At 70.6% G+C, this 53,439-nt stretch carries 53 protein-coding genes and 2 tRNA genes; 40 read left to right on the forward strand and 15 right to left on the reverse strand.

Annotated features, from left to right (window positions below; all coding sequences use genetic code 11):
• Window positions 1-122: 122 nt before the first annotated feature.
• Genes ACK4HH_RS06740 through ACK4HH_RS06750 form a run of 3 tightly spaced genes read right to left on the reverse strand, consistent with a single transcriptional unit; the run spans window position 123 to window position 1,762 of the window.
• The gene (locus ACK4HH_RS06740; protein WP_409649881.1) at window positions 123-683 is read right to left on the reverse strand and encodes a hypothetical protein; all 561 of its coding nucleotides are present in this window, start codon (window positions 681-683) and stop codon (window positions 123-125) included.
• Window positions 684-722: 39 nt separating this feature from the next.
• Window positions 723-1,193, reverse strand: coding sequence for a hypothetical protein (locus ACK4HH_RS06745; RefSeq protein WP_409649884.1), 471 nt, complete (start codon window positions 1,191-1,193; stop codon window positions 723-725).
• Between the two features lie 23 nt (window positions 1,194-1,216).
• Complete coding sequence (locus ACK4HH_RS06750; protein WP_409649887.1) at window positions 1,217-1,762, reverse strand: hypothetical protein; 546 nt, start codon at window positions 1,760-1,762, stop codon at window positions 1,217-1,219.
• A gap of 54 nt (window positions 1,763-1,816) precedes the next feature.
• Here ACK4HH_RS06750 and metG point away from each other — a divergent pair, with 54 nt between their 5' ends.
• The 6 genes from metG (at window position 1,817) to ACK4HH_RS06780 (ending at window position 7,449) form a co-directional block, all read left to right on the forward strand.
• Window positions 1,817-3,391, forward strand: coding sequence for a methionine--tRNA ligase (metG, locus tag ACK4HH_RS06755; protein WP_409649890.1), 1,575 nt, complete (start codon window positions 1,817-1,819; stop codon window positions 3,389-3,391).
• A gap of 11 nt (window positions 3,392-3,402) precedes the next feature.
• Complete coding sequence (locus tag ACK4HH_RS06760) at window positions 3,403-3,855, forward strand: hypothetical protein (protein WP_409649893.1); 453 nt, start codon at window positions 3,403-3,405, stop codon at window positions 3,853-3,855.
• A gap of 92 nt (window positions 3,856-3,947) precedes the next feature.
• Complete coding sequence (locus tag ACK4HH_RS06765) at window positions 3,948-4,493, forward strand: hypothetical protein (protein ID WP_409649896.1); 546 nt, start codon at window positions 3,948-3,950, stop codon at window positions 4,491-4,493.
• Between the two features lie 115 nt (window positions 4,494-4,608).
• Window positions 4,609-5,586, forward strand: coding sequence for a TatD family hydrolase (locus ACK4HH_RS06770; protein WP_409650137.1), 978 nt, complete (start codon window positions 4,609-4,611; stop codon window positions 5,584-5,586).
• 19 nt (window positions 5,587-5,605) lie between these two features.
• On the forward strand, window positions 5,606-6,457 hold the full coding sequence (gene rsmA / locus ACK4HH_RS06775) for a 16S rRNA (adenine(1518)-N(6)/adenine(1519)-N(6))-dimethyltransferase RsmA (RefSeq protein WP_409649899.1): 852 nt from the start codon (window positions 5,606-5,608) through the stop codon (window positions 6,455-6,457).
• Window positions 6,454-7,449, forward strand: a complete 996-nt coding sequence (locus tag ACK4HH_RS06780) for a hypothetical protein (protein ID WP_409649902.1) — start codon at window positions 6,454-6,456, stop codon at window positions 7,447-7,449. The genes rsmA and ACK4HH_RS06780 overlap by 4 nt, the downstream gene beginning before the upstream one ends.
• Before the next feature lie 191 nt (window positions 7,450-7,640).
• Here ACK4HH_RS06780 and ACK4HH_RS06785 read toward each other — a convergent pair whose 3' ends face one another.
• The gene (locus tag ACK4HH_RS06785) at window positions 7,641-8,825 is read right to left on the reverse strand and encodes a 23S rRNA (uracil(747)-C(5))-methyltransferase (RefSeq protein ID WP_409649904.1); all 1,185 of its coding nucleotides are present in this window, start codon (window positions 8,823-8,825) and stop codon (window positions 7,641-7,643) included.
• 42 nt (window positions 8,826-8,867) lie between these two features.
• Here ACK4HH_RS06785 and ACK4HH_RS06790 point away from each other — a divergent pair, with 42 nt between their 5' ends.
• Window positions 8,868-9,803, forward strand: coding sequence for a 4-(cytidine 5'-diphospho)-2-C-methyl-D-erythritol kinase (locus tag ACK4HH_RS06790; protein WP_409649907.1), 936 nt, complete (start codon window positions 8,868-8,870; stop codon window positions 9,801-9,803).
• On the opposite strand, the gene ACK4HH_RS06795 is transcribed toward ACK4HH_RS06790, so the two are convergent.
• Window positions 9,733-10,302, reverse strand: coding sequence for a signal peptidase II (locus ACK4HH_RS06795; protein ID WP_409649910.1), 570 nt, complete (start codon window positions 10,300-10,302; stop codon window positions 9,733-9,735). The genes ACK4HH_RS06790 and ACK4HH_RS06795 overlap by 71 nt on opposite strands.
• A 54-nt stretch (window positions 10,303-10,356) precedes the next feature.
• Between ACK4HH_RS06795 and ACK4HH_RS06800 the strand changes: the two genes are divergently transcribed.
• The gene (locus tag ACK4HH_RS06800; protein ID WP_409649912.1) at window positions 10,357-12,177 is read left to right on the forward strand and encodes an ABC-F family ATP-binding cassette domain-containing protein; all 1,821 of its coding nucleotides are present in this window, start codon (window positions 10,357-10,359) and stop codon (window positions 12,175-12,177) included.
• Between the two features lie 302 nt (window positions 12,178-12,479).
• Window positions 12,480-13,988, forward strand: a complete 1,509-nt coding sequence (locus ACK4HH_RS06805) for a SulP family inorganic anion transporter (protein ID WP_409649915.1) — start codon at window positions 12,480-12,482, stop codon at window positions 13,986-13,988.
• A 3-nt stretch (window positions 13,989-13,991) separates the two neighbouring features.
• On the opposite strand, the gene ACK4HH_RS06810 is transcribed toward ACK4HH_RS06805, so the two are convergent.
• Window positions 13,992-14,426: a hypothetical protein gene (locus tag ACK4HH_RS06810; protein WP_409649918.1), complete on the reverse strand. Its 435-nt coding sequence runs from the start codon at window positions 14,424-14,426 to the stop codon at window positions 13,992-13,994.
• 53 nt (window positions 14,427-14,479) lie between these two features.
• Here ACK4HH_RS06810 and ACK4HH_RS06815 point away from each other — a divergent pair, with 53 nt between their 5' ends.
• Entirely contained in the window at window positions 14,480-14,878 is a 399-nt protein-coding gene (locus tag ACK4HH_RS06815; RefSeq protein WP_409649921.1) for a hypothetical protein, read from the forward strand.
• Window positions 14,879-14,908: 30 nt separating this feature from the next.
• On the opposite strand, the gene ACK4HH_RS06820 is transcribed toward ACK4HH_RS06815, so the two are convergent.
• Window positions 14,909-15,418 (reverse strand): MarR family winged helix-turn-helix transcriptional regulator, encoded by a 510-nt coding sequence (locus tag ACK4HH_RS06820; RefSeq protein WP_409649924.1) that lies wholly within the window; start codon window positions 15,416-15,418, stop codon window positions 14,909-14,911.
• A gap of 125 nt (window positions 15,419-15,543) precedes the next feature.
• Here ACK4HH_RS06820 and ACK4HH_RS06825 point away from each other — a divergent pair.
• Together ACK4HH_RS06825 and ACK4HH_RS06830 are read left to right on the forward strand one after the other, a co-directional pair.
• Window positions 15,544-15,615 (forward strand) — tRNA-Gln (locus ACK4HH_RS06825).
• A gap of 174 nt (window positions 15,616-15,789) precedes the next feature.
• Window positions 15,790-16,377, forward strand: coding sequence for a TetR/AcrR family transcriptional regulator (locus ACK4HH_RS06830; RefSeq protein WP_409649927.1), 588 nt, complete (start codon window positions 15,790-15,792; stop codon window positions 16,375-16,377).
• On the opposite strand, the gene ACK4HH_RS06835 is transcribed toward ACK4HH_RS06830, so the two are convergent.
• A complete protein-coding gene (locus tag ACK4HH_RS06835; RefSeq protein ID WP_409649930.1) occupies window positions 16,307-16,927 on the reverse strand; it encodes a TetR/AcrR family transcriptional regulator in 621 nt (206 codons plus the stop codon). The two genes, ACK4HH_RS06830 and ACK4HH_RS06835, sit on opposite strands and share 71 nt — an antisense overlap.
• 89 nt (window positions 16,928-17,016) lie before the next feature.
• On the opposite strand from ACK4HH_RS06835, the gene ACK4HH_RS06840 reads away from it, so the two are divergent.
• The 8 genes from ACK4HH_RS06840 (at window position 17,017) to ACK4HH_RS06875 (ending at window position 26,016) form a co-directional block, all read left to right on the forward strand.
• Window positions 17,017-18,282 (forward strand): serine hydrolase domain-containing protein, encoded by a 1,266-nt coding sequence (locus ACK4HH_RS06840; protein ID WP_409649933.1) that lies wholly within the window; start codon window positions 17,017-17,019, stop codon window positions 18,280-18,282.
• 296 nt (window positions 18,283-18,578) lie between these two features.
• Complete coding sequence (locus tag ACK4HH_RS06845; RefSeq protein WP_409649936.1) at window positions 18,579-19,334, forward strand: alpha/beta fold hydrolase; 756 nt, start codon at window positions 18,579-18,581, stop codon at window positions 19,332-19,334.
• 40 nt (window positions 19,335-19,374) lie between these two features.
• Entirely contained in the window at window positions 19,375-19,974 is a 600-nt protein-coding gene (locus ACK4HH_RS06850) for a DUF4386 domain-containing protein (protein ID WP_409649939.1), read from the forward strand.
• Window positions 19,971-21,425: an MFS transporter gene (locus ACK4HH_RS06855; RefSeq protein ID WP_409649942.1), complete on the forward strand. Its 1,455-nt coding sequence runs from the start codon at window positions 19,971-19,973 to the stop codon at window positions 21,423-21,425. Before ACK4HH_RS06850 ends, ACK4HH_RS06855 begins: the two co-directional genes overlap by 4 nt.
• 193 nt (window positions 21,426-21,618) lie before the next feature.
• Window positions 21,619-23,082, forward strand: coding sequence for an L-serine ammonia-lyase (locus ACK4HH_RS06860; RefSeq protein WP_409649945.1), 1,464 nt, complete (start codon window positions 21,619-21,621; stop codon window positions 23,080-23,082).
• Between the two features lie 20 nt (window positions 23,083-23,102).
• On the forward strand, window positions 23,103-23,519 hold the full coding sequence (locus ACK4HH_RS06865) for an SRPBCC family protein (RefSeq protein ID WP_409649947.1): 417 nt from the start codon (window positions 23,103-23,105) through the stop codon (window positions 23,517-23,519).
• On the forward strand, window positions 23,516-24,991 hold the full coding sequence (gene glmU, locus ACK4HH_RS06870; protein WP_409649950.1) for a bifunctional UDP-N-acetylglucosamine diphosphorylase/glucosamine-1-phosphate N-acetyltransferase GlmU: 1,476 nt from the start codon (window positions 23,516-23,518) through the stop codon (window positions 24,989-24,991). Before ACK4HH_RS06865 ends, glmU begins: the two co-directional genes overlap by 4 nt.
• Window positions 24,992-25,038: 47 nt before the next feature.
• Window positions 25,039-26,016 (forward strand): ribose-phosphate diphosphokinase, encoded by a 978-nt coding sequence (locus tag ACK4HH_RS06875; protein WP_255160087.1) that lies wholly within the window; start codon window positions 25,039-25,041, stop codon window positions 26,014-26,016.
• 156 nt (window positions 26,017-26,172) lie between these two features.
• Here ACK4HH_RS06875 and ACK4HH_RS06880 read toward each other — a convergent pair whose 3' ends face one another.
• Together ACK4HH_RS06880 and ACK4HH_RS06885 are read right to left on the reverse strand one after the other, a co-directional pair.
• Window positions 26,173-27,534, reverse strand: coding sequence for a transaminase (locus ACK4HH_RS06880; RefSeq protein ID WP_409649953.1), 1,362 nt, complete (start codon window positions 27,532-27,534; stop codon window positions 26,173-26,175).
• Between the two features lie 234 nt (window positions 27,535-27,768).
• Complete coding sequence (locus ACK4HH_RS06885; RefSeq protein WP_409649956.1) at window positions 27,769-28,128, reverse strand: hypothetical protein; 360 nt, start codon at window positions 28,126-28,128, stop codon at window positions 27,769-27,771.
• 72 nt (window positions 28,129-28,200) lie between these two features.
• Here ACK4HH_RS06885 and ACK4HH_RS06890 point away from each other — a divergent pair, with 72 nt between their 5' ends.
• Complete coding sequence (locus ACK4HH_RS06890) at window positions 28,201-29,586, forward strand: CoA transferase (protein WP_409649959.1); 1,386 nt, start codon at window positions 28,201-28,203, stop codon at window positions 29,584-29,586.
• A 45-nt stretch (window positions 29,587-29,631) separates the two neighbouring features.
• Here ACK4HH_RS06890 and gndA read toward each other — a convergent pair whose 3' ends face one another.
• Window positions 29,632-31,098: an NADP-dependent phosphogluconate dehydrogenase gene (gndA, locus tag ACK4HH_RS06895; RefSeq protein ID WP_409649961.1), complete on the reverse strand. Its 1,467-nt coding sequence runs from the start codon at window positions 31,096-31,098 to the stop codon at window positions 29,632-29,634.
• Window positions 31,099-31,256: 158 nt separating this feature from the next.
• On the opposite strand from gndA, the gene ACK4HH_RS06900 reads away from it, so the two are divergent.
• The 6 genes from ACK4HH_RS06900 to mfd all read left to right on the forward strand — a co-directional run bounded on the left by ACK4HH_RS06900 (window position 31,257) and on the right by mfd (window position 37,673).
• Window positions 31,257-31,679 (forward strand): hypothetical protein, encoded by a 423-nt coding sequence (locus ACK4HH_RS06900; protein ID WP_409649963.1) that lies wholly within the window; start codon window positions 31,257-31,259, stop codon window positions 31,677-31,679.
• A 2-nt stretch (window positions 31,680-31,681) separates the two neighbouring features.
• Complete coding sequence (locus ACK4HH_RS06905; RefSeq protein WP_409649966.1) at window positions 31,682-32,068, forward strand: hypothetical protein; 387 nt, start codon at window positions 31,682-31,684, stop codon at window positions 32,066-32,068.
• A gap of 68 nt (window positions 32,069-32,136) precedes the next feature.
• The gene (locus tag ACK4HH_RS06910) at window positions 32,137-32,646 is read left to right on the forward strand and encodes a gluconokinase (RefSeq protein WP_409649969.1); all 510 of its coding nucleotides are present in this window, start codon (window positions 32,137-32,139) and stop codon (window positions 32,644-32,646) included.
• Between the two features lie 142 nt (window positions 32,647-32,788).
• Window positions 32,789-33,421 carry a 50S ribosomal protein L25/general stress protein Ctc gene (locus ACK4HH_RS06915; protein ID WP_409649972.1) on the forward strand — a complete coding sequence of 211 codons (633 nt, stop codon included), beginning with the start codon at window positions 32,789-32,791 and terminating at the stop codon, window positions 33,419-33,421.
• A 61-nt stretch (window positions 33,422-33,482) separates the two neighbouring features.
• Entirely contained in the window at window positions 33,483-34,106 is a 624-nt protein-coding gene (gene pth / locus ACK4HH_RS06920; RefSeq protein WP_409650140.1) for an aminoacyl-tRNA hydrolase, read from the forward strand.
• A gap of 33 nt (window positions 34,107-34,139) precedes the next feature.
• A complete protein-coding gene (mfd, locus tag ACK4HH_RS06925; protein WP_409649974.1) occupies window positions 34,140-37,673 on the forward strand; it encodes a transcription-repair coupling factor in 3,534 nt (1,177 codons plus the stop codon).
• Here the strand turns inward: mfd and ACK4HH_RS06930 are convergent.
• The 3 genes from ACK4HH_RS06930 to ACK4HH_RS06940 are packed head-to-tail and all read right to left on the reverse strand — an operon-like array spanning window position 37,666 to window position 39,114.
• Window positions 37,666-38,040: a type II toxin-antitoxin system VapC family toxin gene (locus ACK4HH_RS06930; protein WP_409649977.1), complete on the reverse strand. Its 375-nt coding sequence runs from the start codon at window positions 38,038-38,040 to the stop codon at window positions 37,666-37,668. The two genes, mfd and ACK4HH_RS06930, sit on opposite strands and share 8 nt — an antisense overlap.
• Window positions 38,037-38,270 (reverse strand): type II toxin-antitoxin system Phd/YefM family antitoxin, encoded by a 234-nt coding sequence (locus ACK4HH_RS06935; protein ID WP_409649980.1) that lies wholly within the window; start codon window positions 38,268-38,270, stop codon window positions 38,037-38,039. Before ACK4HH_RS06935 ends, ACK4HH_RS06930 begins: the two co-directional genes overlap by 4 nt.
• 31 nt (window positions 38,271-38,301) lie before the next feature.
• Entirely contained in the window at window positions 38,302-39,114 is an 813-nt protein-coding gene (locus tag ACK4HH_RS06940; RefSeq protein WP_409649983.1) for a CPBP family intramembrane glutamic endopeptidase, read from the reverse strand.
• A 78-nt stretch (window positions 39,115-39,192) separates the two neighbouring features.
• On the opposite strand from ACK4HH_RS06940, the gene ACK4HH_RS06945 reads away from it, so the two are divergent.
• The 12 genes from ACK4HH_RS06945 (at window position 39,193) to ACK4HH_RS07000 (ending at window position 50,706) form a co-directional block, all read left to right on the forward strand.
• Window positions 39,193-40,584 carry an MFS transporter gene (locus ACK4HH_RS06945; RefSeq protein WP_409650142.1) on the forward strand — a complete coding sequence of 464 codons (1,392 nt, stop codon included), beginning with the start codon at window positions 39,193-39,195 and terminating at the stop codon, window positions 40,582-40,584.
• Complete coding sequence (locus ACK4HH_RS06950) at window positions 40,581-41,294, forward strand: MazG family protein (protein ID WP_409649985.1); 714 nt, start codon at window positions 40,581-40,583, stop codon at window positions 41,292-41,294. Before ACK4HH_RS06945 ends, ACK4HH_RS06950 begins: the two co-directional genes overlap by 4 nt.
• 5 nt (window positions 41,295-41,299) lie before the next feature.
• Window positions 41,300-42,235, forward strand: coding sequence for an ABC transporter ATP-binding protein (locus tag ACK4HH_RS06955; protein ID WP_409649987.1), 936 nt, complete (start codon window positions 41,300-41,302; stop codon window positions 42,233-42,235).
• Window positions 42,232-43,326 (forward strand): ABC transporter permease, encoded by a 1,095-nt coding sequence (locus ACK4HH_RS06960; protein WP_409649990.1) that lies wholly within the window; start codon window positions 42,232-42,234, stop codon window positions 43,324-43,326. Before ACK4HH_RS06955 ends, ACK4HH_RS06960 begins: the two co-directional genes overlap by 4 nt.
• Window positions 43,327-43,620: 294 nt before the next feature.
• Window positions 43,621-44,223 (forward strand): TetR/AcrR family transcriptional regulator, encoded by a 603-nt coding sequence (locus ACK4HH_RS06965; RefSeq protein WP_409649992.1) that lies wholly within the window; start codon window positions 43,621-43,623, stop codon window positions 44,221-44,223.
• A 13-nt stretch (window positions 44,224-44,236) separates the two neighbouring features.
• Complete coding sequence (gene hisS, locus ACK4HH_RS06970; protein ID WP_409649995.1) at window positions 44,237-45,556, forward strand: histidine--tRNA ligase; 1,320 nt, start codon at window positions 44,237-44,239, stop codon at window positions 45,554-45,556.
• Between the two features lie 42 nt (window positions 45,557-45,598).
• The gene (eno, locus tag ACK4HH_RS06975; RefSeq protein WP_409649998.1) at window positions 45,599-46,879 is read left to right on the forward strand and encodes a phosphopyruvate hydratase; all 1,281 of its coding nucleotides are present in this window, start codon (window positions 45,599-45,601) and stop codon (window positions 46,877-46,879) included.
• Between the two features lie 70 nt (window positions 46,880-46,949).
• Window positions 46,950-47,450 (forward strand): FtsB family cell division protein, encoded by a 501-nt coding sequence (locus ACK4HH_RS06980; protein ID WP_409650000.1) that lies wholly within the window; start codon window positions 46,950-46,952, stop codon window positions 47,448-47,450.
• Complete coding sequence (locus ACK4HH_RS06985) at window positions 47,447-47,965, forward strand: DUF501 domain-containing protein (RefSeq protein WP_409650003.1); 519 nt, start codon at window positions 47,447-47,449, stop codon at window positions 47,963-47,965. The genes ACK4HH_RS06980 and ACK4HH_RS06985 overlap by 4 nt, the downstream gene beginning before the upstream one ends.
• Window positions 47,938-49,203, forward strand: a complete 1,266-nt coding sequence (locus tag ACK4HH_RS06990; RefSeq protein ID WP_409650006.1) for a S8 family peptidase — start codon at window positions 47,938-47,940, stop codon at window positions 49,201-49,203. Before ACK4HH_RS06985 ends, ACK4HH_RS06990 begins: the two co-directional genes overlap by 28 nt.
• 42 nt (window positions 49,204-49,245) lie before the next feature.
• Complete coding sequence (locus ACK4HH_RS06995) at window positions 49,246-50,568, forward strand: NAD(P)/FAD-dependent oxidoreductase (RefSeq protein WP_409650009.1); 1,323 nt, start codon at window positions 49,246-49,248, stop codon at window positions 50,566-50,568.
• A gap of 65 nt (window positions 50,569-50,633) precedes the next feature.
• Window positions 50,634-50,706, forward strand: a tRNA-Leu gene (locus ACK4HH_RS07000).
• Window positions 50,707-50,749: 43 nt separating this feature from the next.
• Here the strand turns inward: ACK4HH_RS07000 and ACK4HH_RS07005 are convergent.
• Window positions 50,750-51,772 (reverse strand): LacI family DNA-binding transcriptional regulator, encoded by a 1,023-nt coding sequence (locus ACK4HH_RS07005; RefSeq protein ID WP_409650012.1) that lies wholly within the window; start codon window positions 51,770-51,772, stop codon window positions 50,750-50,752.
• Between the two features lie 193 nt (window positions 51,773-51,965).
• Between ACK4HH_RS07005 and ACK4HH_RS07010 the strand changes: the two genes are divergently transcribed.
• Complete coding sequence (locus ACK4HH_RS07010; protein ID WP_409650015.1) at window positions 51,966-53,315, forward strand: ABC transporter substrate-binding protein; 1,350 nt, start codon at window positions 51,966-51,968, stop codon at window positions 53,313-53,315.
• The last annotated feature ends 124 nt before the right edge of the window (window positions 53,316-53,439 follow it).

Here is a 53,439-nt window from a genome sequence, read left to right on the forward strand (position 1 = left end):
TCGACCTTCCACAGACAAACGGGCATTAGCGTGAAGCTCCATCGGGCTCCTTCAGGTGAGAGCGACTAGACACCCTCAAGCCTGGAGGAGCCCGACCTGAACAACGTCCCTAGGAACTACACCTAGGGTCCCGACTCGCCCATTCCGGCATCACACTCGCTGTCGAGGGGGCCGAACCCATAGATGGTCTGGCTCTGCGTCGAGCGGGGCCACACAGCGCCGTCGTACTCGACGCGAACTCCGCGGATGCCCGTGCGCTGATCGAGACCGCCGCCCGTGCGGGCCACGATCAGCAGCCACACCTGCTCGCCGGCAGGGACGGTCGCGCCGACTGCGTCCCGGCGCGATTCCCAGGCGTCGACCTGCGTCGAAGGAAGGTCATCCAGAACGGAGACACCCCACCCCACCCCATCGGTTCCGGAGTCCGCGATCGCGAGTGCTGACACGAGCACAGTGTTCTGGGCCAGCAGGGTGACGTCCGTGATGGTGAGATCGGTGTCGCTCTGGTTCGTGAGGCCAGCCCCGAAGATCACCTCTTGCCCGCGAGAACTGGGACTGAAGCACACCGCGCTACCGCCACCGCCAGGGATGTCGCCGTCGAGCAGCAGCCCGCCGGCCGGCGCGCAACCGGCAAGGGAGAGCGTGAGCGCGGCGCAGGCGATGGTGAGCATCCGTCGGGGCATGGCCTCACAGTACGCCGCGGGGGCGCCAACAGGCGAGGATCAGCCGCAGTCGTCGCGCAGGTCGAGCGTGACGGGCGCTGTCTGGGGCGCGCCGTCGACCGTCAGCACGAGGCCGCCGACGCGCCCCTCACCGCTGCCGGTGCGCGCGACCTCGACGCCCACGAAGGCGGCCGCATCCGGGTCGATCGCGGTCTGGTCGAGGCCCTGGCCCCCGAAGGCCTCGCGGCCGCCCGCGTCGAAGCGCACGGCGGTCGAGCGTGCATCCTCGTCGATCGCGATGAAGCGGTCGATGACCTCGACGCCGCTCGCGTCGCTCAGGTCGACCCCCTCGATGACGATCGGCTCGCCCGAGGTGTTGGCCACGCCGATCGCGATCGTGCCGGTGTCGCCCTCGAGGCAGCCGGCCAGGCCGAGCGGGTCGGTCGGCGAGCCGCTGCAGGCCACGAGCGCGGTGCTCGAGAGAACGACGGCCGCGAGCGCGACGGTGCGGAGGGATCGAGGCAGGGTCACCCCGCCACGGTACGCGATGCCGGTCAGCGCGCGGCCGAGCCGCAGGTCGACCAGGGCGGCACGAAGCCCACGACGGCATCGGCGATGCTCGTGGCCGAGAACCAGCCGTCGTCGTACTTGATGCGCAGCCCGCGCAGCCCGGCGTAGTCGGTGTAGTCGTCGGCGTGCAGCTCGACGAGCAGCTCGGCCGAGCTGCCCGCCTCGATGACCGTGCCATCGATCGCAGCACGGTCGTTCCAAAGCGGACGCTGTTCGGGCGTGAGCTGGCCCCCGGGCGCGACGCCGAAAGCGCTGTAGCGCGAGGTCTCGTCGACCACGCTCAGGCTCTCGAGCCGGGCGTTCTCGAGCTGCAGCACGCGCACCTCGCGCAAGATCACCGCGCGCGGCGAGTCGTTCGCGAGCGTCACCCCGATGACGGCGAAGAAGCCCTCGTCGGCCGTGCTCGTCTCGAAGCAGCGGTCGGCGAGGCCCCCGTAGATGGTGAGCGGGGGCGCGCCGACGCACCCGCTGAGCGTGACGGCGATCGCCGCGCCCGCAAGCCCCCCTGCCAAGAATCTAGAGATCCTCACGGTCGTCCATGCTACCGCGAAACACAGGGAATGCCGCCGGTAGGCTGGGGGATCATGGCCGACCCTCGCTCGTTCTACATCGCCACGCCGATCTTCTACGTGAACGATGTGCCGCACATCGGTCACGCCTACACCGAAGTGGCGGCCGACGTGCTGGCGCGCTGGCACCGCCAGTCGGGCATCGACACCTGGTCGCTCACGGGAACCGACGAGCACGGTCAGAAGATCTTGCGCACGGCCGTGGCCAACGGCGTCACGCCCCAGGAGTGGGCCGACAAGCTCGTCGACTCGGCCTGGAAGCCGCTGCTCGACACCATCGACATCGCGAACGACGACTTCATCCGCACCACCGAGCCGCGGCACGAGAAGGTCGTTCAGCAGTTCTTGCAGAAGCTCTACGACGACGGCTTCATCACCGAGGGCGAGTACGAGGGCTACTACTGCGTCGGCTGCGAAGAATACAAGCAGGCCGACGACCTCGTTCCGGGCACGGGCGAGTTCCACGGCCAGCAGGTGTGCGCCATCCACGGCCGCCCCATCGAGGTGCTCAAAGAGAAGAACTACTTCTTCGCGCTCAGCACCTTCCAGCAGCGGCTGCTCGACCTCTACGAGTCGCAGCCCGACTTCATCCAGCCGCCGAGCCTGCGCAACGAGATCGTGTCGTTCGTCCGGCGCGGCCTCGACGACCTCTCGATCTCGCGGCAGAGCTTCGACTGGGGCGTGCGCATCCCGTGGGACGACAGCCACGTCACCTACGTGTGGTTCGATGCCCTGCTCAACTACATCTCGGCGATCGGGTGGGGCAGCGACGACGCGCAGTTCGAGCGTCGGTGGCCGGCCGTGCAGCTCGTCGGCAAAGACATTGCGCGCTTTCACGCCGTCATCTGGCCGGCGATGCTCATGGCGGCCGACCTGCAGCCGCCTGCGCGCGTCTTCGGCCACGGCTGGCTGCTCGTCGGCGGCGAGAAGATGTCGAAGTCGAAGCTCACGGGCATCGCGCCGCACCAGATCACCGACGTGTTCGGCAGCGACGCCTTCCGCTACTACTTCATGAGCGCCATCAACTTTGGCCAAGACGGCTCGTTCAGCTGGGAAGACCTGTCGGCCCGCTATCAGGCCGAGCTCGCCAACGGCTTCGGCAACCTCGCCTCGCGCGTCATCGCCATGGTCGGCAAGTACTGCGACGGGGTCGTGCCCGAGGCAACCGACGTCTCTGATGCGGAACTCGGCATTCAGAAGACCGTCGCGGATGCGGTGGTCGCGGCCCAGCGCGCCATCGACACGTTCGCCATCCACGACGCGATCGCCGCGGTGTGGACGATCGTCGACGAGCTCAACGGCTACATCACCCTGCAAGAGCCGTGGAAGGTCGCGAAGGACGAGGCGCAGGTCGAACGGCTGCATTCCATTCTGTACACCGCGGCCGAGGGCCTGCGGGCGCTTGCCGTGCTGCTCTCGCCCGTGACGCCTCAGGCCGCCCAGAAGCTGTGGGTCGCCCTTGGAGCCGAGGGTGCGCTCGGCGGGCTGCTCGCGCAGAGCATCCCGAACGCGGGTGAATGGGGTCAGCTGCCCGCGGGCACGCAGACGCAGCCGCTCGAGGCGCTCTTCCCGCGCATCGAGACCGAGTAGGGCTGCCTGCCTTGACCGATCGCGAGTGGTACGGCCGCGTGCTCCTCGCAATGTTCGCCGTGAACACCCTGCTCGCCGTGATGGTGGCTCTCGTTTCGGTGTCGCGCTTCGAACTCGACGGGGGGTTCAGCTTCTCGTACTGGCTGGTGTTCGTTGGTCCTGCGGTGATGGTCGGCTTTCTCGCGGCACTTGGCTCATGGACGCTGACTGTTGGAGTTTCGCTGGCCATCGCCAGGTTCCTGAACCGAGTGCCACGAGCTGCCGCAGTCGCCACGGGTCTTGCAGTGCCTGGGATCGTCGCGCTCATCGTCTACCGGCCCTGGGAACAGCCGAGCCACATCGAACAGCCCGCACAACTGCCCGAGATCGCGGTCGGCCTGGCGGTCGGCGCCGCCTTGGCTGTGATTGTCGTGCACCGTGTGAACCAGGCGGCCGCCCGCACGCCGTTGATCGAGGCCGAGTAGGGCTGTCGACGCCGACCTCGTCGTGGCGTCGCGGCGCACGCTCGCCGGCCGCTAGTGTTGAGCAAAAATCGACCCACGACGAGAAGGCAGCCTTGACGACCCCCACCCCCAGCACCCCCGCCCCCTCTCCCGCACCCGAGCGCGTGCTGCGGGGCACGCTGCTCGCCCTGCTCGTCGTGCCGGTGGGCACCGCGCTCTGGGTCGTCATCTGGAACCTCGGCTATGTGGCCGCCATCGTGGCCTTCCTCGTCGCGCTCGGCGCCGCGCTGCTGTACCGCCTCGGCTCAGGGGGGACCGTGAGCCGGCTCGGCGCCGCCATCGTCACCGGCATCGTCGTCCTGACGGTGCTCGTGAGCTTCTACGCCGGCATGGTGAGCGACTACGCGAACTTCGTCGCGACCGAGCTCGGCATCGGACCGTTCGACGCCATCGCCCAGCCCCTGTTCTGGAGCTCGTTCCACGCCGACCTGCCGCTCGTGATCGAGGCGTACCTGCCCGACTTCGGCCTCGCGCTGCTGTTCGGTGCGCTCGGCGCGTTCAGCGTCCTGCGCAATGCGTTCCGCTCGGCGCAGCCGGCGACGCCCCCGGCAGCCTCGCCCGCCGCGGCAGAGGACCAGCCGCCCGCAACCGCGTCCTGATACTCGGGCGCCGCCGCGTCAACCCCCGGCGCCCCTCAGCCCCACGCGGTACGGTCGTAGGGGAGGCGATACCGTGACCGAGCAACTCGATCCCCATGTGCGCGCCCGCGCCATCATGGAGGGCACGACGCGCGACCTCAGCTACCCGCCGAGCCCCGAGGCGCTCGTGGTGCCCGTCTACGACAACCACACGCACCTCGAGATCGCCGACGGCGAGAACCCCATGCACTATCGCGAGCACCTCGACCGCGCCTCCGCCGTCGGCGTGCGCGGCGTCGTGCAGGTCGGCACCGACGTGCTCACGAGCCGCTGGTCGGCCGCCGTCGCGGCGCGCGAGCCCCGGGTGCTCGCCGCGGTCGCCATCCACCCCAATGAGGCCCCGGCGCTCGCCGAATCGGGCGAGCTGGATGCCGCCCTCGCGGTGATCGACGAACTCGCCGCGCAGCCCCGCGTGGTCGCCATCGGCGAGACGGGCCTCGACTACTACCGCACCGAGCCGGGGCCCGGACGCGACGCGCAGCTCGCCGCCTTCGAAGCCCACATCGCGATCGCGAAAGAGCACGGCCTAGCCCTGCAGATCCACGACCGCGACGCGCACGACGACATCGTGGCCACGCTGCTGCGCGTGGGCCCGCCAGAGAAGGTCGTCTTCCACTGCTTCAGCGGCGACGTCGAGCTCGCCGCCATCTGCGCCGAACGCGGCTGGTACGCGAGCTTCGCCGGCACCGTGACGTTCAAGAACGCCCGCAACCTGCGCGATGCGCTCGACGTGCTGCCGCGCGCGCTGCTGCTCGTCGAGACCGACGCGCCCTTCCTCACGCCGCACCCCTACCGCGGCCGGCCGAACGGGCCGTACCTGCTGCCGTTCACGGTGCGCGCGATCGCCGACCACCTCGGCACCGACGCCTCGATGCTCGCCGCCCAGTTGAGCTCGAACACCGAGCTCGTGTACGGCTCGTGGGACGCGAACCCGGTCGCTGCGCCGGGCGACCCCTGGGCCGCGCAGGAGGTGCCCGGCGACCCGGACGACCTCGGCGACCTCGGCGGGGCGCTGCCCGAGCACTACCCGGGCGAGCGCGGAGCATCCGCGTGACCGCCCCGGCGCCCCGCTCGTGAGCGCCCTGCTCGGCCCCGCCGAGGTGCGCGACCTCGCCGAGCTGCTGGGCGTGAGCCCCACGAAGAAGCTCGGCCAGAACTTCGTGCACGACGCCAACACCGTGCGCCGCATCGTCTCGACCGCGGCGCTGCTGCCCGGCGAGCCCGTGCTCGAGGTCGGCCCCGGGCTGGGGTCGCTGACGCTCGGGCTGCTCGAGGCCGGGCATCCGGTCGTCGCGATCGAGGTGGATGCCCGCCTCGCCGCCCAGCTGCCGATCACGGTGGGCGAACTGCAGCCCGACGCGCGCCTCGCCGTCGTTACCGCCGACGCGATGCGGGTCTCGGCTGTTCCGGATGCGCCCGGCGGACTGCGCCCCACCGCGCTCGTGGCGAACCTGCCGTACAACATCTCGGTGCCCGTGCTGCTGCACTTGCTCGCGCTCGAACCCGGCATCCGCCGCGTGCTCGTCATGGTGCAGGCCGAGGTCGGGCACCGCCTCGCGGCCGAGCCCGGCTCGAAGGTCTACGGCGGCCCGTCGATCAAGGCCGCCTGGTACGGCCGCTGGCGCGTCGAGGGCCAGGTGAGCCGGCAGGTGTTCTGGCCCGTGCCGAACGTCGACTCGGTGCTCGTCGGCATGACGCGGCACGAGGTGCCCGGCACCGAGTCCGAGCGGCTGCGCACGGGCGAGCTCGTCGACGCCGCGTTCGGGCAGCGCCGCAAGATGCTGCGGCAGGCGCTCGCCGAGGTCTACGGCTCGTCGGCCGCCGCGACCGCCGCGCTCGAGGCCGCCGGGCTCGACCCGACGGCGCGGGGCGAGATGCTCGGGCTGCCCGAGTTCTTGGCACTCGCTCGGGCCTCGGGCGCGTGAGCGGAGCACCCGCGCCCCCTCGCTCGCTCTCGGCGGCCGCGACGATCGTCATCATGCTCGCCGGCATCGGGGCCGGGAGCCTCGTCGGCGCGCTCGTGCCCGCGGCGGCGGGCGTGCCCGACGGCGTGCTGCTGGCCGTCATCGCCGTCGCGATCGGCATCACGCTGCTGGATGTTCCACTCGCGTCGTTCGGACGCGCCGTGCTCGACCGCCGCTTCCTCGCCGCCGTGCTGCTGCTCAACCTCGTCGTCTCGCCGCTGCTCGTCTACGTCATCAGCCGGGTCGTCGTGACCGACCCCGACCTGCAGGCGGGGCTGCTGCTCATGCTGCTCGCCCCGGGCGTCGGCCTCGTCGCCGCCTTCGTCCGGCGCGCGGGCGGCGCGGTCGAGTCGCTGCTGAGCATCGCGCCCGTGCTGCTCGTGCTGCAGCTCGTCACGGTGCCGGGCTTCATGCTGCTGTTCACGGTGGCGGAGAACTTCCTCAGCCTCGATGGGTCGCGACTGCCGCTCGCGGTGCTCGCGGGCATCATCGCGCCCGCCGCGGTCGTCACGGCCCTGCAGCTCGTCGGCGTGCGCCGGCCGCGGCTCGCCGCTGGCCTGCGCCGCGGGGCCGCGTTCACTGCCCCGGCCACCGCGCTCGCCGCCGGGCTCGTCGCGGCCGTGCTCATCCCGCGCGCGGGCGAGCGCCTCGCCCTGCTCGAGGCCGTCGCGCCGCTCCTCGGCGTCTACGTCATCGTGCTCGCGCCCGTCGGCATCCTCGTCGCGACGGCCTTCGGCCTGCCCCTCTCGCAAGTGCGGTCGGTGACGTTCAGCGGGGGAGCCCGCAACGGGCTACTCGTGCTGCCGATCGCCCTCGCCTTCCCCGAGGGGTTCGCCGTCGTCGCCCTCGTGGTCGTGCTCGGCATGGCGATCGAGATCATCGCGCTGGGCATCTACGGCCTCGTCGTGCCGAGCGTCACCGCGCAGTCGCGCAGCGTGCTCACGCCCGAGTAGGCCGGCGCGTGGATCGACCCGCGCTCCGCATCCGCTGACGTCACAAATCACGGAACTTTGGTCGGTCGGGGGGTCGCGATCCGCATGACGTCACCGGATGATGGCGCAGAGTCCGTGATTTGTGACACGTGACGGCGACGCGAGCCGGGCGACGGTCACGGGAGGGCCGCGCCGGGGAGGCGCGGAGCGGGTCAGGCGCGCTCGAGCAGGGTGATGACCTCGAAGTGCGTCGACTGGGGGAACATGTCGAGCACCCGCGCCCGCCGCAGCCGGTAGCCCGGCATCGCCGCGAGGTCGCGCGCGAGCGACTCGGCGTTGCAGCTGCTGTAGATCACGTGCCGCGGGCCGCGCTCCTGCAACCAGCCGGCGAGCTCGGAGCCGAGGCCGCGCCGCGGCGGGTTCACGATCACGAGCTCGGGCACCGTCGTCGCCGCGAGCGCGAAGGCGGTCGCGTCGGCGGCGATGAACCGGATGCGCTGCCGGTCGTCCGGCGACGGGTACCGCGCGTCGCGCGCCAGTTCGGCGCTTGCGACGGCGTCGGGCGAGGTCTCGACCCCGAGCACGGCTCGAGTCGCCCTTCGGGGTACCCCTGCTCGGTCTGTCGCGTCGCCTGTTGGCGACGCGCAGTGCAGCGCAAACCCGCCGACCCCGCAGTACAGATCCCACACCGAGCGGGGGTCGAGCTCGTCGACCCAGTCGCGCGCCTGCGCGTAGAGCGCGGCGGCGATGGCCGTGTTGGTCTGCACGAAGCTCTGCGGCCGCACCCGCAGCTCGAGGTCGTTGACCGCGAACGGCAGCACGGACTCGCCGGTGAGCACGTGCTCGACCTCGCCCTCGAGCACGGCCTTGTGCTCGGGGTGGATGTTCGCGGTGACGACGAGCAGTTGCGGAAGCGCATCCTGCAGCCACGGCAGCACCGCATGGATGCCCGGCACCGAGCCCTCCGTGCGCGCCACGAACCGCACCATGAGCGCGCCGCCGGGCGCCTCGGTGACGATGAGGTGCTTGAGCTCGCCGCGTCGTGCCGGAACGTCGTAGGGCTCGAGCCCGGCGCGCGTGATGGCCGCGATGAGCGCGGGGAAGGCGGCGAGGATGCCCGGCGCGATGATGCCGCAGCGCCGCAGATCGACGCCCCGCCCGGCGCCGTCGAGGATGCCGAGGGTGGGGGCGTCGACCGTGCCGCCGACGACCATCTTGGCCTTGGCGCGGAAGCCGCTCTCGTCGCTCGCCACGGGCGCGAACCACTGCGCATCCGGGCCGAACGGGGTCAGCAGGCGACGGGCGAGGGCCTCCTTCTCGGCGAGCTGCTCGGGGTAGGGGCGGCCCATGAGCGTGCACGAGCGGCAGAGCCCGGCGTCGAAGTAGTCGCACTGCATGGTGCTCTCAGGGTAGGCGGTGGGGTCGCATAAGGTGGAGCCATGAGCACGGGGGCGACTGACCGAGTGGTGCACGTTCGGGCGCCCGGCAAGATCAATGTCTTCATGAAGGTCGGGGCGCTGCTCGACGACGGCTACCACGACGTGGCCACCGCGTACCAGGCGATCTCGCTCTACGAAGAGGTGTACGCCCGCCCCGCCGACGACTTCTCGGTGCGCTTCACGGGCCCGATCGACTGCAGCGGCCTCGCAACCGACGGGTCGAACCTCGCCATCAAGGCGGCCCGCTTGCTCGCGCGCGCGGCCGACTACCGCGGGGGCGTGTCGCTCGAGATCGAGAAGCACGTTCCCATCGCGGGCGGCATGGGCGGCGGCTCGGCCGACGCGGCCGCGACGCTCGTCGCGTGCGACCACCTGTGGGGCACCAACCTCGGCCGCGACGAGCTGCACGAGCTCGCCGCGCAGCTCGGCGCCGACGTGCCGTTCGCGCTCATGGGCGGCACGGCCGTGGGCACCGGACGCGGCGACCGGCTCTCGCAGGCGCTCGCGCAGGGCACCTTCCACTGGGTGCTGGCCCTCGCCGACGTCGGGCTCAGCACGCCTGAGGTGTACGCCGAGCTCGACCGTCACCGCGAGCGGCACGTGCACGACATCGCGCCGGCCCCCGAGCAGCCGACCGTCGACATCGAGGTGCTGCAGGCGCTGCGCGCCGGCGACCCGCACCGCCTCGCCGAGTACCTGCACAACGACCTGCAGGCGCCCGCGCTGCACCTCGAGCCGAGCCTCGCCGAGACCCTCGAGACGGGCGAGCTGCAGGGCGCGCTCGCGGGACTCGTCTCGGGCTCAGGCCCGACGGTCGCGTTCCTCGCGGCCAATCAGGATGCCGCGCTCGAGCTGCAGGTCGCGCTCAGTGCGTCTCGGCTGACGGTGCTGCGGGCGACGGGTCCGGTTCACGGGGCACGGGTCGTCGCGGGCTGACGCCGATCAGGCTCAGCAGCACGATGGCGATCGCACCGCCCACGAGGGCGATGTCGGCCACGTTGCCGACGAAGAACCCGAAGTAGTCGATGAAGTCGACGATCTCGCCGCGCGCGAAGCCCGGCTCGCGGAACAGGCGGTCGCCGAGGTGGCTGATTGCGCCGCCGAGCAGCGCGCCCGCCGCGAGCGCCCACGGCACGCTCGAGATGCGCGACACGAAGATCGCGATGCCGACGACGGCGAGGGCGGCGACGATCGTGAGGATCCACGTGAACTCGGCGCCGATGCCGAACGCGGCGCCCGGGTTGTAGACGAGGCGCCACTGGATCGCCTCGCCGATGACGGGCACGCCCACCCCGAGCTCGAGCGTCGCCTCGGCCCAGAACTTGGTGCCCTGGTCGAACACGATGATCGCGGCGGCCCACAGCAGGGTCCACGGGAGGACCTTCCCGATGGGGCGGGTCTCGATCGCGTGGGCGTGAGCGTGAGTCTCGGGCATGCCCCCTATTCTGCCCGGTCGGGGCACCCCGCCCGCGCGCCGTAGTCTCGACGGGTGGCTCATCTCCTGGGGGCAGAGTCCCTCCGCGTCGAATACCCCACCCGCGTCGTGCTCGATGGGGTGACGGTCGGCATCGGCGACGGCGACCGCATCGGCGTCGTGGGCCGCAACGGCGACGGCAAGTCGACCCTGCTGCGCATCCTCGCCGGCAAGCAGGAACCGGACGGCGGTCGCGTGACGCGTCGCGGCGGCGTGACCCTCGGCATGCTCGATCAGGCCGACGAGCTCGCCACCGGGCTGACGGTTCTCGAGACCGTCGTGGGCGATCGGCCCGAACATGAGTGGGCCGGCGATCGGAACGTGCGGGATGTTCTCGCCGGGCTCATCGCGGACATCCCGGGCCACACGCTCGTCGACGACCTGTCGGGCGGTCAGCGCCGCCGCGTCGCCCTCGCCGCGCTGCTCAGCCGCGAGTGGGACATCGTCGTGCTCGACGAGCCCACCAACCACCTCGACATCGGCGGCGTGCACTGGCTCGCCGGGCACCTCAAGCGGCGCTGGTCGCCCGGCGCGGGCGCGCTGCTCGTCGTGACGCACGACCGGTGGTTCCTCGACGAGGTGAGCCAGGACACCTGGGAGGTGCACGATCGCATCGTCGAGCCCTTCGAGGGCGGCTACGCCGCCTACGTGCTGCAGCGCCTCGAGCGCGACCGCCAGGCCGCGACGATGGAGGCCAAGCGCCAGAACCTCATGAAGAAAGAGCTCGCGTGGTTGCGCCGCGGGGCGCCGGCGCGCACGGCCAAGCCGAAGTTCCGCATTGATGCGGCCAACGCGCTCATCGACGACGTGCCGCCGCTGCGCAACCCGGTCGAGCTCGCGCAGATGGCGACCGCCCGGCTGGGCAAAGACGTCATCGACCTGCTCGACGTCTCGGTCTCCTACGGCGACACGCAGATCCTGCACGACGTCGAGTGGCGCATCGCGCCCGGCGAGCGCACGGGCATTCTCGGCATCAACGGCGCCGGCAAGTCGACGCTGCTCAAGCTCATCGACGGCTCGCTCGAGCCCACGACGGGCCGCGTCAAGCGCGGCAAGACCGTCGTTGTCGCCACCCTCGACCAGCAGCTCGGCGACCTCTCGGCGGTGGCCCACGAGCGCGTCTCGGCGGTCATCGCCACGAAGCGCACGAGCTACACGGCGGGCGACAAAGAGCTCACGCCCGGCCAGCTGCTCGAACGGCTCGGCTTCACCTCGGCACAGCTCTCGACGCCGATCAAGGACCTCTCGGGAGGCCAGAAGCGCCGGCTGCAGCTGCTGCTCATCCTGCTCGACGAGCCCAACGTGCTCATCATGGACGAGCCGACGAACGACATGGACACCGACATGCTCGCCGCGATCGAGGACCTGCTCGATTCGTGGCCCGGCACGCTCGTTGTCGTGAGCCACGACCGCTACCTGCTCGAGCGCGTCACCGACCAGCAGTACGCCGTGCTCGGCGGGCGCCTGCGGCATCTGCCCGGCGGCGTCGACGAGTACCTGCGCATCGCCGCGCACGCGGCGGCCCCGACGGGGTCGCAGGATGCGGGGCGCGCGACCGTCGCGTCTGTCACGGCCGCGGCCCCCGCATCCACCACCTCATCGGCCCCGACCCTCTCGGGAGCGGAGCGCCGCACGCTCGAGAAGGAGCTCTCGGCGCTCGAGCGCCGCATCGCCAAGGTGCAAGGGCAGGTGGATGCCCTGCACGTGCAACTCGCCGAGCACGACGTCAGCGACTACAGCGGCATCGCCGCCCTGCACGAGCAGGTGCGCGGTTTCGAGGCCGAACTCGAGAGCGCGGAGGAGCGGTGGCTCGAGCTGGGGGAGTTGCTCGGCTGACGCCTAGTTGCTGTCTGTCGCGGCCGCGGACGGCGGCCGCGATCGGCTGAGCCCGTACCTGCGGGTTGGTGACAGTGGTGTGGCGGCCTGCCTCGGCCGGCGGCGACGAAAGGGCTGCCGTGTACAGTGGAGAGCGACGCCGCAGTCTGCGTTGACTTTTCCACCCCCCCTCGTTCGATCTGGACGCTGCTTGTGCCTGTGCGCCGCAGCCGCCGCCGAACTGCAGGACTGCCTGCTGCGCAATGGCGCGCATCATCCTGTTTCGTGCGGCCTCACGGCCCCCTTCGAAGGGAGCCACTGCCATGGCTTTTCTCCCCACCATTCCCTGGAGCGATTCGCGCACCATCACGGCGCTTCGCTCGCCACGACTGCTGACGCGCGAAGTGCTCGCGGGCCTCGTCGTCGCGATTGCGCTCATTCCCGAGGCGATCGCCTTCTCGATCATCGCGGGTGTCGATCCACGCCTGGGCCTGTTCTCGTCGTTCGTGATGGCAATCGCCATTTCGTTCCTCGGTGGCCGCGCCGCGATGATTACGGCGGCGACTGGCGCTATCGCACTCGTGATCGCGCCTGTCGCTCGCGAATACGGCACCGACTACTTCATCGCCACTGTCATTCTCGGTGGCATCATCCAGCTCGTCATGGCGGCTGCCGGGGTGGCGAAGCTCATGCGCTTCATCCCGCGGTCGGTCATGGTCGGCTTCGTCAACTCGCTCGCCATTCTGATCTTCACGGCACAGCTGCCGTATCTCTTCGATGTGCCGTGGGAGGTCTACCCGCTCGTCGTCGTCGGCCTGCTCATCATGATTGGAATGCCGCGCCTGACTACGGTCATTCCTGCACCGCTGGTCGCCGTGGCCGTCGTGACGGTGCTCGTCGTCGTGCTCGCCATCACCGTCCCGAACGTGGGCGACCAGGGCGAGCTGCCTGAGAGCTTGCCGGCTCTGCTGTGGCCGGATGTGCCTCTCACCCTTGAAACGCTCGGCATCATCCTGCCGTTCTCGATCGCCATGGCCATTGTGGGCATTCTCGAGTCTCTGTTGACCGCGAAGCTCGTCGACGACATCACCGATACCCCCTCGAACAAGACGCGCGAGTCGTACGGTCAGGGTGCGGCGAACATCCTCAGCGGCTTTTTCGGCGGCATGGGTGGCTGCGCCATGATCGGCCAGACGATGATCAACGTCAAGGCATCGGGCGCGCGCACGCGCATCTCGACCTTCTTCGCCGGTGTCTTCGTGCTGTTGCTGGTGGTGGCGCTCGGCGACATCGTGGCGACCATCCCGATGGCGGCGCTCGTCGCCGTGATGATCATGGTGTCGGTCGCGACCTTTGATTGGCACAGCATTCGTCTCAACACTTTGCGGCGCATGCCCAAGAGCGAAACGACCGTCATGGTCGCGACGGTCATCGCCGTCGTGTGGACCCACAATCTCGCTATCGGAGTGACACTCGGTGTGGTCGTGGCGATGGTGCTCTTTGCGCGACGGGTCGCGCACCTCGCCACCGTCGACCGTACGATTCTGAATGCGCCCGACGGCAGCCAGTACGCGCTGTATCGCGTCGATGGCGAGTTGTTCTTCGCCTCGAGCAACGACCTCACCACGCAGTTTCGCTACCGCGAAGACCCGTCCTCGGTCGTTATCGACCTCTCGCAGTCACACATCTGGGATGCGTCGACGGTCGCCGCGCTCGACGCGATCGTCACCAAGTACGAGCGCTTCGGCATCGCTGTTGAGATCATCGACATGAACGCTGAGTCACACGCCCTGCACACCCGCCTTGCTGGGCACATGGGCGAGGGGCACTAGCCGCTACTTCGTCTGCCCGATGAGTAGGTCGAGACGATAGCCGTTGCGCTTGGTCTGCACGACCGTCACGGGAATGCGCGGCTTCGCTCCGCGCCCGTCGAGCCGCCGCACGGCCTCGTCGTAGATGCTCTCGAGCCCGCGCGGTACCGTTCCGACCACTGCGCTCACGCGGCGGCCCGAGAAGATGCGCACCTCGATGGGGGCGTCGACGCGCTCGTCGTCCATCGAGCGAGCCGGGGTCGCGGTCGTCAGCGTCTCGGGGTCTTCGGCGGCGAGGGCGGCCAGCTCGTCCTGATGGGGGTTGCTGTTCGCCAGGCGGATCGTGATGTTCTTGTTCTTGGGCACGAGCACGCCGACGTAGTCGTCGAACGATCCTGACCCGCGGTCATCCTTTGGCAGGCTCTCATCGACCGGACCCGACTTCTTGAACAGCGCCATGCGTCGATGCTAGCCGGGGCCGCCCAGGGCGCGGCGGCCTCTACGATGAGAGCGTGACCGAGCCCCTCGACGCCATCGCCATCGCGGCGGAGGTCTTCGCCTGGCTGACCCTGCCGGTCGGGATCGTGCTGCTCATCTGCGGGCTTGCGCGCCGCTCCTGGTCGAAGCGCTACGCCGCCGTGAAGGCCGTCATCACGACGGTGCACGACCGCGACGCGAAGCTGCGCTGGTTCGCTGACGGTGGCGCGGTGCACGAGAGCACGTCGCCTCTCACCGGACCGATTCCGGCGGTCGGGGATGCGCGCACGGTCTGGGTGCACCCCTCGCGGCCCGAGTCGCCGCGCCTCGACGACCCGGCGCACGACGGTCGCGTTCTGCTCACCCTCGGCGGCATCCTGACCGGTGTCGGGGTCGTCGCGACGCTCGTGTCGAACCTGCTGCCGTTCTTCTGAGTTCTCGCAGCGCGGGCCGACGGCCCGGGGCTACAGCTCGCTCGCGTCGTCGTCGAAGTCGGCGCTGAGCGTGCGCAGCAGCCCGGCGAGCTTCTCCTGATCGCCGCGGCTCAGGCGCTGCAGCAGGGCCGCCTCGCTCACCATGAGCTGGTCGATCGCGCGGTCGACCCGCACGCGGCCGTCGTCGGTCATGCGCACTCGGATGCTGCGCCCATCGTTCGGGTCGGTGCGGCGTTCCACGAGCCCGCGCGTTGCGAGCCGGTCGATGCGGTTCGTCATGGTGCCGCTCGACACGAGCGTCTGCAGAAGCAGTGCTTTGGGGCTCAACTCGTACGGTCTACCGGCTCGTCGCAGCGCGGAGAGCACGTCGAACTCCCACGACTCGAGGTCGCTGGCGGCGAAGGCCTGCTTTCGCGCCAGGTCGAGGTGCCGCGCGAGCCGGCTCACGCGCGAGAGCACCTGCAGCGGCTCCACGTCGAGCTCGGGCCGCTCGCGGCGCCACGACTCGACGATGCGGTCGACTTCGTCGCGGGCGGTCATGTGTTCATTATCGCGGGCGGGGGATGAGCATCCGTCGCCCGGCCCTCTTGGCGCGGGATGCTCACCGCGCGCTCGGGACCGCCCTCCGTGCTCTGGCAGACTGGATGCGCGCGCTCGGCGCGCGATCCGCCTTGGTGTAACGGCAGCACGACAGCCTTTGGAGCTGTTAGGTCCAGGTTCGAATCCTGGGGGCGGAGCAATCCGGTGGATTGCTCCGCGCGTGGGAGTTGCTGGGGTCGACTGCCTGCTGGGCGCCGAGCAACTTGCTCCGCGCGTGGGAGTTGCTGGGGCCGACTGCCTGCTGGGTGCCGAGTCACCGACCTTCCGCTCTTCGCATACAGTGGTGTTTGAGCTAGAGGAGGTGGTGGAGCATGGCGAACACACATCGTGAGCGCGCGGTGAGATCTGATTCAACGCGCAATCGTGACGCTATTCTTCAGGCGGCTGCGGAGTGCTTGACGGCGAACCCGAATGCAAGCCTGGCTGACATTGCGCAGGCTGCCGGAATTGCGCGGATCACGCTGTACGGTCACTTCGCTTCACGGCAAGATCTTTTGAGCGCTTTAGTGCACACCACAATGGCGCGCGTCGAGGCGGAGCTGGACTCGGTAGAACTCGGCGGTGACGCGTGGCAAGCGCTTGAGTCGTTGGTGACGTCGTCGTGGCGACTCGTCAACAGCTTGGGTGTTCTGCGCGGAGTAGTGGAGCATGCTCTGCCGGCCGAAGAGATGCACACGAGCCACAGTGACCCGCGTGCTCGAGTAGAGCATCTGCTTATTCGGGGCCGCACGGACGGCGTGTTTCGCAGCGACCAGAGTGTGCAGTGGCAAACAGCGTGCTACTTCTCGCTGCTGCACGGTGCGGCAGCGGAAGTCAGGGCTGGCCGACTTACCGATGACGAGGTTGAGAACTCTCTGAATCAGACTCTTCGCGCACTGCTGAAAGTACCGCCCGGATAGAAGTCGCCACATCAACTGAAGGGTCGACGTACGCCTGGTTGGTGTTCCCCGCGTGTGAGAATCCGGCTCGGACTAAGGCGTACACGCATTCGACCTGCCAGTGCAGGTCTTGGTCGACGCGAAACGAGCCATCGCGTCGACCCTGAATGAGGAGCCGTCGAATCTGTTCGGCGGACTCGTCGTGCATTCGCCTTAACTCGCGTGCGCTGACCTCTCTTTCAGCAGCTACCGTCATGCCCTGGAACTGACCGAGCAGGCGCCATGACGTGACCACCAGGGCGTCGACCGCCTCTTCCGGGGAGAGTTCGGGGTCGAGCCCGGCTATCTGCGCGTTGGCCTGCGACAGCACCTTCTTGAGTGTCGTGACGACCAGAGCCTGACGAGTCGGGAAGTGGGCGTAAAGAGTTGCGCGACTTACCCCAGCGACGACTGCAATCTCCTCCATGCTGGCGCGCGGACTCTCATTGAGAGTCACCATCGCCGCGCTCAGGATCAGGTCTCGATTCCGGGTCGCGTCCGAGCGCGTGCGGCGACGGAGCTCAGAATTCATGATTCTGCCCCCTTGACTAAATCATACATGTGTGTTTATCTTAGCCCACTAAACCAAACACAATTGTATGAGTAAGGGAGCAAGCCACTATGTCAGCTTTTCGTCCGTCACTCCGGCTGGCGCTCGCACGCGACAGCCACACCTTCGCGCGGCGCTTGCCGGGCAAGTTGCTCGTCGCGACGGTGCTGGGTGCGATTCCCACGGCGTTGATGCTGCGTTCTATGGTGGGCGGCTCGTACATCAACGACAGCTGGATCGCGGCTCTTGCCGCCGTGCTCGTGATCGCGGGGTACGCCCTCTCACGTCGCCTGCTGTTCACGGTTCTGGTCACGGTGCTCGTGCTCAGCATCGTCACCGTCATCGCTATACCCCAGGTGGCCAGTGCGAGAAGCGGCGACCACACCCTCCTGGAGTTCGACCCCACGGATGGACAGCTTGCGGACTACCGCGATCTGGCTGTGGCGGTCATCGACGTGGATGCTGCCGAGCCGGTTCGATTCTCTGGTCTCGGAGCGGACCAGACCACACCCATGGAGATTGGATCGCTGACGAAAGCGATGACCGGGCTCATGATCGCCGACGCCGTCGAGCGCGGCGAGATCAGTCTCGGCGCCCCGGTCTCGTCCTACATTCCAGAGCTGGCGGGATCACAGGCCGGCGCCGTCACGATGCGCGAACTGGTGACGCACACCGCGGGATATGTTGCGTTCGGCCCGGTGACCGTGGCGCGTGGATTCTGGGCCGCCCCGCTCGGTCACAACTTCTTCGCGACCGACGCGTCGCAGCTCATCGACGAAGCGCGTGCGGGAACCCTCGCCTCTCGAGGCACCTACGTCTACTCGACGCTGGGGGCGGCCGTCGCCGGGCTGGCAGTCGCCGAAGCAACCGGCATGAGCTACGCCGCGTTGATGCACACCCGTCTGTTCGAGCCCCTCGGCATGAGCAACACCGCGGTCGAGGTGGACAACAACGCTGTAGACGGCGGGTGGTCTGCATCCGGACTGCCTGTAGAGCCATGGATCCTCGGTGCGTACGCGCCCGGCGGCGGCGTGGTTTCCACGGCGCACGACCTCGCCCTGTTCGCGACGGCTCTCCTCGATGGCACTGCCCCAGGACTCGCGGCGATGGACCCGCTGGCTTCCGCCGGGTCAGATGACACTCACGTCGGCATCTTCTGGCACATCTCCGAGTGGTCGCCGGGTGAGCCGGTCACCTGGCACACCGGCCAGACCGGCGGCTACGCAACCTTCTTCGGCATCAACCGTGCCAGTCGCACTGCGGTCATCGTGCTCTCTGACGTGTCCAACCCCGCGGTCTTGCACCTCGGTCGCGACCTGCTCGCAGACATCGCCTGAGTCACTCCCACCAATACTCTAAAGGACACCTGCGCATCATGATCACCACCGCTTCGCCCACTCACGCCGCGGCACATGCGACCGGAGCGTCGGCTCACCGCCCCCGCCGGTGGCGACGCCTCGTTCGAGCCGTTGGAATCGGTCTCGCCATCGTTCTCGCGATGACCCTCATTTCGACCATCGCGAACGCCGGCATCACGGCAGCTGAAAAGGCGGAACTCGAACCGTACGGCCAGATCGTCACCACGAGTGCGGGAGGCATCAACGTCTACCGCAGCGGAGGAAGCGGCCCGACCATGGTGCTGCTCAGCGGCTACGGCACTCCCGCGCCCGCCATCGACTTCGCGCCGCTCATCCGTGAACTCGACGCTTTCGATGTGATCGTTGTCGAGGGCTTCGGATACGGGTACAGCGATCTCGACGTTGCCGAGCGCACGGTCAACAACATCACCGCGGAACTGCACGAGGTTCTCGCGACGCTGGAGGTCGACGAGCCCATCATTCTCGTCGGGCACTCGGCCGGCGGGCTCTACGCGCGCTACTACGCCAACACCTACCCCGACCAGGTCGCGGCTGTCATCGGCATCGACCCAATGGCGGCCTCGACGTCTTCCCTCGACGTCGGCACTCCGTCGGCCACCGACGGCCTCCTCAACACGCTCGGCGTCGTTCGCGCGGTCACCACGATCGCACCGCACCTTGTTCAGCCTCCCGGGGACGCCTACACGCCCGCGGAACGTCGTCAGACGCACGCGCTGACCAACTGGAACTACGGCAACCCCTCGGTCTCAGATGAGTGGAGCCGACTCGGCGCCAACTCGACCATGGCAGCAGCAAAGCCCTTCGCCGCCGACGTGCCGGTTCTGGAGATGCTCTCGACCGAGAGCGTCGAGAACATTCCCGACTGGTTGTCCGCTCACGAAGCCGAACTCGACGGAGTGGTCTCTCACCAGCTTGAAGTTCTCGATGGACCGCACTACCTCCACTGGACCCAGTCGCCGGCGATGGCGCGAATCATCACTCAGTTCGTGGCGTCGCACGTCACCCCCTGAGCACCACCTCACCTATCACCCCAACAGAAAGGCATAAACCATGAACACTCACGACACCACCCTCCCGACGCCCAGCACGCGAACCACCGCCCGCGTCGTGGGAACCCTCTTTCTTGCGGCTTTCTTGCTCTACGGAGTGGGAAACGCGATCGCATCGAATTCGACGCAGGGCGACGGGATGCTGGTCCTCGGCGTCGGCATGATGCTCGCGAACAGCTTCGCCGTGCTGACGATCGGTGTGTTGCTCGTTCCGATCCTTCGCCCCCACTCACCCGCGGTGGCGAAGATCTACCTCGCTACCCGAATCTTCGAGGCGGCTTTCCTGGCGGCGGGTGCGATCGCGCTCCTCGTCGGATCCGCAGCGGTGAACGTCGTCGCGTACAACACCGCCATGGCAGGGCTGGGAATCGGAAGCCTGTTCTTCACCGTCGTGCTCTACCGATCGCGACTCGTCCCTCGCTTTCTTGCAGCGTGGGGGTTCGTCGGCTACGCGGCCTTCGCCACGGGCAGTCTCCTGGAACTCGCCGGCGTTAGCGGAGCTGGGCTGATCGGCGCCGCTCCCGGTGGGCTCTTCGAGATTGTCTTCGCCCTGTGGCTCCTCGTCCGTGGATTCACCACCACTGACGGAACCACGTCGTGAGTCGCGCGCGAACCAGTGCGGCGACCGAGAGCACACCGCGTCAGTACCCGCTGCTGTCTCGCACCTCCAGCTCGACGGGCCGCGCGATTCTTCTGACTCTGATCGCGGCTCAGTTCGTGGTGATGCTCGACTCGTCGATATTGAACGTCGCCATCCCGTCGATAGCGGCCGACCTCGAACTGACTCCGGTAGGTAGTGCGTGGATGCTCAACGCCTACTTCCTCAGCTTCGGGGGGCTTCTCCTGGTCTCTGGCCGCGCCGCCGACGTCTTTGGTCGACGCCGGATGTTCCTCCTGGGCTCGCTCGTGCTCGTCGCAGGATCAGTTCTGGGTGGGCTCGCATCCACGGAGGGCGTGCTGATGCTGGCGAGGCTGATTCAGGGTTCAGGCGCAGCCCTGCTCAGTCCAGCAGCCATGTCTGTGGTCCTCGCGCGCTTCACCGGGACTGCCCGCGCTGCGGCGATGAGCGGTTGGGGGGCAGCGTCAGCAGTCGGCGGTGCGGCGGGTGTGTCCGTCGGCGGCCTTCTGACTGCGGCATACGGGTGGCAGAGCGTGCTCTTCGTCACCGGCGCGACCGGGATCCTCATCTTCGCGGCAGCCTGGTTCGTGCTTCCCCTCGACACCCGAGTCCTCCGGCGCCGATTCGATGTGCCGGGCGCAGCGCTTGTCACTGGGTCGGCCGTCGCGACAGTCTTCGGGGTGCTTTCCGCTCCGCAGCACGGGCTCGCCTCCCTCCCTGTGCTGGCCGCCTTCGCGGTAGCCGGTGCAAGTCTTGTCGGCTTTGTGATGGTCGAGAGGCGAACAGTCGACCCGGTCCTTCCCCTTCAGGCCTTCCGCGACGCCCGCGTTGCGTGGGGAGTGGTGGTCAACCTCTTGGGAGGCGCGGCACGGGTTGCGGTCTTCGTCTTCGTCGCTCTCGTGCTGCAGCAAGTACTCGAGTACGGTCCTGCCATCGCCGGGGTGGCCATGCTCCCCACCTCGCTGTTCGGCTTCGCTGTGAGTGTGTTCGCCCTGCCGGCCCTTCTCAACAGGTTGAGGCCCGAGCGGGTCGCAGCCTTCGGCCTGGTGCTCCTGGCGGTGGCGCATCTGATGCTGTCGAGAATCGACAACGGAGATCCGTATCTCCTCGCGGTGCTGCCAGCACTGATGATGGCTGCCGCAGGTGTGGCGTTCAGCTTCACCCCGACGACGCTGGTGATCGCCGACGGAATGGCTGCCCGCAACGCGGGCGTGAGTTCTGGCCTGGCGTCTTCCACCGCGCAAATCGGTGGGGCTCTGGGGATCGCCGTCTTCGGCGCCATCGATGCGGCGAATCGCGCGAGCGCACTTCACGGAGGCGACTCGTCGCTTGTCGCGGCAGAGGCCGGACTGTCGGCAGCTCACATGACTGCGGCGGCGGTCGCCGGTGTGGCTGCGGTAGTCGCACTGCTTGCGTTCCCGCGCCCCACCTGATTGGCACCAGCGCTCCCCGAATCGCGCAGACGCGCACCCCGCGAATCGTGCGGCCGCGAACGACCTGCGCCACAATGGGCGCAGCGGTTCGACGGCGCCCGCACCACGGGATCCGCCGTGCCGCCGACCCACCCCTGGCCGTGCAGCCGCCCCACCCGTGGCGGTGCCGGCCGGCCCGTGCCAAGGAGCCCGTGTGAGCATCCCCATCGCCCTCGCCACCCCGCTCGCCGAGCGAGCGTTCATCTCGGCCCTCGACCTGTTCAAGGTCGGCATCGGGCCGTCGAGCTCGCACACGGTCGGTCCGCTGCGCGCCGCGCGCGCCTTCGTCGACGGGCTGGGCGACCGGCTTGAGCAGGTCGCGAGCGTCGAATGCGTGCTGTTCGGCTCGCTCGGCTCGACGGGCGTCGGTCACGGAACCCCCGGCGCCGTGCTCGCCGGCCTGAGCGGACTGTCGGTCGAGACGGTCACGCGCGACGACGTCGAGCGCGTAGTCGCCGACGCCGATCGCGGGATGCTGCGCCTCGGCGGCACGCACCCCCTCGCCCTGACACCCACGGTCGCGGCGGTGCCCGGCACTCTGCGCGCGACGGGCCCGAGCGAGCCGGCCGCGCCGGACGGGTCGTGGCTGCGCTTCGCCCCGCGCGAGCTCAAGCCGCGGCATCCCAATGCCCTGACCCTCACGGCGCGCGATGCGAGCGGCGCGGTGCTCGCGGACGAGACCTACTACTCGGTCGGCGGCGGCTTCGTCGAGCGCGACGGCGACGAGGGCGGCGCTGCGGGGGAGATCACGGTGCCGTTCCGCTTCGACACCGCCGACGAGCTGCTGCGCCTGTGCCGCGAACACGGGCTCAGCATCGCGCAGCTCGCGCGCGCCAACGAGGCGGCCGTGCGGGGCGAGGCGGCGACGAGCGCGGCGCTGCGAGCGATCGCGCGCGCGATGGACGACTGCATCGATGCCGGGCTCAGCAGCACGGGCATCCTGCCCGGCGGCCTGAGGGTTCCGCGCCGGGCGGCGGCGATGGCCGAGAACCTGCGCGCCCTCGACGCGAAGGCCGAGCGCGACTGCTCGCTCGAGTGGCTGCAGGCCTACGCGATCGCCGTGAACGAGGAGAACGCCGCGGGCGGTCGGGTCGTGACGGCGCCGACGAACGGCGCCGCGGGCATCATCCCCGCGGTCATGCGGCACGCGCTAGACGTGATCCGCGTGCCCGATCCGGATGCGGCGCGCGAGGAGTTCCTGCTCGTCGCGGCCGTCGTCGGCGGGCTCATCAAGTCGAACGCGAGCATCTCGGGCGCCGAGGCGGGGTGCCAGGGCGAGGTCGGCTCCGCCGCCTCCATGGCCGCCGCGGGCTTCGTGCACCTGCTCGGCGGCAGCAACGAGCAGATCGAGAACGCCGCCGAGATCGCCATGGAGCACTCGCTCGGCCTCACGTGCGACCCCGTCGCGGGACTCGTGCAGATGCCGTGCATCGAGCGCAACGCGATCGGGGCGGGGAAGGCCGTGGCGGCCGCGCGCATGGCGATGCACGGCGACGGCACGCACCTCATCAGCTTCGACACGGTCGTGCAGACGATGCGGCAGACGGGCGACGACATGTCGCGCAAGTACAAGGAGACGAGCGAGGGCGGGCTCGCCGTCAACTACGTCGAGTGCTGAACCGCGGCACAATGGCGGGCATGCCGAGCGAGCTGCTCATCCGCGAGCCGGTCGCCCGCACGGTCGCCGAGGTCATGGCGGTGGCGGCGGACCTCGCACGCCTGCCCGAGTGGGCGGCCGGGTTCGCGTCGGGCATGCAGCGCGACGAGTCCGTCGCCGACGGCAGCGCGTGGATCGTGGATGCTCCGTTCGGGAGGGTGTGGTCGGTGTTCGCGGTCGACGTCGAGCGGGGCATCCTGGATCACGACGTCTCGATGCCCGACGGCTCGATCGTGCACAACCGCCTGCGCGTCGAGCTCGCCCCCGCCGGCTGCGAGCTCGTCTTCACGCTCGTGCGGCAGCCCGGCATGGACGACGCGGCGCTCGCCGCCGACGCCGCGGCCGTGGCGGACGACCTGCGCCGACTGCGCGCGCTGTGCGAGAGGATGGACGCATGACCGACTCGCAGCTCGCCGTCGTGGTGCTCGCCGCCGGTGCGGGCACCCGCATGAAGTCGCAGACGCCGAAGGTGCTGCACCTGCTCGCCGGGGTGCCGCTCGTCGGGCACGTGCTCGCGACGGCCCGCGCGCTCGACCCCGCGCACGTCATCGCCGTGGTGCGTCACGAGCGCGACCGGGTCGCCGAGGCGATCGCGGCGCTGGATGCGGAGGCGCTGATCGTCGATCAAGACGAGGTCCCCGGCACTGCTCGGGCGGTCGAGGCGGCGCTCGCCGCGCTGCCGGCCGACTTCGACGGCGACGTGCTCGTGGTGTCGGGCGACGTGCCGCTGCTCGACGCCGGCACGCTCGCCGAGCTGCTCGCCGAGCACCGCGGCCGCACGGCGGCGGCGACCGTGCTGAGCGCGGTGCTCGACGACGCCACCGGGTACGGCCGCATCGTGCGCGGCACCGACGGTGCCCTCGACCGCATCGTCGAGCAGAAGGACGCGACCGACGACGAGCGCGCGCTCACCGAGGTCAATTCGGGCACCTACGTCTTCAGCCTCGCCCCGCTGCGGCAGAAGCTCGCCCTCGTGTCGACCGACAACGCGGCGCAGGAGAAGTATCTGACCGACGTCATCGGCCTGCTGCGGGGCGACGGCCACGCGGTCGAAGCCCTGCCCGCCGGGCAGAGCTGGCTCGTCGCGGGCGTCAACGACCGCGTGCAGCTCGCCGATGCCGCGCTGCGTCTCAACGCGATGATCGTGCGCGGCTGGCAGCTCGCGGGCGTCACGATCAGCGACCCGGCGAGCGTCTGGATCGACCGCACCGTCACGCTCGACGAGGACGTCGAGGTGCTGCCCGGCACCCAGCTCAAGGGCGCCACGGCGATCGCGCGCGGCGCCGTCGTCGGCCCCGACACCACCCTCACCGACTGCGAGGTGGGGTCGGGGGCGCGCGTGAGCCGCACCGACGGCACGCTCGCCGTGATCGGCGCGGGCGCATCCGTCGGCCCCTTCGCCTACCTACGGCCCGGCACCGTCATCGGCGACGAGGGCAAGGTCGGCACCTTCGTCGAGACGAAGAACACGAACCTCGGCCGCGGCGCCAAGGTGCCGCACCTCTCGTACATCGGCGATACGACGGTGGGGGAGGGCACCAACATCGGCGCGGGCACGATCACGGCCAACTACGACGGCGTGCACAAGCACCGCACCGAGGTGGGTGCGCACGCGCGAACAGGCTCGCACAACGTGTTCGTCGCCCCCGTTAGGATTGGCGACGGAGCGTACACGGGAGCAGGAACGGTCGTCCGCAAAGACGTGCCGGCCGGGGCCCTCGCGGTGAACGTCGCCCCGCAGCGCAACGTCGAGCGCTGGGTGGCGGCCCACCGCTCGGGAACAGCGTCGGCCGCGGCGGCAGCGGCCGCATCCAACCCCCGAAGCGAGACGGATGGCGGCGCCGACGGCGCCGCTCCCGACCCGGCGTAAGCGACCAGCACACGATCGTCGCCTCGGCGGCAGAAGGCGGGAACCCCGTGGCCAGCATCAAGATCACCGGCCAGAAGCGCCTCGTCATCGTGTCGGGTCGGGCGCACCCCGCGCTCGCGCACGACGTCGCCGAGTACCTGCAGACCGACGTCGTGCACACCGACGCCCGCACCTTCGCCAACGGCGAGATCTACGCGCGCTACGACGAGAGCGTGCGCGGCTGCGACGCCTTCGTCATCCAGTCGCACGCGGCGCCCATCAACGAGTGGCTCATGGAGCAGCTCATCATGGTCGACGCCCTCAAGCGCGCCTCGGCCAAGCGCATCACCGTCGTCGCGCCCTTCTACCCCTACGCCCGGCAGGACAAGAAGGGGCGCGGCCGCGAGCCCATCTCGGCCCGGCTCGTCGCCGACCTGTTCAAGGCCGCCGGCGCCGACCGCATCATGAGCGTCGACCTGCATGCCGCTCAGATCCAGGGCTTCTTCGACGGGCCCGTCGACCACCTGTTCGCGATGCCCGTGCTGCTCGAGCACTTCCGCTCGCAGCTCGACCCCGAGACCCTCACGGTCGTCTCGCCCGACATGGGCCGTGTGCGCGTCGCCGACATCTGGAGCGACAAGCTCGGCGCGCCGCTCGCGATCATCCACAAGCGCCGCGACCCGCTCGTGCCCAACCAGGTGAGCGTGCACGAGATCGTCGGCGAGGTCGAGGGCCGCGTGTGCCTGCTCGTCGACGACATGATCGACACCGGTCGCACGATCGTGAAGGCCGCCGAGGCGCTCAAGAAGGCGGGCGCCACCGGCGTCGTCGTCGCGGCGACGCACGCGGTGTTCAGCGACCCGGCCTTCGAGATCCTCCAGCACGAGTCGGTCGACCGCGTCGTCGTCACCGACACGCTGCCGATCCCCGACGAGAAGCGCTGGGACCGCCTGACCGTGCTGCCGATCGCCCCCCTCATCGCGCGCGCCATCCACGAGGTCTTCGACGACGGCTCGGTCACCAGCATGTTCGACGGCGCCGCCTAGGGCGGCGCTCAGTTCGACGGCGCCGCCTAGGGCGGCGCTCCGTTCGACGGCGCCGCCTAACCCCACCCCATCCCGCAAGAGTGCTCGTGCGTCACACGTGTGATCGCTGCAGCGCGCACTCTTGACGCTGACGAGCACTCTTGCGAGGGGTGAGGGCTAGAGCGCGAGCAGGTCGCGGATCGCAGCCTCGAAGACCTCGTGGTGGGCATCCACGTCGGCACGGCTCGTCATCGGCGCCATGAGCGCCATGTTGTGGAACGGCGTGAGCATGATGCCGCGGTTCACGAGGAACAGGTGCAGGAAGTCCTCGAGCTCGCCGTCGGCCGCCGCGGCCGCCTGCGTGCCGTTGATCGGGTAGGGACGGGCGAAGCGATACTCCGCCCGCGCGCCGAGCTGGTTGATCGCCCACGGCAGTTCGTAGCGGTCGAAGAGCGCATTGACCCCGTCCGTGAAGTACGTGGCCGTGTCGATCATGTGTGCGAAGGCCTCGTCGGTGAGCACGTGCTCGAGTGTCGCCCGCATCGCGGCGACCGACAGCGGGTTGCCGGCGAGGGTGCCGCCGACGCCGCCCATGTCGACGAGGTCGAGGTCGGTGCGCGCGAGGGCGCGCTCGGCGAACTCGGCCGACAGCCCGTAGGCCCCGGTCGGGATGCCTCCGCCGATCGACTTGCCGATGACGACGAGGTCGGGCTCGAGGTCGTAGGCCGTCGTCATGCCACCGGGACCGGCCGAGAAGGTGTGGGTCTCGTCGATGATGAGCAGCGCGTCGAACTGCCGGGTGAGCGCACGCACGCCCTCGAGGTAGCCGGGCTCGGGCAGCACGATGCCGATGTTGGTCAGCGCGGGCTCGATGAGCACCGCGGCGACGTCGCCGTGCGCGAGCGCGCGCTCGAGGCCCGGCAGGTCGTTGTACTCGGCGGCGCGCGAGGTCTCGGTCACGTCGACGGGCGCGCCGACGTTGCCGGGGCGCGACGTGCTCTCGCCGTCGGGCCCGACGACGACGAGCGACTCGTCGACCGATCCGTGGTAGCAGTACGAGTGGAAGACGATCTTCGGCTTTCCGGTGATCGCGCGCACGAGGCGGATCGCCCAGCGATTCGCATCCGTCGCCGTCAAGGAGAAGCTCCAACGGTCCATCTTGAAGCGGCGCGACAGCTCGGCCCCGACCCACTCGGCGTCCTCCGTCGGCAGCATCGTCACGAGGCCGCCGAGCTCGCCGGCGCGGCGGGTGATCGCCTCGACGACGGCGGGGTTCGAGTGCCCGGCCATCGAGCCGGTGTCGCCGAGGGCGAAGTCGATGTACTCATGCCCGTCGATGTCCCACACGCGGTTGCCGTGCGCGCGGTCGAGGTAGATCGGGAACGCGCCCGACTTCTTGTTCATCCACGTCATCGGCACGCGGCCGAAGAGGTGCTCGGCGCGCTCGTACGCGGCCTTCGACTTCGGGCGGGCGGCGATGAAGGCCTGCTGCTCGCGCTCGGTGAGCTCGGCCAGGCGGGTGCGATCGATGCTGATCATTATGGGTTCCTCACTGTTCGTCGACGATGCGGATGCGCCCGCCCGGGTACTCCGAACGACCGCGCAGCGGCATCGGTCCCGCGCGAATCAATGCGACTGAGGTGACCGGAAGCGATGACGGCAACCACCGCTCCTCGACGGGTCACGCCGCCCGCGGGAAGAGACCCGGGGCGCCGTTCGCAGGCGCGGAACCCCTCCAGTGTCGCAGGAGAACCCGGGGCCTGCCAACCAGGATCAGCTCAGCGTGCGCGGCACGAGGCGCGGAGCCCCCGGGATCAGGCCGAGAACGGCGATGAGCACGTCGCCGCTCGGCGTGAGGGCGTAGCAGTTCCAGCCCATCGCCTCGAGCGACAGCAGCTCGAACGACACGCGGCTGGGCGTGCGCTCGTTGGCGTAGAAGTCGACCGCGAGCCGGCACGACTGCTCGGCCGTGGTGCGGGCGACCGAGTAGGTTCCGACGGCCGTCGGCAGCAGCATCCCGAGCAAGGCGATGAGCGCGACCCAGCGCATGACGCGGCGTCGGCGCTCCCACGCCGGCATGCCGGCATCGTCGTCCACCGCCCCGCGCAGCTCGATCGGGTCGTCGTCATCCATGACGGCAAGTCTGCCACCGCACTCCGCGCGCGCGCCGAGTGCGCGAACCCTCCGCGGCGCTAGTGTGCGGTCATGAGCGAGAGACCCCCGGGTGACCGCCCGAGCGCCCACGACCTCGCCGCGACTCTCGAGCTGCCGGGGCGCGGTGCGGCCACCGCGGCGGCGATCACCGGCGCCTCCGGGCTCGGCGGCGCGTACCCGGTGAGCCGGTTTGCGGCCGCTGCGGTGGGGGCAGCAGCACTCGCGGTCGCCGATCTCACGGGCGCTCCCGCGCAGGCCACGGTCAGCATGCCGCTCGTCGATGCCTGGTTCAGCGCTGCGGTGCGGTTGCGCACGGCGCAACCGAGCCCGTGGGATGCGATCGCGGGCGACTACCGCGCCGCCGACGGCTGGGTGCGGCTGCACACCAACGCGCCCGCGCACAAGGCGGCGGCGCTCGCTGTTCTGGAGCTCGACGCGTCGTCGGACCGCGCGGCGGTCGCGGCGGCCGTGCGTGCGGTGCGTGCTGATGATCTCGAGACCGCCGTCGTCGCCGCGGGTGGATGCGCGGCCGTCATGCGCACGCCCGGTGACTGGCAGCGGCATCCGCAGGGGATCGCGCTCGCCGCGGAACCGCTCATCGCCGTCGCGTCCGGCGAGAAGCCGGCGACGGCGCGGCCGATGCCGCGTGGTTCGACGCACCGGCCGCTGGCCGGCCTGCGCGTGCTCGACCTCACCCGCGTTCTCGCGGGCCCGGTGGCGACCCGCACGCTTGCACTGCTCGGCGCGGAAGTGCTGCGCGTCGACCCGCCCGCGTGGAACGAGCCCGTTCTCGAGCCCGACATGACGCTCGGCAAGCGGTGCGCGCGGCTCGATGCTCGCTCGAGCGAGGGACGGGCCGCGCTGCTCGACCTGCTGCGCGGGGCCGACGTGCTCGTGCACGGCTACCGGCCAGGGGCCCTCGACTCGATCGGTCTCGACGCGGCGACGCGTGCCGAGGTTCGTCCGGGTCTGGTCGAGGTGCAGATCTCGGCGTACGGCTACAGCGGTCCCTGGGCGGCGCGGCGCGGGTTCGACAGCCTCGTGCAGATGTCGACCGGTATCGCCGACCGGGGCATGCGCGAGTCGGGCGCGGAGTCGCCCGTTCCGCTGCCCGTGCAGGCGCTCGACCATGCGACGGGCTGGCTGGCCGCGGCCGCGGCGCTGCGGGGTGTCGCCGTCGCGCGCCGGGACGGGCACGGTTCGGCGAGCCGGCTGTCGCTCGCGCGCACCGCCCTCGAGCTTGAGCGCTGGCGCGAGGCCCTCGGGGGCGGGCCGTTCGCGAGCGAGCCGTCTGACGAATTGCCCTCGCGCCCGATCGACACGCCGTGGGGGATCGTCGACCTGATCGACAGCCCGCTCGACCTCAGCGACGCCGCACTCGCAGCGGTGCTGCCGCCGCGTCCGCTCGGCTCGGACGCCCCGGCCTGGGGGATCTGACGCCCCTCGCGCCGCAGTGCTCGCGGCCCGTAGGGGGTCGGCGGCTCAGTGCGAGTCCGCGGCCTCGATCTCCGTGCGGTCGCCGCTCCACAGCGTGTGGAACGTGCCCTCCTTGTCGACGCGCTTGTAGGTGTGCGCGCCGAAGAAGTCGCGCTGGCCCTGCACGAGCGCGGCCGGCAGGCGGTCGGCGCGCAGGCCGTCGTAGTACGAGAGCGAGGAGGCGAAGGCGGGGGTCGGGATGCCCGCGAGCGCCGCGCCCGCGACGATGCGGCGCCACGAGGGCAGCGCGCCGGCGACGGCGTCGGCGAAGTACGGCGCCGTGACGAGGGCGACGAGCGCCGGGTCGGCCGCGTAGGCCTCGGTGATGCGGTTGAGGAACCGGGCGCGGATGATGCAGCCGGCCCGCCAGATCTTGGCGATGTCGCCCTTCTTGATGTCCCAGTCGTACTGCTCGGCCCCGGCGACGATCGCGTCGAAGCCCTGGCTGTAGGCGATGATCTTCGAGGCGTAGAGGGCGCGGCGCACGTACTCCACGAAGGCCGCGCGGTCGGCGACCTGCCACTCCTGCGTGCTGCCGGGCAGCGAGGCGGCGGCGGCGCGCTGCGCGGGCTTCGACGAGAGCGAGCGGGCGAACACGGCCTCGGCGATCCCCGAGACGGGCACCCCGAGGTCGAGCGCGGTCTGCACCGTCCACGCGCCGGTGCCCTTGGCGCCGGCCTGGTCGAGGATGACGTCGACGAGCGGCTTGCCGGTCGCCGCATCCACCTGGCGCAGCACCTCGGCCGTGATCTCGATGAGGTAGCTCTCGAGCTCGCCGGTGTTCCACTCGGCGAAGACCTCGGCGATCTCGGCGGGCTCGAGGCCGCCGACGCGGCGCAGCAGGTCGTAGGCCTCGGCGATGAGCTGCATGTCGACGTACTCGATGCCGTTGTGGATCATCTTGACGAAGTGCCCGGCGCCGTCGGTGCCGACGTGCGTGACGCAGGGCTCGCCCTCGGCGACCGCGGCGATCGACTCGAGGATCGGCTTGAGGGTGACCCACGCCTCGGCCGAGCCGCCGGGCATGATCGACGGCCCGTTGAGCGCACCCTCCTCGCCGCCCGAGATGCCGGCGCCGACGAAGTTGATGCCCGTGGCGCGTACGGCGGCCTCGCGGCGGATGGTGTCGGTGAAGAGCGCGTTGCCGCCGTCGACGATGATGTCGCCCGGCTCGAAGACCTCGGTGAGCGCGTCGATGACGGCGTCGGTGCCGCGGCCGGCCTGCACCATGATGATCGCCGTGCGCGGCCTCTGCAGCGACGCGGCGAACTCCGCGTAGTCCTTCGTGGCGATGAAGCCCGCCTCGGGGTGCTCGGTCACGAGCGTCTCGGTCTTCTCGTACGAGCGGTTGAAGACGGCGACGGTGTTGCCCTCGCGGCTGGCGAGGTTGCGGGCGAGATTCGAGCCCATGACGGCGAGGCCGACGACCCCGATGTTGGCGGCGCCGGGGGTGGCGGAAGGCGTGGTGGTCATGGCCTCCAGCCTAGAGCCGAACGGCCGGGGGGCGACGCGCGGCTAGGTACCCGCATCCCTCGAATTGAGCAATGGATGCTCAGTCGCGGCCGCGACCGCGCGCGAAGGATGAACACATCAGGTTCCACCCCCGCTCATCCCTCACGAAAGGCCCCACCATGAACATGTTCAAGTCGATGATCGACACGATCAACGCCACCCCCGCCCTCATCGAGAGCGCGAACACCCTCGCCGCCCAGGCGCAGACCCAGGCCGCCATGAACCCCGTCGCGTTCGGCGCCGCGGGCATGCCGGGCACCGTCGGCTCGCAGGCCGCGGTGAACATCGCCAACCAGCAGGCGCACGGCGCTCCGAGCGCCGAGGCCCTCGAGCCCATCGCCGGCGTCTCGCTCGAGACCTACGCGAAGGTCAGCAAGGGCATCGCCGCCTACGGCTACGACACCACCAAGCTCGTCGACGTGGCCGCCGGCCTCGGCGTCTCGGCGGTCGACTGGGCCGTCGCGCAGGAGGGCTGGGGTGCGCGCATCCAGGCCGACCGCGCCGTCGGGTCGCGCTTCAACGAGCTCTACACGGCGCTGTAACCATGGGCGTGCTCACCAACCTGGCGAAGCTCACCGCGATGGGCTTCGACAACCTGGCGACGATGAACGTCGGCGCGCAGCTCGCGCAGGCGCAGGCCACGATGGACGGTCTCATCGCCCAGAACCAGCTGGCCACCGAGGCCGCCGGGCCGGAGTTCGTGTCGGCCACCGCCACCGTGACGCAGCTCGCGAGCACGGGCGTCATGGTCAACGACGGCGTGCAGGTGGCCCTCGGGCTGCTCGTGCTCATGCCCGCGGGCGTCCCCGTGCCCGTGACGACCACGACGGTCGTGCCCATGGCGCTGCTGCCGCAGGTGCAGCCCGGCGCGACGATCGGCGTACGCGTCGACCCCGCGGCCCCCAGCCGCGTGCTGCTCGACCTGCGCTGAGCGCGCAGGCATCGACCCGGCCAGCACCGACCCGAACGGTGCTGGTCGCCCCCCGATACAGTGGGCGGGTGAACCCACACCCGCCCACCGTTGTCGTTCTGATGGGGGTCTCGGGCGCCGGCAAGACCACGGTCGGCATGGCGGCGGCGGCGCTCGCGGGCGTGCCGTTCCTCGATGCCGATGCGCTGCATCCCGAGTCGAATGTCGCGAAGATGGCGGCCGGCACGTCGCTCGACGACGCCGACCGGGCCCCCTGGCTCGATGCCGTCGCGGCCGCGCTCGTCACGGAGGCGCCGTGCATCATGGCGTGCAGCGCCCTGCGAGCCGCGTACCGCGACCGGCTGCGGGTGGATGCTCCGCTCGCCCGCTTCGCCCTGCTCGACCTCGATCGGCCCGCGCTCGAGGCCCGGCTCGCCGCCCGCGAGGGGCACTTCATGCCGGCGAGGCTGCTCGACTCCCAGCTCGCGACCCTCGAGCCCCCGACCCCGGGTGAGGGCGTGCTCGTGCTCGACGCCGAGCGACCGATCGACGAGCTCGCCGCCGCCGTCGCGGCCCTGCTCGTGCCTCGGGTAGACTGAGCGACTGTACTTCGGCGAGGGAGCGATTTTTCGCTCCGTGATCGACGCGGTGGGCAAGGCATCCGGCTTTCCTCACGCGCTCGCGCGTTCGAGTTGACACCCAGACCGGGCCACGAGGCCCACCGATCAAGGAGACATCAGCATGGCTGACGAGAACAAGCTCAGCGCCGGCAAGCGCACGTCGTTCGGCAAGGGCGCGGCGCGCAAGCTGCGCGCCGCCGGCCACATCCCCGCCGTCATCTACGGCCACGGCGGCGAGCCGCAGCACGTGACCCTGCCCGCCCACGAGACCGCGCTGCTGCTGCGCAAGTCGAACGTCGTCGTGACGCTCGACATCGAGGGCAGCAAAGAGCTCGTGCTCGTCAAGGACGTGCAGAAGGACCCGGTGCGCCAGATCATCGAGCACGTCGACCTCATCGTCGTGCGCAAGGGCGAGAAGGTCACCGTCGACATCGCGGTGCACGTCGAGGGCGACTCGTTCCCCGGCACCATCGTCGTGGTCGACCACAACACGCTCTCGGTCGAGGCCGAGGCCACGCACATTCCCTCGTCGCTCACCGTCTCGGTCGAGGGCCTGACCGACGGCACGCAGATTCACGCCGGCGACGTCACGCTGCCCGCGGGCACGACCCTCGTCACCGACGCGGGCGCGCTCGTGCTCGCGATCACGACGCCCGCCGGCTCGTCGGCCGACGACGACGCGGTCGACGCGCTCGCCGCCGCCGCGTCAGAGGCATCGGCCACGGCCGCTGCCGAGGCCGCCGAGGCCGAGTAGTCGCCGCGGGTGCTCGTCGCCCGCTGACACGCATCGAGCGAAGGGGTCGCACGTGGTCGGATTGTTCCGCCGCAGTGCGGCCCCTTCGTCGTCGGCGGCTGCTGCCGACACCTGGCTGGTGACGGGGCTCGGCAACCCGGGGCCCGAGTACGCGGGCAACCGCCACAACGTCGGTGCCATGGTGCTCGAGCACCTCGCGGGCCGCATGGGCGCGCGCTTCGGCCGCCACCGCACGACGACGATGCTCGCCGAGGGGCGTCTGAGCCCGGGCGGCCCCAAGCTCGTGCTCGCGCGGCCGCTCAGCTACATGAACACCTCGGGCGGGCCGATCTCGAGCGCAGCCGCCTACTTCGGTATCCCGCCCGAGCGCGTCATCGTCATCCACGACGACCTCGACCTGCCGTTCGAGACCATCAAGCTCAAGGCTGATGGCGGGCACGGCGGGCAGAACGGCGTGCGCGACGTCATCAAGGCGCTCGGCACGCCCGACTTCGTGCGCGTGCGCGTCGGCATCGGCCGCCCGCCCGGGCGGCAGGACGCCGCCGACTACGTGCTGCGCGACTTCGGCTCGGCCGAGAAGACCCGCCTGCCGTTCGTGCTCGACGACGCGGCCGACGCGGTCGAGCTCATCGTCGAGCAGGGCCTGCTCGCGGCGCAGCAGAAGGTGCACGCGCCCCGCGCCTGAACGCCCAGCGCGGGCCGCGTACACTCGTGCGACGTGAGTCTCGAGCGGTTGATCCCGGCGCTGTCGCGCGCCCGCACGCTGCAGCACGCCCTCGAGAGCGCCCGCACGTCTGCCGATTTCTCGGCCGTCGAGGGGCTGCGCGTGCCGCTTCTGGCGAGCATCCTGGATGCCCGCGAGGGCCCGCAGTGCCTGCTCGCGATCGCCTCCACGGGTCGCGAGGCCGACGCGGTGCGCGAGGCCCTCGGCGCCGTCGCGCCGCACGCCACGGTGCTCGACCTGCCCGCCTGGGAGACCCTGCCGCACGAGCGCCTCAGCCCGAGCGCCGAGACCGTCGGCCGCCGCATCCGCACGCTGCGCGCCCTGCGCGACTGGGAGTCGGCGGGTGACGACAAGCCCGACCTCATCGTCGTCGCCTCGGTGCGCGCGGCCCTGCAGCCGCTCGTGCCGGGCCTCACCGAGGTCGAGCCCGTCGTGCTGCGCCGCGGGGGTCGCGGCTACGACCTGGCCCAGGTCACCTCCCGGCTCATCGACCTCGCGTACAGCAGGGTCGACATGGTCACGCGGCGCGGGGAGTTCGCGGTGCGCGGCGGCATTCTCGACGTGTTCGCGGCCGTGGCCGAGCATCCGGTGCGCGTTGAGTTCTTCGGTGACGAGGTCGAGCAGCTGCGCGAGTTCTCGGTCGCCGACCAGCGCTCGTTGCCGACCGAGATCGATGTCGTCGAGCTGCCGCCGACGCGCGAGCTGCTGCTGACTCCGGCCGTGCGGCAGCGCGCGCGCGAGATGGAGCACGAGTTCCCGAGCCTCGCGGGGCTGCTCGCGAAGATCGGCGAGGGCATCCCCGTCGAGGGCATGGAGAGCCTCGCGCCCGCGCTCGTCGACCGGCTCGTGCCGCTCACCCACTACCTGCCCGCGCGCGCGGCGATCGCCGTGCTGAGCCCCGAGCGCGTCGCGAGCCGGGCCGTGAGCCTGCTCGAGACCAACCGCGAGTTCCTCACCGCCGCCTGGCACGCCGCGACCGTCGGGGCCGAGGCCCCGATCGACCTCGACGGCGGCGACTTCGTGACCGTCACGGGCCTGCGCGAGGCGGCGGGCGCGCGCGATTGGTTCACGATCAGCGCCTTCGACGCCGACGACCCCGAGGTCGTGCGCATCGAGGCGGTCGAGCCTCCCGGCTTCTCGGGCCGCAGCGACGGGGCGGTCGACCACGTCGTCGACCGCGTGCGCGCGGGCTGGACGATGATCGTCTGCGCCGCCGGCCACGGCCTCGTCGAGCGCGCCGCCGACGTGCTCGGCGAGCACGAGGTCGCCGCGCGCATCGTCGACGAGCTGCCGGATGCTCTGGAGCCCGGCGTCGCCTACCTCGTGCAGGCGCAGGTCGAGCACGGCTTCGAGCTGCCCGAGCTGACGCTCGGCCTGCTGAGCGAGACCGAGTTCTACGGCCGCGCGGTCGGCTACGACTCCCGCCAGCCGAAGAAGCTCGCGAGCCGCCGCACCAACGTCGTCGACCCGCTGCAGCTGAAGGCGGGCGACTACGTCGTGCACGCCACGCACGGCATCGGCAGGTTTTTCGAGCTCGTGCAGCGCGAGGTCAGCACGGGCGGCCGCAACGCCGTGAAGAGCCAGCGCGAGTTTCTGCTGATCGAGTACGCGCCGAGCAAGCGCGGTTACCCCGGCGACAAGCTCTACGTGCCGACCGACCAGCTCGACCTGCTGAGTCGCTACGTCGGCGGCGAGGCCCCGACCCTCAGCAAGATGGGCGGCAGCGACTGGGCGGCCGCGAAGGGCAAGGCCCGCCGCGCGGTGCGCGACATCGCTGTCGAGCTCGTCAAGCTCTACTCGGCCCGCATGTCGAGCCGCGGCTTCGCCTTCCCGCCCGATACCCCGTGGCAGCGCGAGCTCGAAGAGGCGTTCCCCTTCGTCGAGACGCCCGACCAGTTGACGACGATCGACGAGGTCAAGCGCGACATGGAGTCGCCCATCCCGATGGACCGCCTGCTGGCGGGCGACGTCGGCTACGGCAAGACCGAGGTCGCCGTGCGCGCCGCGTTCAAGGCCGTGCAGGGCGGCAAGCAGGTGGCGATGATCGTGCCGACGACCCTGCTGGTGAAGCAGCACCTCGAGACCTTCGCCGAGCGCTTCGCGGGCTTCCCCGTGCACTTGCGCGCGCTCAGCCGGTTTCAGAGCGACAGCGAGGCGAAAGACACGATCGAGGGGCTTGCGCGCGGCACCGTCGACGTCGTCATCGGCACGCACCGCATCCTGAGCCAGGGCATCCAGTTCAAAGATCTCGGCCTCGTGATCATCGACGAGGAGCAGCGGTTCGGCGTCGAGCACAAAGACGCCCTCAAGAAGCTCAAGACCAACGTCGACGTGCTCGCCATGTCGGCCACGCCGATTCCCCGCACGCTCGAGATGGCCGTGACGGGCATCCGCGAGATGTCGACGCTCGCGACCCCGCCCGAGGACCGCCACCCGATCCTGACCTTCGTCGGGCAGTACAGCGACAAGCAGGTCGCCGCGGCGATCCATCGCGAGATGCTGCGCGAGGGGCAGGTGTTCTACGTGCACAACCGCGTGTCGAGCATCCAGCGCGTCGCGAGCCACCTGGCCGAGCTGGTTCCGGATGCGCGCATCGCCGTCGCCCACGGCCAGATGAGCGAGTCGCTGCTCGAGCAGGTCATGGTCGATTTCTGGGAGCGCAAGTTCGACGTGCTCGTCTCGACGACGATCATCGAGACGGGCCTCGACGTCGCCAACGCCAACACGCTCATCATCGACCGTGCCGATAAGTACGGCCTCAGCCAGCTGCACCAGCTGCGCGGGCGCGTCGGCCGCGGGCGTGAGCGCGCCTACGCCTACTTCCTCTACGACGAGTCGAAGCCGCTCACCGAGACGGCGCACGACCGCTTGCAGACGATCGCGGCGAACAGCGACCTCGGCGGCGGCATGCAGATCGCGCTGAAAGACCTCGAGATCCGCGGCGCGGGCAACCTGCTCGGCGCCGAGCAGGCCGGGCACATCGCGGGCGTCGGCTTCGACCTCTACTTGCGCATGATCGGCGAGGCCGTGAGCGTCTTCCGCGGCGACGCGGCCGAAGAGCAGACCGAGCTGCGGCTCGAGCTGCCCGTCGACGCGCACATTCCCGACGACTTCATCGAGAGCGAGCGCCTGCGCCTCGAGGCCTACCAGAAGCTCTCGACGGCGACCGCCCCGGCCTCTGACGACACCGCGCTGGATGCCGTGCTCGACGAGCTCGCCGACCGCTACGGCGACCCGCCCGCGTCGGTGCTCACGCTGCTCGGCGTCTCGCGCCTGCGCCGCCAGGCCCAGAAGCTGGGATTGAGCGACGTCGTCGTCATGGGCACGAATCTTCGGCTCGTCGGGCTCGACCTGCCCGACTCGCGGCAGCTGCGCCTGCAGCGCATGTACCCCGGCTCGAAGTGGTTCGGTCAGCAGCGCGTGGCGACGGTGCCGCTGCCGAACGGCGCGAGCGATGACGACCTCGTGGCCTGGGTCGGCCAGGTGCTGACGAACCTCTACGCCTCCGAGCAGGCCGCCGTCACGTGATCGTGGTGATCGGGTAGGTGGTCAACCGCCGGTCGCCGGTCAGAAGCACGAGGTCGTCGGCGATGCACTGGGCGACGAGCATCCGGTCGAAGGGGTCGCGATGGTGGAGGGGCAGGTCGGCGAGCACGATCGCGTGCCGGTTCGCCAGGGGCAGCTCGCGGAATCCTTGACGAACGATCCACTCGGTGATGCCGTCGATGCCGGTCAGCTTGCCGATCGAGGTCTTGATCGCGATCTCGGCGACACTGATCGCCGAGACCGCGATGTCGTGCCGATCGTCGGCGATCGTGTCGTACTGTTCGCGGCTGAGGCGGTCGGGCTCTTTCAGCCACCACAGCAGTGCGTTCGTGTCGAGCAGTGCCCTCACTCGCCGTACCAGTCGCGCTCGTCCTGCTCGGTGAAGTCGTCGAAGTCGTCCGCCATCCAGACCTTCCCGGCGAGCACACCGGGCTCGCGTTTGACCGTGATGCCGCCAGCGGGGCCCAACTCGGCGACCGGCCGGCCGTTACGCGCGATCGTGATGCGTTCGCCGGCCTCAGCGCGCGCGACGAGTTTCGAGAAGTCGGTCTTCGCCTCGTAGATATTCACCATCACCATGACAGCAGGGTAGAGGTCTGGTCAGGTCTGGTCAAGTCTGGTTAGGGATGCTCGCCCTGAGCGGCTTCGGGAAGAGCACCGTGCCGGGCACCTCGTGCACGCGGTACACCGTCACGGGGATGACGACGAGCGTGCGCAGGTCGAACAGCGCGTGCACGAGCATGGCGAGGCCGATGCTGCCGCTCACGACGTAGAGCGCGGTGAACAGCAGGCCGACGACGCCCGTCGCGAGCACCCCCACCCAGCCCTGGTAGGCGTGCAGGGCGCCGAACACGAGCGCCGCGAGCAGGAAGGCGCTGACGGGCTCGCCCGTCACGACGACGAGCAGGGCCGGCAGCGCGAGCCGGAACAGCGCCTCCTCGACGACCCCCGCGTTGACCGAGAGCGCCGCGCCCCAGCGCAGCTCGGTCCGGTTGCGCGGCAGCAGCGCGGCGATGTCGCCGACCATGACGATGCCGCCCTCGCGGCGGGCGCTACGCGCGCCGACGAGCGTGAGCAGGGCGACCCCGAGCCCCGCGCCGATCAGCAGCGCGATGCCGAGGCCGCCGGCGAGGGCATCCCGCAGCCAGGCGATCGGCGGCAGGGCCTGGGTCGCCGCGAGCAGCGGGCCGACGAGCGGCCACGTCAGCAGCAGCACGATCACGGAGGACCCGCCGAAGAGCACGGCCGACTCGATGAGCCAGCGCCGCATCATCGCCTGCCGTCGGGTGGTCGAGCGGTAGCGCCGGAAGCGCGCGTACTCGCGGCGGTCCTTCCGGATGGCGCGCGCGACGAAGAGCGCGAGCAGCCCGAGCGCGAGCATGCCCGCGGCGACGCGCGGCATCCAGCCGAGTTCCGGGAGCATGGGGTTATCGTCGCAGACGTGACCACGACAGCCGCCGTCGGCCTGCGCTCCGAGCGCGGCCCCATCCTGCTCGCGATCATGGTCACGACGGGCCTCGTCGCGATCGACGCGACCATCCTCGCCACGGCGGTGCCGACGCTCGTCGAAGAGCTGGGCTCGTTCGAGCTCTTCCCGTGGCTGTTCTCGATCTATCTGCTCGCGCAGGCCGTCTCGACGCCGCTGTTCGCGAAGTTCAGCGACATGGTGGGCCGCAAGCCCATCATCCTCATCGGCATCGGGCTGTTCCTCGTCGGCTCGATCCTGTGCGGCCTCGCCTGGAGCATGCCCGCCCTCATCGCCTTCCGCGCCGTGCAGGGCATCGGCGCCGGCGCGATCGGCCCCATGGCCATCACGATCGCGGGCGACATCTACTCGGTCGAAGAACGCGCGAAGGTGCAGGGCTACATCGCGAGCGTCTGGGCGGCCTCGGCCGTCATCGGCCCGACCCTCGGCGGCCTCTTCGCCGAGCTCGACGCCTGGCGCTGGATCTTCTTCATCAACATCCCCCTGTGCCTGCTGGCGGCATGGATGCTCATCCGCTCGCTGCACGAGACCGTCGAGCACCGCCCGCACCGCGTCGATGTGCTCGGCGCGCTGCTGCTCACGGGCTCGCTCGGGCTGCTGCTCGTCGGTGTGCTGCAGGGCGGGGTGTCGTGGCAGTGGGCCTCGTGGCAGAGCGCCGCGGCCTTCGGGCTCGGCGGCCTGCTGCTCGTGGCCTTCGTCGCGGTCGAGCGCCGCGCGGCCGAGCCCATCCTGCCCGGCTGGGTGTTCTCGCGCCGCCTGCTGCTCACGACGACGCTCGTCTCGGTCGGCGTCGGCGCCATCCTCATCGGGCTCGCCTCGTACGTGCCCGTGACGCTCGAGGCCGCGCTCGGGGTCTCACCGCTCGTCGCGGGCCTCGCGCTCGCGGCGCTCACGATCGGCTGGCCCATCTCGGCGGCGCTCTCGGGGAGGTTCTACCTGACGCTCGGGTTCCGCACGACCGTGCTCATCGGCATGGTGCTCGTGCTCGCCGGCACGGGCCTGCTCGCCGCCTTCGCCGCGGCGCCCTCGGTCGCCGTCTCGGCGATCGCCTGCTTCATCACGGGCCTCGGGCTGGGCCTCGTCGCCACGCCCTCGCTCATCGCCGCTCAGGCGAGCGTCGAGTGGAACGAGCGCGGCGTCGTGACGGGCACCAACCTCTTCGCTCGCGCGGTGGGCCAGGCGGTCGCCGTCGCGATCTTCGGCGCTGTCGCCAACACCATCTACCGTGCCGCGGGCGGCGGGGGAGTGCTCGGCGAGGGCGCCGGCTCGGCCGTCGACCCGGTGGCGATCATCCCGGCCGCTCAAGCGGTCTTCGTCGGGGCGCTGGTCTGCGCGGCGCTCACGGCCGTGCTCGCCACGGCGATGCCCGACGACCGGCCCGCCCGGCGGGCCATGATGGAGGCATGACCGAGCCCGCGCCACCCGTCGACCTGCCGACCCCTCGGCCGCATCCCCAGCTCGACCAGTTGATCGCGGTGCTCGAGCACTTGCGGGCTCCGGGCGGCTGCGCCTGGGATGCGGAGCAGACGCACGAGAGCCTGACGCGCTATCTCGTGGAGGAGGCGCACGAGCTCATCGACGCCATCGAGCGCGGCACCCCCGACGACGTACTCGAAGAGCTGGGCGACGTGCTCTACCAGGTGCTGTTCCACGCCGACATCGCCGCGGCGCGCGCCGAGCATCCGTTCACGATCGACGACGTCGCCGCGCGGGCCACGGCCAAGATGGTCGGCCGCCACCCACACGTCTTCGGCAACGTGACCGCCGACACCGCCGATGAGGTCGCCGCCAACTGGGAGATCTGGAAGCGCCAAGAGAAGCCTGCGCGCACCTCGGTGCTCGACGGCGTGCCGAGCGGCCTGCCCGCGCTGCAGCGCGCCGAGAAGCTGCTCGGCAAGGCGCACGCGCTCGGGCTCGAGAGCCCGGTGGGCGATCCGGCGCCGGCCGATGAAGCCGAGCTGGGGCGGCGCCTGTTCGCACTCGTCGCGAGCGCGCAGGCGCAGGGCCTCGAGGCCGAGCGCGCGCTGCGTTCGGCTCTCGCCGAGCTCGAAGCGGGCATCCGGCGCGCCGAGGCCGATGGTGAGTCGCCCTCGACCGCCGTCGACCTGATTGACTGACCCTCATGAACACGTCTGCGGTCATCGCGGTCGAGGGGGTCGCCCGGTCGTTCGGTGACGTGCACGCGGTGCGCGACGCGAGCTTCGAGGTGCACGCCGGCTCGGTCACAGCGCTCATCGGTCCCAACGGCTCGGGCAAGACCACCCTGCTGCTCATGCTCGCGACGCTGCTGCGGCCCGACGCCGGCACGATCCGCATCGCGGGTCATGATCCGGTCGCCGATCCGCGCGCGGTGCGCCAGGCGATGGGGTGGATGCCCGACGTTCTGGGTTCGTGGGGCACCGTCTCGGTGCGGCGCACGCTCGAGATCACCGCCCGCCTGTACGAGCTCAGCGGTGAGGCCGCGCGCACGCGCGCGCAGCAGCTGATCGAGCTCGTCGGCCTCGACGCGCTCGCCGATCGTCCGACGCGCGTGCTGAGCCGCGGCCAGAAGCAGCGGCTCAGCCTTGCGCGCGCCCTCGTGCACGAGCCGAGCGTGCTGCTGCTCGACGAGCCCGCCTCGGGGCTCGACCCCGTCGCGCGCGTCGAGCTGCGCGAGCTCGTGCGCCGCCTCGCCAGCGAGGGCGTCGCGGTGCTGGTCTCGAGCCACGTGCTCGCCGAGCTCGATGAGATGGCCGACGCCGCGGTCTACCTCGACCACGGCGCGACGGCCTCGGCCGAGCGGGTCGAACGCAGCCGCGCGCAAGCGCGCGACTGGCGTGTGCGGGCGCTCGACCCCGCGCAACTCGCGGCGGCGCTGCAGGAGCTCGAGATCGCGGTCTCGTCGACCGACCACCTCGGCACGGCTGTGGCCGTCGCGAGCGAGGCCGAGGCGGCGCAGCTGCTCGCGCGCCTCGTCGGCGAGGGTGTCGGCATCATCGACTTCGGCCCCGCGGTGGGCGATCTCGAGCACACCTTCCTCGATCTCTCGCGCACCTCGACCGAGGGAGGGGAGCGATGAGCCGCTACTTCGACACGCTGGGCACGCTCGTGCAGCTAGAGCTGCGGCAGCGCATCCGCTCGGTGGCCTGGGTGGTGCTCGTGAGCGTCGTGTTCGTGCTCGTCGGCATCGTCACCGCGCTGCTTTGGGCATCCATCACGGCGTTCGGCGGCGACGTCGCCGACAGTGCCGGCGTCTACTCGACCGTCATCTACTTCGTGCTGCTCGTCGGAACCCTCGTGACCCCGGCCATCAGCGGTGCCGCGATCAACGGCGACCGCGAGGCCGGAACGCTCGCGACCACGCAGGTCACGCTCGCGAGCGCCAACCAGATCGTGCTCGCCAAGTTCCTCGCCGCCTGGACGGTCGCCCTGACCTTCCTGCTCGCCTCGCTGCCCGCCCTGCTGTTCACGGTGCTCGCGGGGGGAGTGCGCGGTGACACGCTCGCCGCCTCGATCGGCGTGCTCGTGCTCGAGCTCGGGGTGGTCGCGGCGGTCGGTGTCGGGCTGTCGGGGCTCATGTCGCGCCCGCTGTTCTCGGTCGTGACGACCTACCTCGTGGTCGCCGCGCTGAGCATCGGCACGCTCATCGCGTTCACGCTCGGGGGGCTCGCGTTCCAGTCGCAGCAGACGCAGACCTACATCGGCATCGACTACTCGGTCGGCGGCGAGTTCGATCCCGACACCGGACTGCCCGAAGAGATCGTGTGCCTCGAGCCCGATGTGTACAGCTACCCGGTTCCGCGGTTCGACTACGTGTGGGGAATCCTCGCGGCGAACCCCTACGTCGTGCTGGCCGACGCCGCACCGACGACCTTCGATCGCAACGGCTACCCGCAAGACCTGTTCGGCCAGATCGCCTTCGGCGTGCGCAGCGCGCAGCAGGCTCCCGAGCTCGACTCGGTCGTCGACGAGTGCGCGGCGGCGCTCGCGGGCAATCCGGGCGCGGCGTACGAGTCGCCGACGCCCGAAGAGACCTTCGCGGCCTCGGTACCGAGCTGGTTCGTGGGACTGCTGATCCACGTCGTGCTCGCGGGCCTCGCACTCGGCGGCGCGATCGCGCGCACCCGAACGCCGGCGGGTGCTTTGCCGTCGGGCAGCCGCGTCGCCTGAGGCTCGCGAGCGCGGTGCTCGCGAGCGCTGCGCTCGAGAGCGCGAGGCTCCACAGCGCTGAGGTGGGCGCCCTCCGGCAACCCGAATGCCGGAAGGCGCCCTGCGTCGCACGCTCGTCGAAGCGAGCGCGTGGCGACGCGCGGGCCGACGCATCCCCCGATGCGCGACCACGTCGATACCCGGCAGCGACGCCGAGACGATGCGGATCGGGGCACCCGAAGGCGCGCACTCGATCCGTCAATTACATATTACATAACACTTGTACTCATAGCAAACGTTTGTTATTTTAATTCTATGGCCCGACGAACCGATCCCTCGCGCAAGCCCGAGTTGCTCGCGGCCATCGTCGACCACTTGCGCGAGCACCCGCTCTCGGGCGTCACGTTCCGCACGCTCGCCGATGCCCTCGGGGTCAGCCCCTTCACGCTCGTGTACCACTTCGGCACGCGCAACGAGCTCATCATCGAGATCATCCGCGCCGTCACGGCGCGCCAGCAGCAGGTCATCGATGCCGAGCTCGCCGTCGAGCCCTCGCTCGACACCCACATCGCGGCGATCCGCGAGTCGTGGCTGGGGTTTCTCGTGCCGACCACCCGTGCGCTGCTGCGTCTCGAGTTCGAGGCCGCCCTCATGGAGGTCACCGACCCGACCCTGCGCGCCGGCGGGCGCGACGTGCACGCGCGCTGGGTCGAGTGGGGCACGCAGGCGCTCGAGCGCCTCGGGGTCGAGCCGACCGAGGCGCGCGTCGAGGCGCGCATCCTCGTCGACCAGCTCTACGGCTTTCAGCTCGACCTCGTCGTCACGCGCGACGACTCGGGCGCCACGGCCGCGTTCGACCGCGCGCTCGACGCCTACCGTGAGCGCGTCGCCGCGCTGATCGGCGTGCGCACCGCGTGACAGAATCGAGGCCATGGCCTCAGCTGTGACGCCCCCGCGGGGGATGCGCGACATCCTGCCGACCGAGAAGTCCCGGCGCGAGCGCGTGCTGGCCACGGTGCGCGCGGTCTACCGCGCCCACGGCTTCGATGAGATCGAGACGCCTGTCGTCGAAGACGCCGCCCGCCTCTTCTCGGGCCTCGGCGGCGACAACGAGAAGCTCGCGTACGCTGTCATGAAGCGCGGGCTGACGATGGATGACCTCGCGCGCGCCGAGACCCCGCTCGACCTCGCCGACCTCGGGCTGCGGTTCGACCTCACGGTGCCGCTCGCGCGCTTCTACGCGAGCAACCGCGCCCAGCTGCCGAGCGTCTTCCGGGCGATCCAGATCGCACCCGTCTGGCGCGCCGAGCGCCCGCAGAAGGGCCGTTATCGGCAGTTCGTGCAGTGCGACATCGACATCATCGGCGAGCCGGGGGTCGTCGCCGAGGTCGAGCTCATCACGGCCACGGCCGCTGCGCTCGACGCGCTCGGCGTGCCCGGGTGCAGCATCCGCATCAACGATCGCCGCATCCTCACGAGCATGCTCAGCGCTCTCGGCTTCGCCGCCGAGACGCACGCCGCCGTGCTCATCAGTCTCGACAAGCTCGACAAGATCGCACCGGTCGGCGTCGTGGCAGAACTGACCGAGCGCGGGATGCCCGCCGCGGCCATCGCCGCCCTGCAGGCCGTGCCCGCCTTCGCAGCCTTCGGCGCCGAGGCCGCGACCCACGGCGCCACCGCCGCGGCGGCGGCCCTGACCGTGGACTCGATCGCGGCGGTGCTGCCGGCCGGCGTCGACGAGCAGGCGCTCACCGACCTCGCCGCGATCGCCGCGGCCGTCGCCGCCTCGAGCGCGGCGCCCCTCGTCTTCGACCCGTTCCTCGTGCGCGGCATGGGCTACTACACGGGCCCGATCTTCGAGGTCGCGCACCCCGAGTTCGGCTACTCGCTCGGCGGGGGCGGTCGCTACGACGGCATGATCGGCCGGTTCCTCGGCGCCGACGTCGCCGCCACCGGCTTCTCGCTCGGCTTCGAGCGGCTCATCGACCTCGTCGAGGTCGACGCGGGTCACGAGGCCGCCGACGCGGCGCTGCTCTACGACGCCGACGTCGACCTCGGCGCGCTCATGGCGCTCAAGGCGCAGCTCGTAACGGGCGGCGCGCGCGTGCGGCTGCTCAAGCGCCCCAAGAACATGAAGGCCGCGCTCGACCAGCTGGCGGCCGAGGGCTTCGCGCGCTTCGCGGTGGTCGCAGCCTCGCCGCCCGCCGATGCCGACGCCCTCGACTGGCGTAGGCTCGAACCCGCTTCCTGATCACCCCCGAAGCCGCTGACCACCACCGAAGGAGACACCCCCATGGCTGCAATCGAGGCCGTTGGCGCCCGCGAGATCCTCGACTCGCGCGGTAACCCGACCGTCGAGGTGGAGGTGCTGCTCGACGACGGAACCGTCTCGCGCGCCGCCGTCCCCTCCGGCGCATCCACCGGAGCCTTCGAGGCCTACGAGCTGCGCGACGACGACAAGAAGCGCTACCTCGGCAAGGGCGTGCTCAAGGCCGTCGACGCCGTGCTCGACGTGCTCGGCCCGGCGATCGAAGACATGGATGCGAGCGACCAGCGCCTCATCGATGCCGAGCTCATCGCCGCCGACGGCACCGAGAACAAGTCGAAGCTCGGCGCCAACGCCATCCTCGGCGTTTCGCTCGCCGTCGCCAAGGCCGCGGCCGACTCGGCCGACCTGCCGCTCTTCCGCTACGTCGGCGGCCCCAACGCCCATGTGCTGCCCGTGCCGATGATGAACGTCATCAACGGTGGCGCGCACGCCGACACCGGGGTCGATGTGCAGGAGTTCATGATCCTGCCGATCGGCGCCGAGTCGTACAGCGAGGGCCTGCGCTGGGGCGTCGAAACCTACCACGCCCTCAAGGGCGAGCTGAAGGCCGGCGGCTTCGCCACGGGCCTCGGCGACGAGGGCGGCTTCGCTCCCGACCTGGCCGGCACGAAAGCCGCGCTCGACTTCCTCATGGCCGCGATCGAGAAGGTCGGCTTCACGCCCGGGAAGGACATCGCGCTCGGCCTCGACGTCGCCGCGACCGAGTTCCACGCCGACGGCGTGTACCGCTTCGAGGGCAGCCAGCGCACCTCGGCCGAGATGGCGGCCTTTTACGCCGAGCTCGTGGCGACCTACCCGCTCGTGACGATCGAGGACCCGCTCGACGAGGACGACTGGGAGGGCTGGGCCGCGCTCACGGCCGATGTCGGCACGAAGGTGCAGCTCGTCGGCGACGACCTGTTCGTGACGAACCCCACGCGCCTCGCGAAGGGCGTCAGCCTGCGCACGGCCAACTCGCTGCTCGTCAAGGTCAACCAGATCGGCACCCTCACCGAGACGCTCGACGCCGTCGCGCTCGCGCAGCGCAGCGGCTACACGGCCGTGCTCTCGCACCGCTCGGGCGAGACGGAGGACACCACGATCGCCGACCTCGCCGTCGCCACCAACTGCGGCCAGATCAAGACCGGCGCCCCCGCCCGCAGCGAGCGCGTCGCGAAGTACAACCAGCTTCTGCGCATCGAGGAGGAGCTCGGCGACGCGGCGGTGTACGCGGGCCGCACCGCGTTCCCTCGGTTCACGGCGTAACGCGAAGCGCGAATCACGCCGAGCCCGTCGCCCCGCCCGGGGTGACGGGCTCGGCGCTTAAGCTGGACCCATGGCCCGTCGACCCCGCACCGTGCCCGTCGCGATCCCCGCCGACGCGCCCGCGGCGACGCCGTGGTTCCGCAACCTGCAGGTCTCGGGCTTCACGGTCGCGGTGCTGCTGCTCATCGTGGCCGCCCTCGTCGTGCTCGCGCCATCACTGCGGGTGCTCGTCGAGCAGCAGCAAGAGATCGCCGAGCTCGAGCGCCGGGTGGCCGAGCAGCAGGCGGTCGTCGACGAGCTGCAGACCGACATCGATCGCTGGCAAGACCCCGCCTACATCGAGGCGCAGGCGCGCGATCGCCTGCTCTACGTCTACCCGGGCGATGTCACGTTCCTCGTCATCGACGACGGGCTCACGGTCGACGCCGACGATGCCGCGCCCGTGAGCGACGAGATCCAGGCCACCCGCATCGACTGGACACGCGCGCTGCTCTCCTCCATCGTCACGGCCGGACTCACCGACCTGCCCGCCGATCAGCTCGTCTCGCCCGAGTTCGGGGGAGCGGAGTGACGCGCCCGCCCTTCGGCCCGTTCAGCGAGCGCGACGTCGAGATCGTCAGCGCCCAGCTCGGCCGACCCGCCCGCGATGTCATCGGCATCGCCGCGCGGTGCGTGTGCGGCGCCCCGACCGTGGTCGCGACGCGCCCCCGCCTCGGCACCGGAACCCCTTTTCCGACCCTGTACTACTTGACGCATCCCGCGGCGACGATCGCCGCCTCGCACCTCGAGGCCACCGGCCGCATGGCGCAGTTCACGGCCGAGCTCGAGGCCGACGAGGCCCTCGCGGCGCAGTACCGGGCGGCGCACGAGGCCTACCTCGCCGATCGCGACAGCATCCTCGCCGTCGACGAGATCGAGGGCTACTCGGCGGGCGGTATGCCTTCGCGCGTCAAGTGCCTGCACGCCCTGCTCGGGCACGCCCTCGCCGCCGGCCCCGGCCTCAACCCCATCGGCGACCGCACTCTCGCCGAGTGCGGCTGGAGCCCCGAGGTGTGCGCGTGCGCGCCCGATCAGCGCGGCGCCTGAGCCGCCTCCTGCTCGCCCCGCTGCTCGCTGCGGGGCTGCTCACCGCTGTCGTGGCGCCCGCGCACGCGCCGGCCGCGCGCGCCGACGCCGTGCGCGACCAGCAGTACTGGCTCGACGAGTACGGCATCCGCTCGGCGTGGGCCGTCACGCGCGGTGAGGGCGTGGTCATCGCCATCATCGATTCGGGGGTGGATGCGGGGCACCCCGATCTCGCGGGCGCCGTGATCGGCGGCACCGACGTTTCGGGCCGCGGTGCCTCCGACGGCACGCGTCCCCTCGGTGCCGGACGCAGCAGCACCCACGCGACCATGGTCGCCTCGCTCGCCGCCGGCCGGGGGAGCGGGCCCGGCGCCGGGGTCATCGGCGCGGCGCCCGCGGCCTCGATCCTCAGCATCTCGCTCGTCTTCGGCCCGGGCGAGCGCAGCGGCGACGACCAGATCGCCGAGGCCGTGCGGTGGGCCGTCGACAACGGCGCCGACATCATCTCGCTCTCGCTCACGCGCAACCGCATCGACTGGCCCGAGTCGTGGGACGCCGCGTTCTTGCACGCAGAAGAGAACGACGTCGTCGTCATCGCCGCTGCGGGCAACCGCGGCAGCGGCACCGACCAGGTCTCGGCGCCCGCCACCATGCCGGGGGTGCTCGCGGTCGGCGGGGTCGACCGCGCCGGCCGCGCGAGCGACAACGCGTCGTCTCAGGGCATCACGATCGGGGTCATGGCCCCGAGCGAGAACCTGGTCGGCGCCGTGCCCGGCGGCGGCCACTCGTCGTGGCAGGGCACGAGCGGCGCGACCCCCATCGTCGCGGGCATCGCCGCTCTCGTGCGCGCCGCGCACCCCGAGCTCGACGCCGCCAACGTCGTCAATCGCATCATCGCGACCGCGCGGCCCGCCACCGGCACCGTGCCCGACCCGCTCTACGGCTACGGCCTCGTCGACGCGGCCGCCGCAGTGCGTGCCGCGGTGCCCGAGGTCACGGGCAATCCGCTGGGGTCGCTGGGCGAGTGGATCGCCGTGCACCGTCGGGCCGAGGTGCCGGCCCTCGAGAGCGCGCTGCCGGCGCCGCGGCCGGCCGTCGGCAAGCAGATCGCGACGGCGTTCGGCATGCCCGGCGCAGGGCTCGGCGCGCTCGCCTCGGTCATCCCGGCCCTCATGGTGCTCGTCGGCACGATGACCGCCCTCGCCGCCCTCGCTGCGGCCGCCGTGCTGCGGTTCGTGACCCGGCCGCGCGAGGAGTAGATTAACGGGCGTCCCCCCTTACCACCGAGGAGAGCTTTTTCCGTGCCCAGAATCCTGATCGTCGGTGGCGGCTACGCCGGCTTCTACACCGCTCTGAAGCTCGAGAAGCACCTTCGGCGGGGTGAGGCCGAGGTCGTCATGGTCGACCCGCTGCCCTACATGACCTACCAGCCGTTTCTGCCCGAGGTGGCCGCGGGCTCGATCGAGCCCCGCCACTCGGTCGTGTCGCACCGGCGGCACCTGAAGCGCACCACCGTCATCACGGCGAAGGTCAGCGGCATCGACCACGCCTCGAAGACCGCCACGATCACGCCCGAGGTCGGCGAGCCCTACCAGCTCGACTACGACCACGTCGTCGTCACGGCCGGCTCGGTCTCGCGCACCTTCCCGATTCCGGGCGTCGCCGACGTCGCGATCGGCATGAAGTCGATCGAAGAGGCCGTCGCGGTGCGCGACCGTCTCATCGACAACTTCCACCGCGCGGCCCTGCTGCCCGCGGGCCCCGAACGCGACCGCCTGCTCACGGTCGTCGTCGTCGGCGGCGGCTTCGCCGGCATCGAGACCTTCGCCGAGCTGCGCAGCCTCGCGAGCGCGCTGCTGCGCGAGTACCCGGGCCTCACGATCGACGACACCCGCTTCCACCTCATCGAGGCGATGGGCCGCATCATGCCCGAGGTCTCGCTCAAGACCAGCCACTGGGTGCTCAAGAACCTCGCCCAGCGCGCCGCGACCGTGCACCTCGACACGCAGCTGACGAGCGCTGTCGGCGGCGTCATCGAGCTGTCGACGGGCGAGAGCTTCGAGAGCGACCTCGTCATCTGGACGGCCGGCGTCATGGCGAACCCCGTCGTGCGCTTCACCGACCTGCCCGTCGAAGAGCGCGGGCGCCTGCGCGCCCAGGCCGAGCTGCGCGTCGTCGACGAGCAGGGCCAGGTCGTCGAGGGCGCCTGGACTGCCGGAGATGTCGCCGCGGTTCCCGACCTTACGGGCGGCGGTGTGGGCGGCTTCTGCGTGCCCAACGCCCAGCACGCCGTGCGCCAGGGCAAGGTGCTCGCCAAGAACCTCGCGGCGGCCCTGCGCGGCGAAGAGCCGAAGCAGTACGTGCACAAGAACCTCGGCGCGGTCGCGGGCCTCGGCCTCGGCTACGGCGCCTTCCAGTCGGGCACGTTCGCCGTCACGGGCCTCATCGCCTGGTTCATGCACCGCGGGTACCACGGCCTCGCGATCCCCATGTGGGAGCGCAAGCTGCGCGTCGTCGGCGGCTGGGTCGGGCACTTCTTCCTCGGCCGCGACAACGTCAGCCTCTCGGCGCGCGAGACCCCGCAGGCCTACTTCCAAGAGTTCGCCTCGCGCCCCAAGGTGTAGCTCCCGCTCGCGAGACCCCGGCTGTCGTGCGGCCGGGGGTTTCGCGCGTTCTAGGCTGGCGGCACGCCCCGGTAGCCCAATGGCAGAGGCAGGCGACTTAAAATCGCTCAAGTGTGGGTTCGAGCCCCACCCGGGGTACTCGTGCGCGCGCGACGCTCGCGCGTCGCGGGGCAGTCCCCGGTCAGACGCGGGCGACCGAGTCGCGCTCGACGACCGGCATCGGGATGAGGATCTCGCCGGTGCGCTCGGGGTCGAGCAGAGCATCCACCGCCGCCCGCCCCATGGCCTCGTGAGGGAGGGCGATCGTCGTCAGACCCGGGCGCATGTAGGCGGCGAGCTCGTCGTTGTCGAACGAGACGATCGACACGTCGGCGGGCACCGCGAACCCCGCCTCGGCGAGCGCCTGCGAGGCACCGAACGCGAGCCGGTCGTTGAGCGCGACGATCGCCCTGATGTCGCGGCCGTGCCGCTTGAGCAGCCGCGTCATGGCCGTGTAGCCGTTGTCGGGCTCCCACAGCCAGATCGACTCTTCGGCGAGGAAGGTCAGCTCGTGCTCGGCCATGACCGCGCGGATGCCGGCGATGCGCCGCGCAACAGTCATCGAGCGGAACAGCCCGCGCTCTTTCTCTTCGTTGTGACCGAGCAGCAGAATGCCCTGCCGGTGCCCGGCACCCACCAGCAGCTCGATCGCGGCCCGACCGCCCGCGAACTCGTCGGGCAGGATCGACACGGGGTGCTGCTCGTTCGTCGCGTTCAGCAGCACGACGCGCGTGCCGTCGGGAACGGGCGGCACGTAGAGCTCGCGCGAGCGCATGGTCGCGAAGATGACGCCGTCGACCTGCCGGTCGAGCACGGCCTCGACGGCCTCGGCCTCGCGCTGCGGTTCGCCCGCGGTCTCGAGCACGAGGAGCACGTGGCCAGCGGCGTGGGCGTTGTCGAGGGCACCCTTGATGAGGCCGCTCGCGAAGCGCGTCGTGGCGACGACGTCAGAGATGAAGCCGATGGTGTCGGTGCGCTCGGTGCGCAGGCCGCGGGCCGTGAGGTTGGGGCGGTAGCCGAGCTCGGCGGCGGCGTGGATCACACGATCGTGCGCGTCTTGCGACAGGCGGGTGTCGGGGCGGCCGTTGAGGATCATCGACGCCGCGGTCGACGAGAGCCCGGCGCGCCGAGCGACGTCGGCGAGGGTGACCCGCTTGCCCGCCATGTGCCGCCTCCTCGTCGCTCGCCCGAGTCTATGTCGGCACGCGGTTCGGTTCGGGCATCCGGCTTGACAGCAGGCCCTGGTGTGTTGCTAAATGGATTTAGCAGGGGCCCCCAGCGGTCAATGCCGATCGCGGGGCGCGAACGTGCCACCCTGTCGATCAGCCACCAAGAGATTCAGACAAAGGAGTCACACAATGCGTCTTCACACATCCCGGCGCGGGCACTCCCGCGCGGTGGTCGGGGCGGCGGTCGCGTTCGCGATGCTCGGCCTCGCCGGCTGCGCTCCTGGGGCCGCTGCCCCCGAGGAGACCGACGGCGTCGAGGTCAGCACCGAGCTGACCGACGAGGAGGTCGTGCTCACGATCGCCGACGAGACCGGCTTCCCGGTCACCGACGCCCTCACCGAGGAGTTCACGCGCCAGTACCCGAACGTCACGTTCGAGATCACGCGCGACACGTTCCAGAACCTCACGGCCAACGCCCCGCGTCTGCTCGCCGGCGACAACCCGCCCGACCTCATCCGCCTCCCCACCATCGGCGACACGGTGAAAGACGGCCTGCTGGCCAACCTCGACCCGTACTACGAGGCGTACGGCTGGGACGCCTGGCCGGCCTCGCAGCTCTCGCCGCTGCGCATGACCGACGAGGGTGTGCGCGGCTCGGGCTCGCTCTACCAGCTCGGCCTCGGCTACAGCGTCACGGGCGTCTACATGAACCTCGCCCTCGCGGAGAGCCTCGGTATCGAGGAGCCCCCCGCCACCATCGCCGAGATGGAAGAGATGATGGAGGCCGCGAAGGCCGCCGGCATCCTGCCGATCATGGCGGGCGACAGCGACGGCGTCGTGAACTTCGTCGTGCAGGCGCTCATGAACCAGTACGCCGACCAAGACGAGTTCCTCAGCTGGATGTTCAACGAGCCGGGCGCGACCTACGCGACCGAGGGCAACATCCAGGGCGCCGAGAAGGTGCGCGAGTGGGCCGACGCCGGCTACTTCCCCTCCGACATCAACGCGATCGACTACTTCACGTTCGTCACGCGCTTCTCGGAGGGCGAGGGCCTCTTCACCTTCAACGGCAACTGGGCCGCCGCGGGCTACCAGGAGGCGCTCGGCGACGACGTGACCTTCTTCCTCGCCCCGCCGGCGAACGAGGGCGACCGCTTCATCGCGATGGGTGCCGCGAACTCGTTCTCGGTGGCCTCCGGCAGCGACAACCTCAACGAGATCGTGTACTTCCTGAACTGGATCCACACGAACCCCGAGGCGCGTCAGATCATCGTCGACATCACGGGCGCCTCGCCCGGCGGTGACCCGAGCCTGCCGCTGCCCGAGGTCGCGCCCGGCTCGCTCATCGAGAAGGCGCTCGAGATGAGCGCGCAGATCGGTGCCGACAACGGCCAGGTTGACTTCATGGCCAACACCACGGCGGGCATCTACGCCGGCTCGATCATCCCCGAGTCGCAGCTGCTCGTGACCAGCCAGATCACCGGTCAAGAGTTCGTCGAGCGCGTCCAGGCGTTCTACGAGCAGGAAATCGGCGGCTGATCATGAGGGCGCTCGACGTCGTGCGGCGGGCATGCTCCGCCACTCGCCTGGAGGAGGTCGTCGCGTGACCGCCACGCAGACGTCGGGCGCCCCTCGTCGGGCCGCTGGGCGGGGCACCGCCCCC

Origin of the sequence: Microcella sp., from assembly GCF_046296455.1 — a bacterium.
Classification (GTDB): domain Bacteria; phylum Actinomycetota; class Actinomycetes; order Actinomycetales; family Microbacteriaceae; genus Microcella.

What these genes read in the sequence shown, in the direction of transcription:
- ACK4HH_RS06740 (WP_409649881.1), bottom strand. Translation starts at nt 683, where the DNA reads ATGCCCCGACGGATGCTCACCATCGCCTGCGCCGCGCTCACGCTCTCC.
- metG (WP_409649890.1), top strand. Translation starts at nt 1,817, where the DNA reads ATGGCCGACCCTCGCTCGTTCTACATCGCCACGCCGATCTTCTACGTG.
- ACK4HH_RS06770 (WP_409650137.1), top strand. Translation starts at nt 4,609, where the DNA reads ATGGAGGGCACGACGCGCGACCTCAGCTACCCGCCGAGCCCCGAGGCG.
- ACK4HH_RS06785 (WP_409649904.1), bottom strand. Translation starts at nt 8,825, where the DNA reads ATGCAGTGCGACTACTTCGACGCCGGGCTCTGCCGCTCGTGCACGCTC.
- ACK4HH_RS06790 (WP_409649907.1), top strand. Translation starts at nt 8,868, where the DNA reads ATGAGCACGGGGGCGACTGACCGAGTGGTGCACGTTCGGGCGCCCGGC.
- ACK4HH_RS06795 (WP_409649910.1), bottom strand. Translation starts at nt 10,302, where the DNA reads ATGCCCGAGACTCACGCTCACGCCCACGCGATCGAGACCCGCCCCATC.
- ACK4HH_RS06805 (WP_409649915.1), top strand. Translation starts at nt 12,480, where the DNA reads ATGGCTTTTCTCCCCACCATTCCCTGGAGCGATTCGCGCACCATCACG.
- ACK4HH_RS06810 (WP_409649918.1), bottom strand. Translation starts at nt 14,426, where the DNA reads ATGGCGCTGTTCAAGAAGTCGGGTCCGGTCGATGAGAGCCTGCCAAAG.
- ACK4HH_RS06820 (WP_409649924.1), bottom strand. Translation starts at nt 15,418, where the DNA reads ATGACCGCCCGCGACGAAGTCGACCGCATCGTCGAGTCGTGGCGCCGC.
- ACK4HH_RS06830 (WP_409649927.1), top strand. Translation starts at nt 15,790, where the DNA reads ATGGCGAACACACATCGTGAGCGCGCGGTGAGATCTGATTCAACGCGC.
- ACK4HH_RS06835 (WP_409649930.1), bottom strand. Translation starts at nt 16,927, where the DNA reads ATGAATTCTGAGCTCCGTCGCCGCACGCGCTCGGACGCGACCCGGAAT.
- ACK4HH_RS06840 (WP_409649933.1), top strand. Translation starts at nt 17,017, where the DNA reads ATGTCAGCTTTTCGTCCGTCACTCCGGCTGGCGCTCGCACGCGACAGC.
- ACK4HH_RS06845 (WP_409649936.1), top strand. Translation starts at nt 18,579, where the DNA reads ATGGTGCTGCTCAGCGGCTACGGCACTCCCGCGCCCGCCATCGACTTC.
- ACK4HH_RS06850 (WP_409649939.1), top strand. Translation starts at nt 19,375, where the DNA reads ATGAACACTCACGACACCACCCTCCCGACGCCCAGCACGCGAACCACC.
- ACK4HH_RS06865 (WP_409649947.1), top strand. Translation starts at nt 23,103, where the DNA reads ATGCCGAGCGAGCTGCTCATCCGCGAGCCGGTCGCCCGCACGGTCGCC.
- glmU (WP_409649950.1), top strand. Translation starts at nt 23,516, where the DNA reads ATGACCGACTCGCAGCTCGCCGTCGTGGTGCTCGCCGCCGGTGCGGGC.
- ACK4HH_RS06880 (WP_409649953.1), bottom strand. Translation starts at nt 27,534, where the DNA reads ATGATCAGCATCGATCGCACCCGCCTGGCCGAGCTCACCGAGCGCGAG.
- ACK4HH_RS06885 (WP_409649956.1), bottom strand. Translation starts at nt 28,128, where the DNA reads ATGGATGACGACGACCCGATCGAGCTGCGCGGGGCGGTGGACGACGAT.
- ACK4HH_RS06890 (WP_409649959.1), top strand. Translation starts at nt 28,201, where the DNA reads ATGAGCGAGAGACCCCCGGGTGACCGCCCGAGCGCCCACGACCTCGCC.
- gndA (WP_409649961.1), bottom strand. Translation starts at nt 31,098, where the DNA reads ATGACCACCACGCCTTCCGCCACCCCCGGCGCCGCCAACATCGGGGTC.
- ACK4HH_RS06900 (WP_409649963.1), top strand. Translation starts at nt 31,257, where the DNA reads ATGAACATGTTCAAGTCGATGATCGACACGATCAACGCCACCCCCGCC.
- ACK4HH_RS06905 (WP_409649966.1), top strand. Translation starts at nt 31,682, where the DNA reads ATGGGCGTGCTCACCAACCTGGCGAAGCTCACCGCGATGGGCTTCGAC.
- ACK4HH_RS06915 (WP_409649972.1), top strand. Translation starts at nt 32,789, where the DNA reads ATGGCTGACGAGAACAAGCTCAGCGCCGGCAAGCGCACGTCGTTCGGC.
- ACK4HH_RS06935 (WP_409649980.1), bottom strand. Translation starts at nt 38,270, where the DNA reads ATGGTGATGGTGAATATCTACGAGGCGAAGACCGACTTCTCGAAACTC.
- ACK4HH_RS06940 (WP_409649983.1), bottom strand. Translation starts at nt 39,114, where the DNA reads ATGCTCCCGGAACTCGGCTGGATGCCGCGCGTCGCCGCGGGCATGCTC.
- ACK4HH_RS06945 (WP_409650142.1), top strand. Translation starts at nt 39,193, where the DNA reads ATGGTCACGACGGGCCTCGTCGCGATCGACGCGACCATCCTCGCCACG.
- ACK4HH_RS06950 (WP_409649985.1), top strand. Translation starts at nt 40,581, where the DNA reads ATGACCGAGCCCGCGCCACCCGTCGACCTGCCGACCCCTCGGCCGCAT.
- ACK4HH_RS06955 (WP_409649987.1), top strand. Translation starts at nt 41,300, where the DNA reads ATGAACACGTCTGCGGTCATCGCGGTCGAGGGGGTCGCCCGGTCGTTC.
- ACK4HH_RS06960 (WP_409649990.1), top strand. Translation starts at nt 42,232, where the DNA reads ATGAGCCGCTACTTCGACACGCTGGGCACGCTCGTGCAGCTAGAGCTG.
- ACK4HH_RS06965 (WP_409649992.1), top strand. Translation starts at nt 43,621, where the DNA reads ATGGCCCGACGAACCGATCCCTCGCGCAAGCCCGAGTTGCTCGCGGCC.
- hisS (WP_409649995.1), top strand. Translation starts at nt 44,237, where the DNA reads ATGGCCTCAGCTGTGACGCCCCCGCGGGGGATGCGCGACATCCTGCCG.
- eno (WP_409649998.1), top strand. Translation starts at nt 45,599, where the DNA reads ATGGCTGCAATCGAGGCCGTTGGCGCCCGCGAGATCCTCGACTCGCGC.
- ACK4HH_RS06980 (WP_409650000.1), top strand. Translation starts at nt 46,950, where the DNA reads ATGGCCCGTCGACCCCGCACCGTGCCCGTCGCGATCCCCGCCGACGCG.
- ACK4HH_RS07005 (WP_409650012.1), bottom strand. Translation starts at nt 51,772, where the DNA reads ATGGCGGGCAAGCGGGTCACCCTCGCCGACGTCGCTCGGCGCGCCGGG.
- ACK4HH_RS07010 (WP_409650015.1), top strand. Translation starts at nt 51,966, where the DNA reads ATGCGTCTTCACACATCCCGGCGCGGGCACTCCCGCGCGGTGGTCGGG.